The sequence below is a fragment of the Paraconexibacter antarcticus genome (assembly GCF_024220175.1).
Taxonomy (GTDB): domain Bacteria; phylum Actinomycetota; class Thermoleophilia; order Solirubrobacterales; family Solirubrobacteraceae; genus Paraconexibacter; species Paraconexibacter antarcticus.
In genome coordinates this window covers 5,071,707-5,128,600 of sequence record NZ_CP098502.1, presented here as the reverse complement: position 1 = coordinate 5,128,600, position 56,894 = coordinate 5,071,707, and the positions used below count along the sequence as shown (strand labels likewise).

The 56,894-nt window shown below is 72.3% G+C and carries 52 protein-coding genes and 1 tRNA gene (2 of these 53 cut by a window edge); 32 read left to right on the top strand and 21 right to left on the bottom strand.

The window, feature by feature from the left end; genetic code table 11:
• Positions 1-965, bottom strand: partial view of a glycosyl hydrolase gene (locus NBH00_RS25115; protein ID WP_254571300.1) — the 5' portion only. Its footprint begins 232 nt before the window's first position; only the first 965 of its 1,197 coding nucleotides appear in the window; it begins with the start codon at positions 963-965; its stop codon lies off the left edge, out of view.
• Between the two features lie 32 nt (positions 966-997).
• Positions 998-2,587, bottom strand: coding sequence for a D-glucuronyl C5-epimerase family protein (locus NBH00_RS25110; RefSeq protein ID WP_254571299.1), 1,590 nt, complete (start codon positions 2,585-2,587; stop codon positions 998-1,000).
• Positions 2,588-2,720: 133 nt separating this feature from the next.
• On the opposite strand from NBH00_RS25110, the gene NBH00_RS25105 reads away from it, so the two are divergent.
• Positions 2,721-3,155: a hypothetical protein gene (locus NBH00_RS25105; RefSeq protein WP_254571298.1), complete on the top strand. Its 435-nt coding sequence runs from the start codon at positions 2,721-2,723 to the stop codon at positions 3,153-3,155.
• A gap of 3 nt (positions 3,156-3,158) precedes the next feature.
• Here NBH00_RS25105 and NBH00_RS25100 read toward each other — a convergent pair whose 3' ends face one another.
• Positions 3,159-3,584 carry a response regulator gene (locus NBH00_RS25100; protein WP_254571297.1) on the bottom strand — a complete coding sequence of 142 codons (426 nt, stop codon included), beginning with the start codon at positions 3,582-3,584 and terminating at the stop codon, positions 3,159-3,161.
• A 120-nt stretch (positions 3,585-3,704) separates the two neighbouring features.
• On the opposite strand from NBH00_RS25100, the gene NBH00_RS25095 reads away from it, so the two are divergent.
• From NBH00_RS25095 to NBH00_RS25085, 3 genes are all read left to right on the top strand, one after another.
• Positions 3,705-4,574, top strand: a complete 870-nt coding sequence (locus tag NBH00_RS25095) for an IS982 family transposase (protein ID WP_254569017.1) — start codon at positions 3,705-3,707, stop codon at positions 4,572-4,574.
• Positions 4,575-4,719: 145 nt separating this feature from the next.
• Complete coding sequence (locus NBH00_RS25090) at positions 4,720-5,205, top strand: bifunctional nuclease family protein (RefSeq protein ID WP_254573758.1); 486 nt, start codon at positions 4,720-4,722, stop codon at positions 5,203-5,205.
• 86 nt (positions 5,206-5,291) lie between these two features.
• On the top strand, positions 5,292-8,660 hold the full coding sequence (locus NBH00_RS25085) for a hypothetical protein (protein ID WP_254571296.1): 3,369 nt from the start codon (positions 5,292-5,294) through the stop codon (positions 8,658-8,660).
• On the opposite strand, the gene NBH00_RS25080 is transcribed toward NBH00_RS25085, so the two are convergent.
• Entirely contained in the window at positions 8,657-9,598 is a 942-nt protein-coding gene (locus tag NBH00_RS25080; RefSeq protein WP_254571295.1) for a D-alanine--D-alanine ligase, read from the bottom strand. The genes NBH00_RS25085 and NBH00_RS25080 overlap by 4 nt on opposite strands.
• Complete coding sequence (locus NBH00_RS25075; protein ID WP_254571294.1) at positions 9,595-11,115, bottom strand: aminotransferase-like domain-containing protein; 1,521 nt, start codon at positions 11,113-11,115, stop codon at positions 9,595-9,597. Before NBH00_RS25075 ends, NBH00_RS25080 begins: the two co-directional genes overlap by 4 nt.
• A 96-nt stretch (positions 11,116-11,211) precedes the next feature.
• Between NBH00_RS25075 and NBH00_RS25070 the strand changes: the two genes are divergently transcribed.
• The 4 genes from NBH00_RS25070 to NBH00_RS25055 all read left to right on the top strand — a co-directional run bounded on the left by NBH00_RS25070 (position 11,212) and on the right by NBH00_RS25055 (position 15,706).
• Positions 11,212-11,787: a DUF4126 family protein gene (locus tag NBH00_RS25070; protein WP_254571293.1), complete on the top strand. Its 576-nt coding sequence runs from the start codon at positions 11,212-11,214 to the stop codon at positions 11,785-11,787.
• Positions 11,788-11,859: 72 nt separating this feature from the next.
• On the top strand, positions 11,860-13,458 hold the full coding sequence (locus NBH00_RS25065; RefSeq protein ID WP_254571292.1) for an alkaline phosphatase family protein: 1,599 nt from the start codon (positions 11,860-11,862) through the stop codon (positions 13,456-13,458).
• Positions 13,458-13,943, top strand: a complete 486-nt coding sequence (locus tag NBH00_RS25060; RefSeq protein ID WP_254571291.1) for a GtrA family protein — start codon at positions 13,458-13,460, stop codon at positions 13,941-13,943. The genes NBH00_RS25065 and NBH00_RS25060 overlap by 1 nt, the downstream gene beginning before the upstream one ends.
• Entirely contained in the window at positions 13,940-15,706 is a 1,767-nt protein-coding gene (locus NBH00_RS25055) for a hypothetical protein (RefSeq protein ID WP_254571290.1), read from the top strand. Before NBH00_RS25060 ends, NBH00_RS25055 begins: the two co-directional genes overlap by 4 nt.
• Positions 15,707-15,733: 27 nt before the next feature.
• On the opposite strand, the gene NBH00_RS25050 is transcribed toward NBH00_RS25055, so the two are convergent.
• On the bottom strand, positions 15,734-16,552 hold the full coding sequence (locus NBH00_RS25050) for a TIGR00282 family metallophosphoesterase (protein WP_254571289.1): 819 nt from the start codon (positions 16,550-16,552) through the stop codon (positions 15,734-15,736).
• Between the two features lie 24 nt (positions 16,553-16,576).
• Between NBH00_RS25050 and NBH00_RS25045 the strand changes: the two genes are divergently transcribed.
• From NBH00_RS25045 to NBH00_RS24985, 13 genes are all read left to right on the top strand, one after another.
• A complete protein-coding gene (locus NBH00_RS25045) occupies positions 16,577-17,995 on the top strand; it encodes an AI-2E family transporter (protein WP_254571288.1) in 1,419 nt (472 codons plus the stop codon).
• Between the two features lie 10 nt (positions 17,996-18,005).
• On the top strand, positions 18,006-18,710 hold the full coding sequence (locus NBH00_RS25040; RefSeq protein ID WP_254571287.1) for an ABC transporter ATP-binding protein: 705 nt from the start codon (positions 18,006-18,008) through the stop codon (positions 18,708-18,710).
• 3 nt (positions 18,711-18,713) lie between these two features.
• Positions 18,714-20,090, top strand: coding sequence for an ABC transporter permease (locus NBH00_RS25035; RefSeq protein WP_254571286.1), 1,377 nt, complete (start codon positions 18,714-18,716; stop codon positions 20,088-20,090).
• Positions 20,087-20,683, top strand: a complete 597-nt coding sequence (locus NBH00_RS25030) for a GNAT family N-acetyltransferase (RefSeq protein WP_254571285.1) — start codon at positions 20,087-20,089, stop codon at positions 20,681-20,683. The genes NBH00_RS25035 and NBH00_RS25030 overlap by 4 nt, the downstream gene beginning before the upstream one ends.
• A 46-nt stretch (positions 20,684-20,729) precedes the next feature.
• Positions 20,730-21,713, top strand: coding sequence for a porphobilinogen synthase (gene hemB / locus NBH00_RS25025; RefSeq protein WP_254571284.1), 984 nt, complete (start codon positions 20,730-20,732; stop codon positions 21,711-21,713).
• Positions 21,701-22,789, top strand: coding sequence for a siroheme decarboxylase subunit alpha (ahbA, locus tag NBH00_RS25020; RefSeq protein WP_254571283.1), 1,089 nt, complete (start codon positions 21,701-21,703; stop codon positions 22,787-22,789). Before hemB ends, ahbA begins: the two co-directional genes overlap by 13 nt.
• Positions 22,790-22,815: 26 nt before the next feature.
• A complete protein-coding gene (hemL, locus tag NBH00_RS25015; RefSeq protein WP_254571282.1) occupies positions 22,816-24,102 on the top strand; it encodes a glutamate-1-semialdehyde 2,1-aminomutase in 1,287 nt (428 codons plus the stop codon).
• Complete coding sequence (locus NBH00_RS25010; protein WP_254571281.1) at positions 24,099-24,668, top strand: hypothetical protein; 570 nt, start codon at positions 24,099-24,101, stop codon at positions 24,666-24,668. The genes hemL and NBH00_RS25010 overlap by 4 nt, the downstream gene beginning before the upstream one ends.
• 144 nt (positions 24,669-24,812) lie before the next feature.
• Positions 24,813-25,436, top strand: a complete 624-nt coding sequence (locus NBH00_RS25005) for a QcrA and Rieske domain-containing protein (RefSeq protein WP_254571280.1) — start codon at positions 24,813-24,815, stop codon at positions 25,434-25,436.
• A 2-nt stretch (positions 25,437-25,438) separates the two neighbouring features.
• Positions 25,439-26,248: a cytochrome b gene (locus NBH00_RS25000; protein ID WP_254571279.1), complete on the top strand. Its 810-nt coding sequence runs from the start codon at positions 25,439-25,441 to the stop codon at positions 26,246-26,248.
• Positions 26,245-26,988 carry a c-type cytochrome gene (locus tag NBH00_RS24995; protein WP_254571278.1) on the top strand — a complete coding sequence of 248 codons (744 nt, stop codon included), beginning with the start codon at positions 26,245-26,247 and terminating at the stop codon, positions 26,986-26,988. The genes NBH00_RS25000 and NBH00_RS24995 overlap by 4 nt, the downstream gene beginning before the upstream one ends.
• A complete protein-coding gene (gene ubiE / locus NBH00_RS24990; protein WP_254571277.1) occupies positions 26,988-27,779 on the top strand; it encodes a bifunctional demethylmenaquinone methyltransferase/2-methoxy-6-polyprenyl-1,4-benzoquinol methylase UbiE in 792 nt (263 codons plus the stop codon). The genes NBH00_RS24995 and ubiE overlap by 1 nt, the downstream gene beginning before the upstream one ends.
• Positions 27,780-27,781: 2 nt before the next feature.
• Positions 27,782-28,777, top strand: coding sequence for a polyprenyl synthetase family protein (locus NBH00_RS24985; RefSeq protein ID WP_254571276.1), 996 nt, complete (start codon positions 27,782-27,784; stop codon positions 28,775-28,777).
• A gap of 80 nt (positions 28,778-28,857) precedes the next feature.
• Here the strand turns inward: NBH00_RS24985 and NBH00_RS24980 are convergent, their stop codons facing one another.
• Positions 28,858-29,295: a hypothetical protein gene (locus tag NBH00_RS24980; protein ID WP_254571275.1), complete on the bottom strand. Its 438-nt coding sequence runs from the start codon at positions 29,293-29,295 to the stop codon at positions 28,858-28,860.
• Between the two features lie 106 nt (positions 29,296-29,401).
• Here NBH00_RS24980 and NBH00_RS25365 point away from each other — a divergent pair, with 106 nt between their 5' ends.
• The 4 genes from NBH00_RS25365 to NBH00_RS24960 all read left to right on the top strand — a co-directional run bounded on the left by NBH00_RS25365 (position 29,402) and on the right by NBH00_RS24960 (position 31,785).
• A complete protein-coding gene (locus NBH00_RS25365; RefSeq protein WP_302182672.1) occupies positions 29,402-29,653 on the top strand; it encodes a Sec-independent protein translocase subunit TatA/TatB in 252 nt (83 codons plus the stop codon).
• Positions 29,654-29,682: 29 nt separating this feature from the next.
• The gene (tatC, locus tag NBH00_RS24970; protein WP_254571274.1) at positions 29,683-30,897 is read left to right on the top strand and encodes a twin-arginine translocase subunit TatC; all 1,215 of its coding nucleotides are present in this window, start codon (positions 29,683-29,685) and stop codon (positions 30,895-30,897) included.
• Between the two features lie 9 nt (positions 30,898-30,906).
• Positions 30,907-31,656, top strand: a complete 750-nt coding sequence (locus NBH00_RS24965) for a tetratricopeptide repeat protein (RefSeq protein ID WP_254571273.1) — start codon at positions 30,907-30,909, stop codon at positions 31,654-31,656.
• Positions 31,657-31,712: 56 nt separating this feature from the next.
• Positions 31,713-31,785 (top strand) — tRNA-Lys (locus NBH00_RS24960).
• A 135-nt stretch (positions 31,786-31,920) separates the two neighbouring features.
• Here NBH00_RS24960 and NBH00_RS24955 read toward each other — a convergent pair.
• Positions 31,921-33,282 carry a cation-efflux pump gene (locus NBH00_RS24955; RefSeq protein WP_254571272.1) on the bottom strand — a complete coding sequence of 454 codons (1,362 nt, stop codon included), beginning with the start codon at positions 33,280-33,282 and terminating at the stop codon, positions 31,921-31,923.
• Positions 33,283-33,352: 70 nt separating this feature from the next.
• Between NBH00_RS24955 and NBH00_RS24950 the strand changes: the two genes are divergently transcribed.
• From NBH00_RS24950 to NBH00_RS24935, 4 genes are all read left to right on the top strand, one after another.
• Positions 33,353-33,775 (top strand): hypothetical protein, encoded by a 423-nt coding sequence (locus NBH00_RS24950; protein ID WP_254571271.1) that lies wholly within the window; start codon positions 33,353-33,355, stop codon positions 33,773-33,775.
• 615 nt (positions 33,776-34,390) lie between these two features.
• Positions 34,391-39,553, top strand: coding sequence for a prealbumin-like fold domain-containing protein (locus NBH00_RS24945; RefSeq protein WP_254571270.1), 5,163 nt, complete (start codon positions 34,391-34,393; stop codon positions 39,551-39,553).
• Positions 39,554-39,564: 11 nt separating this feature from the next.
• Positions 39,565-40,317, top strand: a complete 753-nt coding sequence (locus NBH00_RS24940) for a L,D-transpeptidase (protein ID WP_254571269.1) — start codon at positions 39,565-39,567, stop codon at positions 40,315-40,317.
• 133 nt (positions 40,318-40,450) lie between these two features.
• A complete protein-coding gene (locus NBH00_RS24935; protein ID WP_254571268.1) occupies positions 40,451-41,176 on the top strand; it encodes a CAP domain-containing protein in 726 nt (241 codons plus the stop codon).
• Positions 41,177-41,182: 6 nt separating this feature from the next.
• Here the strand turns inward: NBH00_RS24935 and NBH00_RS24930 are convergent, their stop codons facing one another.
• Positions 41,183-42,181 (bottom strand): aldo/keto reductase family protein, encoded by a 999-nt coding sequence (locus NBH00_RS24930; RefSeq protein ID WP_254571267.1) that lies wholly within the window; start codon positions 42,179-42,181, stop codon positions 41,183-41,185.
• Between the two features lie 67 nt (positions 42,182-42,248).
• On the opposite strand from NBH00_RS24930, the gene NBH00_RS24925 reads away from it, so the two are divergent.
• Both NBH00_RS24925 and wecB read left to right on the top strand, forming a co-directional pair.
• Complete coding sequence (locus tag NBH00_RS24925) at positions 42,249-43,034, top strand: aminotransferase class IV (protein WP_254571266.1); 786 nt, start codon at positions 42,249-42,251, stop codon at positions 43,032-43,034.
• Positions 43,031-44,125 (top strand): non-hydrolyzing UDP-N-acetylglucosamine 2-epimerase, encoded by a 1,095-nt coding sequence (gene wecB, locus NBH00_RS24920; RefSeq protein ID WP_254571265.1) that lies wholly within the window; start codon positions 43,031-43,033, stop codon positions 44,123-44,125. The genes NBH00_RS24925 and wecB overlap by 4 nt, the downstream gene beginning before the upstream one ends.
• Before the next feature lie 65 nt (positions 44,126-44,190).
• On the opposite strand, the gene NBH00_RS24915 is transcribed toward wecB, so the two are convergent.
• Together NBH00_RS24915 and NBH00_RS24910 are read right to left on the bottom strand one after the other, a co-directional pair.
• Positions 44,191-45,486 carry a nucleotide sugar dehydrogenase gene (locus NBH00_RS24915; protein WP_254571264.1) on the bottom strand — a complete coding sequence of 432 codons (1,296 nt, stop codon included), beginning with the start codon at positions 45,484-45,486 and terminating at the stop codon, positions 44,191-44,193.
• Positions 45,486-46,505, bottom strand: coding sequence for a Gfo/Idh/MocA family protein (locus NBH00_RS24910; RefSeq protein ID WP_254571263.1), 1,020 nt, complete (start codon positions 46,503-46,505; stop codon positions 45,486-45,488). Before NBH00_RS24910 ends, NBH00_RS24915 begins: the two co-directional genes overlap by 1 nt.
• A gap of 64 nt (positions 46,506-46,569) precedes the next feature.
• Between NBH00_RS24910 and NBH00_RS25360 the strand changes: the two genes are divergently transcribed.
• Complete coding sequence (locus tag NBH00_RS25360) at positions 46,570-47,274, top strand: acyltransferase (RefSeq protein WP_302182671.1); 705 nt, start codon at positions 46,570-46,572, stop codon at positions 47,272-47,274.
• 26 nt (positions 47,275-47,300) lie between these two features.
• Here the strand turns inward: NBH00_RS25360 and NBH00_RS24895 are convergent, their stop codons facing one another.
• The 10 genes from NBH00_RS24895 to NBH00_RS24850 all read right to left on the bottom strand — a co-directional run.
• Positions 47,301-48,638 (bottom strand): adenylosuccinate synthase, encoded by a 1,338-nt coding sequence (locus NBH00_RS24895; RefSeq protein ID WP_254571262.1) that lies wholly within the window; start codon positions 48,636-48,638, stop codon positions 47,301-47,303.
• A gap of 48 nt (positions 48,639-48,686) precedes the next feature.
• Positions 48,687-49,430: an ATP-binding protein gene (locus NBH00_RS24890; protein WP_254571261.1), complete on the bottom strand. Its 744-nt coding sequence runs from the start codon at positions 49,428-49,430 to the stop codon at positions 48,687-48,689.
• Positions 49,430-50,815 (bottom strand): replicative DNA helicase, encoded by a 1,386-nt coding sequence (dnaB, locus tag NBH00_RS24885; protein ID WP_254571260.1) that lies wholly within the window; start codon positions 50,813-50,815, stop codon positions 49,430-49,432. Before dnaB ends, NBH00_RS24890 begins: the two co-directional genes overlap by 1 nt.
• A 245-nt stretch (positions 50,816-51,060) precedes the next feature.
• Entirely contained in the window at positions 51,061-51,516 is a 456-nt protein-coding gene (gene rplI / locus NBH00_RS24880) for a 50S ribosomal protein L9 (RefSeq protein ID WP_254571259.1), read from the bottom strand.
• A gap of 2 nt (positions 51,517-51,518) precedes the next feature.
• Complete coding sequence (gene rpsR / locus NBH00_RS24875; RefSeq protein ID WP_437126600.1) at positions 51,519-51,848, bottom strand: 30S ribosomal protein S18; 330 nt, start codon at positions 51,846-51,848, stop codon at positions 51,519-51,521.
• Positions 51,849-52,126: 278 nt separating this feature from the next.
• Positions 52,127-52,615 (bottom strand): single-stranded DNA-binding protein, encoded by a 489-nt coding sequence (locus NBH00_RS24870; protein ID WP_254571258.1) that lies wholly within the window; start codon positions 52,613-52,615, stop codon positions 52,127-52,129.
• 288 nt (positions 52,616-52,903) lie between these two features.
• Positions 52,904-53,284, bottom strand: coding sequence for a 30S ribosomal protein S6 (rpsF, locus tag NBH00_RS24865; RefSeq protein WP_254571257.1), 381 nt, complete (start codon positions 53,282-53,284; stop codon positions 52,904-52,906).
• A gap of 595 nt (positions 53,285-53,879) precedes the next feature.
• Positions 53,880-55,340 (bottom strand): alpha,alpha-trehalose-phosphate synthase (UDP-forming), encoded by a 1,461-nt coding sequence (locus NBH00_RS24860; protein ID WP_254571256.1) that lies wholly within the window; start codon positions 55,338-55,340, stop codon positions 53,880-53,882.
• Positions 55,341-55,409: 69 nt separating this feature from the next.
• Positions 55,410-56,600 carry a S1C family serine protease gene (locus NBH00_RS24855; protein WP_254571255.1) on the bottom strand — a complete coding sequence of 397 codons (1,191 nt, stop codon included), beginning with the start codon at positions 56,598-56,600 and terminating at the stop codon, positions 55,410-55,412.
• 43 nt (positions 56,601-56,643) lie between these two features.
• Positions 56,644-56,894 carry the 3' end of a sensor histidine kinase gene (locus NBH00_RS24850; RefSeq protein ID WP_254571254.1) on the bottom strand. 1,171 nt of this gene lie beyond the right edge of the window, so 251 of the gene's 1,422 nt are visible here — the last part of the coding sequence; the start codon falls outside the window, past its right edge; it ends in the stop codon at positions 56,644-56,646.

Below are 56,894 nucleotides of genomic sequence, written 5' to 3'. Positions count from 1 at the left end.
AGGGCGGTCGCGCCGCCGCGGCCCGGAGCGTAGAGCGCAGCGGTCTCGGGGATCGCGAGCGGCTTGCGGTGGCCCGTCGCGTACACGCCGTAGAAGTCGGGGACCGCGGACTCGTCGCCGTTCAGCCCGACGTACGTGCCGGTGAGGAGGGCGGCGAACTTGCCGGGCTCGGGGATCTCGTTCTCGCCCCACGGGTAGACGTTGCCGAAGTGGTACAGGGTCATGCCGACCCAGTCGACCGCGTCGTCGCCCGGCCAGTATGGCGCGTACGGATCGTCGTGGCCGGTCACCGCGCCGTCCCCGTCGGTGTCGAGGGCGCGCGCGTCGGCGCTGCCGGCGGGGGCCTGGTGCGTGCCGCCGGCGAACGGGTAGCCGCCGCCGTAGTTCGGCGCCCACAGCATCGCGGCGCCGGGCGCCCGATGGTGGACGGCGGCGGCGACGCGGCGGAACGCGGCCACGTAGGCGGCCGGCTGCTGGGCCCACGGGTACCAGGAGCCGTTCATCTCGTGCGCGAAGCGGACGAGGACCGGGACGCCGGCCGCCTGGTAGCGCGCGACGCGGGCCGCGAGCCCGCGGGCGACGGCGTCGGTGACCGCCGCGAGACCCTGCTGGGGCTCGAGGGTGAGCAGGAGCATCCCGCCCGCGCGGCGGATCTGCCGCACGGCCGCGTCGAGGTTGCGGGCGTCGCCGGCGGCGAACGGGAGCTGGACGAACGAGACGTCGACCGCCGGCGTCGCGCCGAGGCGCCGGGCGTAGGCCGGGATCGAGTCGTGGGCCCAGTCGAGGCTAGCCCCGAACCAGACCCCGGACCGCGGGACGAGCGGGGCGCCGCCGGGGCGGCAGGCCGGGCCGGCCGCGGCGGCGTGCGCGCCGCCGGGCAGCAGCGCGAGGCCGAGGAGGGCGGAGGTGATCGCCGCGCGCAGCGGACGGTGGGCGCGGGTGCGGCGGGGACGGCGGTGGGGCATCGGCTCGGGCTCCGGTGGCGGAAGGTCGGGCGTCAGCGGCCCTTGCCCGTGGTCTTCGGCCGCGGGTGCTTCATCCTGAGGTGCGTGGGGAGGACGCGGACGGTCGCGACGCCGGTCCCGGCGGGCGGGCTGCCCGGTCCGAGCGCGGTGACGCGGATGCGGTAGCGCCCGTGGTGGGGCGCCGCCCAGGCGAAGCGGTGCGCGCCGCGCGGCAGCACCGCGGTGCGCCACAGGACGACCCGCCCGCGGACGTCGCGGACGGCGAGGCGCACGGTCGACACCTTCGAGATCCACACGAGGATGCTCGTGGCCCTCTGCGAACGGGGGCGGGCCGCGGCCCGCACGACGACGGCGGTCGGCTGCGTGAGGTAGCGGCGGAAGCGGACGCTCGCCGCGCAGTAGCGCCGGCCGGCGCCGCGGGCGCAGAGGTTCGCGAGGAAGCCGGTGACGAGCCGGTGGTAGCTCACGGTCGACTCCGCGCCGCCCGCCGAGTAGCGCGACCACGCGCCGGTGTCCGTCCGCCGCAGCTCGACGCGGGCCGCCCGCTCGCCCCGGCGGAAGAGCGTGGCGGCGCGGGCCGAGCCGCCGAGCGTCGCGAGGTCCCGCAGCCCGGTCAGGGCCTGCAGGTGCCCGTTGAGGACGTGGAGCCCCGGGTTGGAGGAGTACATGACGTACAGCCGCCCGCCGGCGTCCGGCACCGCGACCCCGGCGGGCGCCGGCCGGCTGAAGGCCCCGAGCGCGGCCTTCGCCCGCCGCCGGTCCGGGGCGCTCCCGAGCACGACCGAGGCGCGGGTCAGCGCCTGGATGAGCGTCCCCTGGGTCATGCCGCTGATCCACGGGGCCCGGGCGCCGCCGAAGCTGAAGTAGGACTCGGCGCGGACGACGCCGTCACGGCGGACCGCGAGGGCCATGAGCCGCTCGATGCTCGTCGCGAGGCGCCGTCGCGGGCAGTGGACGCGGTCGCGCAGGCAGGCGCCCGCGAGCCAGTTCACGCGTCCCCAGCTGCCGAGCTCGTGGAGGACGAGGCCCTGTCCCGGGACGTAGCGCAGCGTCACCGGGTCGTTCCCGCGGACGATCGACCGTCCGTAGGGCGGGGCGCCGCGCCGCGTCCACCAATCGGTGTTCCGCTGGAGGGTGAGCAGGACGGCGGGCAGCCGGTCGGCGGTGAGGATCCGCGCGGCCGCGAGCCCGTCGACCACCGCGACGGCGGCCCGCTGCTCGGCGCCGCGGCCGCCGCCGAGCGTCCGCGCCGCGAGCCGGGCCCGAGAGAGGATCGCGCGCTGCGCGTCGTAGACCTCGCGGCTCTCGAGGTGCAGGAGCCACGCCCGCCGGAGGACCGCCTCGGGGGTCGGCGAGCGCTGCAGCCGCGCCGCCTCGGCCCGGCGGCGCGCCTCGGCCCGCCGTGCGGCGGCCGCGGCCGCCGCCACCGCGTCGGCCTGCGTCTGCGCGACCGTCCCGGCGACGGCCGCCGGCAGGTCCGCGAGGAACGGCAGCGCCGTGAGCGACACCCCCGCGGACGGCGGTGGCTCCGCCGGGACCGACGCGACGGCGGCCGCCGCCGACCCGCCGGCGAGGAGCGCGGCGGCGAGGAGGACCGGGGTGAGGGGACGACGACGCGACACGGCCTGCTCCCGTGATCGGCCGGGTGGCCGGGTTTCGAGAGCACCGATGGTCCTCCGCGGACATCTCGCCGTCGCGCCGGACGTCTTGTTGCACGGGTTGCGTCACCGGCCCGCGGCCGCGGACACTCCCGGGGTGTCGCCTGCCGTGACCACCCCGCGCCTGGACCCTGGCGTCGCCCTGCTGCACACGCACGGCGTCGTGCTCGTGGTCGTCGCCCCGGGTGAGGTCGTCCTCTCCCCGTTCGCGCGCAACGTCGAGCGCGCCGCGGCGCTCCTGAAGCAGATGCGCGCGCGGCTCGTCATCGCCCACGGCACCGAGTACTACGACGTGACGCCGACCGCCGCGCTCCTCCGCGAGCGACGCCGGACGACGTGGGCGATCGGCGAGGCCCGCGTCGACATCGACTTCGAGCCGCTCCCGGACCTCACGTACGGACGCCTCGCGCTCGACGCCCTCCCGACCGAGCCGGGCGACCACGGACCGCCGTGGGCCGGCGACTGGCATCGCGAGCGGATCGCCTCCGCGCGCGCCGACACGCCCGGCCGCAGCCCGGCGGCGCGCCGCTGACGCTCAGGTCCCGGTGGCGCGGCGATCGCCGGGCGTCGCGCGACGACGGGTCACCGCGTCCCGGACGGCCGCGGCGACGACGTCCATGTCCTCGCCCTTCTCGAGGTACGCGTCGGCCCCGAGCGCCAGCGCCTCCTCAGCCATGCGGTCGGCCGTGAACCCGCTGAAGACGATGATCGCGGTCCCGGGCGAGGAGGCCATGATGCGCGGGATCGTCTCCAGGCCGTCCAGGCCAGGCATCGAGAGGTCGAGGATCACGGCGTCCGGCTGCAGCCGCACGATCGCGTCGGCGCCGGCCGCGCCGTCGCCCGCCTCGGCGACGACGCGCAGGTCGTCCTGCTCGTCGAACGCGAAGCGCAGCAGCGTCCGCAGCTGGGGGACGTCATCGCAGAGGACGACCGAGATCACTCGACCCTGGACGGCAGACACGCGCCGATCCTAGATGGTTCGTTCCACGGCGGGGGCGGAGGAGTCGGGTAGGCAGGTGACATAAGCAGGCAGGTCGAAGTCGGCGGTGCTATCTCGCCAACGCCGACCCTGGGGGCCTCGATGGACGCCGACCTCGACCTGCTGCTGATCGCTGTTTACTGCACCTGCGACGATCTCCTGCCTGCGAAGGGCAAGAACGCCAAACGGATCTTGACCGACGCGGAGGTCGTCACGTTGAGCGTGGCTCAGCAGGTACTGCGGATCAGCTCTGACGAGCAGTTCTGGGCGATGGCACCGCATCGCTTGGGGCACCTGTTCCCGCGACTGCCCAAGCGCCCGGGTTTCGTCAAACGCCGCCAGCGCCTGTCGGACAAAATCGAAGCGCTGATCCTCGAGTTCGCCCGCCACACCAACGGCTTTGACGACGACCTGCTCGTGGTCGACAGCACACCGGTCGAATGCGGTCGCTCGGTCGAAACGACGCGCCGCAGCGCCCTGGGCAACGCCGCGGAGTACGGCTACTGCGCCAGCCATTCCCGCTTCTTCTGGGGCTTCCGCCTGCACGGCCTGTTCGCGACCGACGGCACTCCACGCGCCCTTGCCCTGACCTCCCCGAAAACGGGCGAACGAGACGTCGCGCTGGACATGCTCGCCCGCTGCCACCGCAACGGCCCGGTCACCGTCATCGGCGACAAGGGCTACTCCGGCCGCGACTTCCACGCCCAAGCCTCCGCGCTCGGCGCCACGATCGTCCGCCCCCGACGCAAGGACGAGGCCGGCAAAGAGCCGCACCTGGCCCCGATCCGGCAATGCGTGGAATCGATCTTCTGGACATGCAAAGACATGCTCAACCTCGAGGACCACCGCGCCCGCGAGCTCCACACGCTCCGCACCCGCCTGGCCGCCAAGTTCCTCGCTCTCACCGCCGCGATCGCTCTCAACGAACGCCTCGGCCGCCCACCACGCAACCTCACTGCCTACTACGCCTGACCGATCCGTGGAACGAACCATCTAGAGGCGCTGCGGACACATCGTCGAACCCGCCGGAGGCGGACGGCAGCGCCCGGGGTGGGCCATCCGGTCCACCTATACTCGTCACACCCCACGGAAGCCGAGGAGCTCTCGCGTGCAGGAAATGGTCATCTACGGAGTGAGTTTCGACATGGTCGGCAAGCAGCCGATCGTGCTGCTCAAGACCGTCGACTCCAACAAGTTCCTCCCGATCTGGATCGGCCATCCGGAGGCTGCGGCGATCCTGATGAAGCTCCAGGGTCAGACGACGCCGCGGCCGATGACGCACGACCTGCTCGTCGACATGCTCGGCGAGCTCGAGGTGAAGTGCACGCAGGTCGCGGTGACGGAGCTGAAGGACAACACGTTCTTCGCGTCGATCACGCTCGCGATCGGCGACCGGGTCATCCAGATCGACTCGCGGCCGAGCGACGCCCTCGCCCTCGCCGTCCGCTCCGGCGCGCCGATCTTCGCCGCCGAGGATGTCATCGCCGAGTCGGCGATCGAGTTCGAGCACGACGTCGAGGACACCGAGGAGGTCGTCGACCGCTTCAAGGAGTTCCTCGACCAGGTGACGCCCGAGGACTTCGCCGGCGAGTCCGGCGAGTGACCCGCCGCGCGGGGCCGGCAGCGGCGCCGCGCCGTCTGACCGCCTGAGGTTCGACCGCCGGGGGCGCGGCGGACTACGATCGGCCGGTGACCCGCCGCCTCTCCGTGTCGTTCGCGCTCGTGGCCCTCGCCGCGCTGGCCGCGGTCCTGCTGCTCTCCCACGCGGGCGGCGCCGGCAAGGCGCCGGCGTTCGCCGCCAACGGGTGCCCGCAGGGCTACGACCGCCTCGGCGCGGAGTACGTCCGCGAACTGCGCGCGGGCGCGGCGGGTGGGCGCGACCGCGCGCGCGACGGGGGCAAGGACGCGGAGGCCCGCGCCGAGGCCCGCGGCGAGCTCATCCCGTCCCGCGTCCGCGTCCCCGGCAAGGGCTTCTGCCTCAAGCAGGGCGTCCGCGCGCCCGAGCCGTTCAGCGATCTCACCAAGGCCTCGGAGTCCGTCTCGACGCGGCTCGGCCTCGACAGCCCCGGGGCGGCCGCCCGCGCGGCCCGGCAGAAGGCGCGCCTGCGCCAGGCCGGCACCGCCGTCGCGGGCACGGCGGGCTCGTGGTCGGCGGTCGGCTCCGGCTTCGTCCGCTTCGACAACCCGGCGTACACCGACGCCAACGGCCTGTCCACCGGCCTGTCGCGCGGCGCGGGCCGCATCACCGACTACGCGTACGACGAGCAGGGCGGGCGCCTCTTCGCCGCCGTCGCGAACGGCGGCGTGTGGACGAGCACGGACACCGGGAAGTCGTGGACCTCGATCGGCGACAACCTCCCGACGCAGATCGTCGGCGCCGTCGGGTGGACCCCGGCGGGCGGCGGCACGCTCATCGCGCTCACGGGCGACAACGCCTTCGGCGGCAACACGTACGCGGGCCAGGGCATCTTCTGGTCCACGAACCTCGGCAGGACGTGGCACAAGGCCGCGGGCGCGCCCGACGGCGCCCAGGGCTTCCGGGTCCAGGTCCAGCAGGACGCGCCCACCAAGGTCTACGCCGCGACGGGCTTCGGGCTGTACCGGTCGACCGACGCGGGCCGCACGTGGACCGACGTCGTCCTGCCGACCGGTGACTGCGCCGGGAAGAGCGCCACGAAGAAGGGCTGCTTCCTCGCGAACGTCGTCACCGACGTGCAGGTCCGCAGCGCCGACGCCTTCGGCCACGCGGGCGGCGCCGTCACCGCGGTCGTCGGCTGGCGCGCCGGGCAGCGCAGGAGCCCCGACGGCAGCGTCCAGGCGCCGGCGAACGGCGTCTACACCTCGGACAACGGCGCCCCCGGGTCCTTCGCGAAGACCCCCGACGGCGCGGGTTTCCCCGCGACGAAGCAGGTCGGCCGCGTGTCGCTCGGCTCCGCCTACGGCCCGAAGCAGGACCACGACTACCTCTACGCCGTCGTCCAGGACGCCGAGCTCTTCGACAGCGGCAAGATCCTCGGCCTCGACGTCCCCGAGATCACCGATCCGGTCCTCGGCCTGAACCTCACCGCGACGCCGACCTACCTCAACGGCGTCTACGTCTCCAAGGACTTCGGGAAGACGTGGAAGCAGATGGCGGCCGGGACCCAGTTCCTCCTGCCGACGAACAACTCCACCCTCGCGTCGCTGGCGGTCCTCGGCTTCGGGCCGGGGATCCAGTCCTGGTACAACAGCTGGATCCAGCCGGACCCGTACGCGCAGACCGCGGCCGGCATCCCGACGCGGCTCGACATGGGCCTCGAGGAGGTCTTCGAGTCGCGGACGGTCGGGCAGCCGCAGGACGGCGCGACCGACTTCGTCGCCGTCGCCCCGTACGCGAACATCGGCGCCGCGACCGCGGGTTGCATCCTCGTCGTCACCCAGAAGATCTGCCAGACGCAGGCGAAGACGGCGGGCTCGACGGTCCACCCCGACCAGCACGCCGCGCAGTTCGTCCCCGGCAGCCCGCGGCCGACCCTCGTCATCGGCAACGACGGCGGCGCCTTCGCCCAGCAGGTGCCGGCGTCGGGCAACTTCACCGCCGGCGGCTTCGGCCTCGGCAACGTCACGGGCTTCAACACGCTGCTGCCGTACAGCGCGGCGGTCGCGAAGGACGGCGTCGTCTACGCCGGCCTGCAGGACAACGGCACCGTCCGCATCGACCCGAAGACCGGTGAGACGACCGAGGTCTACGGTGGCGACGGCACGTACTCGCTCGTCGACCCGGACGATTCGAACCAGGCGCTCTACGCACCGGCCGGCGGCGACATTACGGTGACGCACGACGGGGGCCGGACGAACGCGTCCGTGCTGCCGAACGGCGTGCGCGACGCGCAGTTCCTCACGCCGTTCGCGTTCGACGACACGACGACCGCGCGGGTCATGTACGCCGCGCGCGACGTCTTCATCGCCGACGCGAAGATCAAGGACATCACGGCGGACTCCTTCCACGGCGTCTACGACCTCGGCACCCAGCAGCACCCGGGCGTGCAGACCCAGGACGCGACGGCGACCGACCCGTCGAACGTCGCGACCGCGATCGCGCTGCACGGCGGGGTCGGGTACGTCGGCTACTGCGGCTCGTGCGACCCGGTGAAGGACAACCTCCGCTTCAAGAGCGGCGTCGCGACGAACAGCGGGGGCACGTGGCACATCGCGAAGGCCGCCGGCCTGCCGCAGCGCATCATCGACGCGATCGCCGTCGACCCGGGCGACGCGAAGACGATCTACGTCGCGCTCGGCGGCTCGTCGGTTCGCCAGTTCGCCCCGCCGCAGGCGCTCGGCGACGACGGCGTCGACCCGGCGGGCGGCTACCTCTACAAGTCGACCGACGGCGGCGAGACGTTCACCGACATCACCGGGGACCTGCCGAAGGTCGGGGCGACGGCCGTCATCGTCAAGGGCAGCCAGCTCATCGTGGGCACGGCGCTCGGCGCCTTCGCCTCGGTCGACATGAACGGGAAGCGCTTCGGCGAGCTCGGGACCGACCTCCCGGCCGCGCCGGTCGTCTCGCTCGCGCTCGACCCGGCGAACCCGAACCGGCTCATCGCGGCCTCCTTCGGCCGCGGCGTCTACTCGTACACGTTCAAGGACCCGCAGGCGGCGATCGCCGGCTGCAGGGACGCGACCGCGCCGGTGTCCCGCTTCACGACCCGCTCGCGGCGGCTTGCGGCGGGCCGCCGGCTGGCGCTGCGCGGCACGAGCACCGACCGGGGCTGCTTCTCGAAGAAGCGCGGCAAGATCCGGCGCGTCACCGTGTCGATCGCGAAGGCGGACGGCAAGCGATGCCGCTACCTGCAGGCGAACGGGCGGTTCGCGCGGAAGGCGACGAGCTGCGCGCGCACCCGCTACCTCCGGGCGCGGGGCTTCCGGACGGCCGCCTCGAAGGGGACGTGGAGCTTCACGACGAAGCACGCGCTGACGAAGGGCCGCTACAAGGTCTGGGTCCGGGCGGTCGACACGAGCGGCAACGTCGAGCGCAAGCGGCGCGCCCGTAACGGGCTGCAGATCGTCGTGCGCTAGTCGCCGAGCGCGAGGCCGAGCATCGTCGCCACGAGCGCGTCGAAGTCGATGCCGGCCGCGTCGGCGGCCTGCGGCAGGAGGCTCGTCTCCGTCATGCCGGGGATGACGTTCGCCTCGAGGACGGTGAGCTCGCCGGTCTCCGCGTCGCACATGAGGTCCACGCGCGAGAAGTGGCGGCAGCCGAGGAGGTCGTGCACGGCGAGCGCGAGCTCCTGGGCGCGGGCCGTCGTCGCGTCGTCGAGCTCGGCCGGGCAGACGAACCGCGTGCGGCCGATCGTGTAGCGGGCGGCGAAGTCGTAGAACTCGTCGTCCGGGATCGCCTCGACGACGGGCAGGGCGCGACCGCCGAGGATCGACACCGCGAGGTCGCGGCCGCCGACGTGCCGCTCGAGGACGACCTTCTCGCTGTAGGAGAAGGCCGCGACGAGGGCGGCGGGGACCTCGGCGGCGGCGTGGGCGAACTTGATGCCGAGCGACGAGCCCTGGTTCGACGGCTTGACGACGAGCGGGAAGCCGAGCCGCTCCTCGACGGCGGGCAGCGCCTCGGCGGCGCCGAGCTCCTTGAAGGCCGTCTCGTTGAAGGAGAGGAAGTCGGGCGTCGGGAGGCCCGCGTCGACCATCGCGTGCTTCGCGAGGACCTTGTCCGAGCAGCGCACGCAGGCGCTGATGCCCGAGCCGGTGTAGGGGATGCCGAGGATCTCCAGCAGCTCCTGCACGGTGCCGTTCTCGCCGTCGCTGCCGTGGAGCGCGATGAACGCGGCGTCGGGCCGCAGCTCGCGGAGCCGGGCGACGAGGTCGTGGCCGACGTCGAGCCCGTGCACGTCGTGGCCGAGCCGCTCGAGCGCATCCTGCACCCGGGCGCCGGAGGTGAGGGAGACCTGGCGCTCGAGCGAGCGGCCGCCCTTGAGGACGACGACGCGGCGGCGGTCGGTCGTCATGAGGACGAACGGCGCGTGCCGGCGTCGTCGTCGCGCCGCGGCAGGTGCAGGACGTCCGCGAGGGCCGGGTCGGTCGGGCGGTCGCCGTGGGGGGCCTCGGCGTCCGCGTCGTCGGCGGTGGCGGTGGGCGGCGGGGTGGCCGGCGCCGCGCCCGGCCGCGGGATCGCGCCGGGGCGGCGGCCGGTGAGCGAGCCGAGGAGGTCGACCTGCTCGTGGACGACCTCGCCGATGCGCCGCACGCCCTCGCGCAGCTGCTCCTCGCCGACGCCGGAGAAGTTCAGGCGCATCGAGGTCCCGCCGCGCCCGTCGAGGAAGGCCGCGCGGCCGGGGACGAACGCGACGTTGCGCGAGAGCGCCTTCGCGAGCAGGTCGGTCGTGTCGAGGCCGTCGGGCAGCGTCGCCCAGATGAAGAGGCCGCCCTGCGGCTGCGTCCACGACGCCTCGGCGGGCAGGTGCTCGGCGAGCGCGTCGAGGAGGACGTCGCGGCGGCCGCGGTAGAGCGTCCGCAGCTCGTCCATGTACGTCTCCCACTGGCCGGAGAGGAAGTACTCGGCGACGAAGAGCTGGGTGAGCGTCGAGGAGCAGAGGTCGGCCGACGCCTTGCCGACGTTCATCTTCTGCAGGACCGGGCGCGGGGCCGCGGCCCAGCCGACGCGGACGCCGGGCGAGAGGATCTTCGAGAACGTCCCGAGGTAGATCACGAACTCGCCGCCGTCCATCGAGTAGAGCGAGGGGAGCGGCTCGCCCTCGTACCGGAGCAGGCCGTAGGGGTTGTCCTCGAGGACGAGGAGCTCGCGCTCGTGCGCGATGTCGACGAGCCGCCGGCGCCGCGGCAGCGACATCGTCACGCCGGCCGGGTTCTGGAAGTTCGGGATCGTGTAGATGAACTTCGGGCGGCGGCCCTCGCGATCCAGGCGGGCGAGCGTCTCCTCGAGGACGTCGATCCGCATCCCGTCGGAGTCCATCTCGATCTGGATGAGCTCGGCCTGGTAGGCGTTGAAGGTCGGGACGGCGCCCGGGTAGGTCGGGGCCTCGGCGATGACGACGTCGCCCGGGTCGACGAGCGTCTTGCAGACGAGGTCGATGACCTGCTGGCCGCCGGTCGTGACGAGCACGTCCTCGCCGTCGACGTCCGTCCCCTCGGCCGCCATCACCCGGACGATCGCCTCGCGGACCTCGTCGATCCCCTCGGTCGGGCCGTACTGCAGGGCGCGCGCCGTCGCCTTCACCGCGAGGTGGGACATGAGCTTCGCGAAGTCCTCGGCCGGGAACGTGCTCGTGTCGGGCAGGCCGCCCGCGAGGGAGATGACGTCCGGCCGCGCGGTGAGCGCCATGAGGTCGCGCATCGGCGAGGACTTCATGTCCTGCGTGCGCGCCGAGAACAGGGACGCGTAGCGCTCGAGATCGCGCGCCTGGGTACGCCCGGGCCGGCGGGAGGTCATCTTCCGCTGTTCGCCGTCGGGCATCGGTGGCCTGCCGTCGGTCATCATGTCGGCCATGACGGTACCGAACCGCATCGCAACGACTCCGGGTTCACCGCGGGACGTTCGTCGTGCGACCCGCCAGGGTCGTGCGGCGAACTCCCGGCGGTTCGGCCCCCTGGGCCGCACCGCATGAACCTTCTTCTCGACATCCTCCAGGCCGCCGGCGTCGCCGCCGCGATCGGCGTCCGCCCCTTCCTCCCGGCGCTCGTCGTCGGGGTCCTCGCGGCCGCGAACCTCGGCGTCGACTTCGGCGGCACGAGCTTCGCGTTCCTCGAGTCGCCGGTGTGGATCGCCGCCATGGGGGTGCTCCTCGTCGCCTCGCTCGCCGGCCGCAAGGCGCTCGAGGCGGGCGCCGCCGCGCAGGCGATGACCGCCGTCGGCGCGGTGCTCGCGGCGCTCGAGTTCGCCGGGCAGCTCGACGACCGCTTCGACGTCTGGTGGCCGGGGCTCCTCGCCGGGCCGCTGCTCGCCGTGCTCGCGACGCTCGCCGCGAGCGGCCTCTTCGGCCGCGTGCGCGCCCGCCTGGACACCGCGACGGCGTCGACCCTCCCGCTCTACGCCGAGGCGATCGCCCTCGCGCTCGCGGGCCTGAGCGTCGCGGCCCCGCCGGTCGGGCTCGTCGGCGTCGGGCTCTGCGTCTTCCTCCTGCGCGGCGGCAGGCGCCGCGAGGGCGAGAAGTACGCCGGCCTGCGGATTCTGCGGTAACCCTCGGCTGCGCCTCGTGTTACCGCCGGGAGAACCTCGCCCAGGGGGCTCGGTTCTCCCACCCCCGACTTCATGAACGCTCCGTCGACTCCCAGGCAGAAGCTCGTCCTCGCCGTCATCGACGGCCTGAAGCCGTCCGAGCTCGAGCGGGCGGTCGCCGCGGGGCGCGCCCCGGTGCTCCGGCACCTCATGGAGCACGGGACGTACGTCCCGTCCTGCTGCGCGGCGTTCCCGTCGGTGACGCCCGTGTGCGCGGCGTCGATCGCGACCGGCCGCCTCCAGGACGAGCACCGGATCCCCGCGATGAACTGGTACTCCCGCGAGGAGTCCCGCTACGTCGAGTACGGGTCGAGCTTCCAGGCCGTCCGGAGGTTCGGCGTCGCGCAGCAGCTCATCGACACCGTCTACAACATGAACGCGGTCCACCTGCCCGCCCACGTGGAGACGGTCTTCGAGTCGCTCGACGACGAGGGCCTGCGCACCGCGGGGACGACGTACCTCATGTTCCGCGGGCGGCACGAGCACCGGCCCGCGCGCGACACGCCGATCACGAAGGTCACCTCGCAGGTCATGCGGCGCACGGTGAAGGGGCCGACCGAGCTGTTCTACGCGGACGTGTACGCGAGCCGGAAGACCGGCTGCTGGTCGCGGCTGGCGATGCCCGGGCTGCGCGACCAGCACACGGGCTGCGTCGGGGCCTACCTCGTCGAGCACGACCTCTTCGACTTCCTCCTCTTCAGCCTGCCCGACAACGACACGCACTCGCACGAGGCCGGCCCGCACCAGCAGATCGAGTCGATCGAGGCGGCGGACCGCCAGCTCGAGCGGCTCATGCACGCGGGCGGGGGCGTCGAGGCCTTCCTCGAAACGCACGCCGTCATCGTCGTCGCCGACCACTCCCACGCGCCGGTCGAGCGGACGATCGCCTTCCAGGAGGCGTTCGCGCCGTTCGACATCCTGCCGCCGTCGGGCCGGGGCGCCGGCAAGGCGCGGATCGCCCTGTGCCCGTCGCAGCGCTCCGCGCAGCTCTACGTCCTCGCCGACGACCCGCTGGCGCGCGCCGGCCTCACCGCCGAGCTCGTCGCGACCGCGCTGAGGACCGACGGGGTCGACCTCGCGCTGCACCTCGACCGCGGCCGGGTGGGCGGGACCGGTGGCGTCATCGCCGGGGCCTCCGGCACGCTGCGCTTCCGCCCCGCGGGTGCGGGTGCGGGTGCGGGTGCGGGTGCGGGTGCGGGTGCGGGTGCGGGTGCGGCCGCGGCCGGCGCCGAGGGCGGCCCGTCCGCGGCGCTCGTCCGCGACGTCCGCGGCGGCCGCTGGGCGATCGAGGGGGACCTCGCGGTCCTCGGCGCCGCCGTCGACGGCGGCGAGCTCCACAGCCCCGCCTACCCCGACGCGCTCGCCCGCGCGTGGGCCGCGCTCACCTGCCCGACGTCCGGCGACGTGCTCCTCAGCGCCGCGCCCGGGTGGGAGTTCCCCGACTGGGGCGGCCAGCACCACATCGGCGGGGGCTCGCACGGCTCGCTCCATGCCGTCGACTCCCTCGGCGCCCTCGTCTTCCACGGCGTGCAGCCCCCGGCGGCGCGGGAACGCGACGGGTCGTGGTCCATCGTCGACATCACGCCGATGGTCCTCAGCCACTTCGCGTCCCTCGCCGGTACCCTGGCCTGATGGTCGACCAGGCCGAAGCCGAAGCGGACGCCCAGGCCGAGGCACTGCGCATCGAGCGGGCGAACCGGCCGTGGTGGCTGAGGATCGGGCACGGGATGCGGACCCGGGGCAACTGGTTCGAGCTCTTCCGGTTCGGCGTCGTCGGCGCGAGCGGCTACGTCGTGAACCTCGCCGTCTTCACGCTCGTCGTCCACGGGCTGTCGGTCGACTACCACGTCGCCGCCGTCGCGGCGTTCCTCGCCGGCGTCCTGAACAACTTCTGGTGGAACCGCCACTGGACCTTCGGCGCCTCCGACGGGCACGCCGGCTTCCAGGCCGCCCGCTTCTTCACCGTGAGCGTCGGCGCCTTCCTCGTCAGCCTCGGGATCCTGCAGGCGCTCGTCGCCGGCGCCGGGATGGCCGAGGTCCCCGCCCAGGCGATCGCGATCGTCACGGCGACGCCGCTGAACTTCCTCGGCAACAAGCTCTGGAGCTTCCGGGGGTGAGCCGGGCGCGCGCGGTCACCGCGTTCCTCGCCCTCCTGCTCACCGCCGGCCTCCTCGGCCTCGTCCCGGCGGTCGCCGCCGCCGACACCGCCCCGATCGCGACCGCCGCCCCCGGTCAGCCCGCCGGCGCCGCCGACGGCAACGCGCTCACGACGCCACCCACCCCGGACACGCCGCCGGCCGGCCACAAGCTCACGAGCGTCCAGGTCCAGGCGATCGCCGACCGCCAGCCGAACATCATCGCGATGAAGAAGCAGTACATCGGCGCCTATCCGGGGATCTTCCTGAAGGGCCGCCAGCGCTGGCAGGTGAGCTACTACGCGAAGTCCAAGCCGCTGAAGGAGGTCGGGCAGGTCACGATCGAGGACGCGACCGGCAAGGTCACCGAGAGCTACACGGGGTTCAAGGTCGCCTGGTCGATGGCGCGCGGCTACGCCGGCGCGTTCGGGCGCAAGGTCAACTCGCCGTGGGTCTGGCTCCCGATGACGCTCCTCTTCCTCGCGCCGTTCCTCGGCCCGCGGCGCGGGTGGCGGCCGACGTGGCTCATGCTCGACGTCTGCGTCCTCGCGGCGTTCGGCATCAGCGTCGCGTACTTCAACGACGCGCAGATCGACGTGAGCGTCCCGCTCGCCTATCCGCTGCTCACCTACCTGCTCGTGCGGATGCTGTGGATCGGCCTCGGCACCCGGCCCGAGCGCGACCGGCGCGGCCCGCTGCCGACGGCGGTCCCGGTCACGTGGCTCGCGATCGGCCTCGTCTTCCTCGTCGGCTTCCGCGTGGGGCTGAACATCACCAGCTCGAACGTCATCGACGTCGGCTACTCCGGGGTCATCGGCGCCGACAAGCTCATCCACTCGGACAAGCTCTACGGCGACTGGCCGAAGGACAACGAGCACGGCGACACGTACGGGCCGGTGACCTACGCGGCGTACGTCCCGTTCCGCGCGGTCCTCGGGTGGTCCGGCCGCTGGGACGACCTGCCCGCCGCCCACGGCGCCGCGATCGCCTTCGACCTGCTGGCCATGCTCCTGCTCTTCCTGCTCGGGCGCATGGTCCGCGGCCCCTCGCTCGGGGTCCTCCTCGCCTACGCCTGGGCGGCGTTCCCGTTCTCGATGTACGCGCTGATGTGCAACTCGAACGACTCGCTCGTCGCCGTCTTCCTCGTCGCGGCGCTGCTCGCCGCCGCCCACCCGGCCCGCCGCGGGGCGATGGCCGCGCTCGGCGGCCTGACGAAGTTCGCGACGCTCGCGGTGGCCCCGCTCCTCGCGACGCACGCGCTCGGCGGCCCTCAGGGCGCGGACCGGCTCGGCGCGCGGGCGCGCACGCTGCTCGTCTTCTGCCTCGCCTTCGCCGGGATGGCGATCGTCGCGCTCTACCCCGTCATCGCGCACCACCAGTCGCCGTCGCTCGTCTACGACCGGACGCTCGGCTTCCAGACCTCGCGCGGCTCGCCGTTTTCGATCTGGGGCCTCTACGACCTCCCGGGCCTGCAGCACGCGTGGCAGGGCGTGGCCGTCCTCCTCGCCGTCGGGCTCGCCGCCGCCCCCCGCCGCGAGGACATCGCCGGGCTCGCGGCCTGCGCGGGCGCGATCGTCATCGCGCTGCAGGGCGGCGTCACCCACTGGTTCTACCTCTACATCGTGTGGTTCTTCCCGCTCGTCATCGTCGCGTCGCTCGCGCGGGGCGGGGAGGAGCGCCCCGCCGCGCCCGCGCCCGCCCACGACGGCGGCCTCGTCGGCGCGCCCGTCGTCACCGCCGCCTGAGACGTCCGGGGCCCGGCACCGCGCAGGTCAGTCGGCGGCGGGGGCGGTGCCGTCCCACGGCACGAGGAGCTGCTCGATCGACAGCGCGCGCCCGGGACGGTCCGGGTCGGCGGTGACGAGGACGCCCATGAGCCACGGGTCCTCCTCGGAGGTGTCGAAGCGGACGTTCATCATCGTCCGCAGCGACTCGATCGCCTGCTCCTTCTTCACGCCGATGACGCCGCCGCGCGGGCCGGTCATGCCGACGTCGGTGATGTACGCGGTCCCCTTCGGCAGGACCCGCAGGTCCGCGGTGGGGACGTGCGTGTGGGTGCCGACCACGGCGGTGACCTCGCCGTCGAGGTACCAGCCGAGCGCGACCTTCTCGCTCGTCGCCTCCGCGTGGATGTCGACGAGGACGAGGTCGGCCTTCCCCTCGAGCCTGCCGAGGATCGAGTCGACCTCGGTGAAGGCGGGGCGCCCGGCGCGGAGGAAGACGTTGCCGCTGAGGTTCACGACGCCGAGGCGGACGCCGTCGCGCTCGACGACGCAGTGGCCGTGGCCAGGCTGGGTCGCGAGGTAGTTCGCGGGGCGCAGGATGGCGTCGTGGTCGTCGAGGTACGGGTAGATCTCGCGCCGGTGGTAGGTGTGGTTGCCGAGCGTGATGACGTCGACGCCGGCCGCGAAGAGCTCGTCGGCGATCTTCGGGGTGATGCCGAGGCCGCCGGCGACGTTCTCGCCGTTGACGACGACGAAGGTCGGTGCGTGCGCCGCGCGGAGTCCGGGTAGGAGGCCCAGGAGCGTCCTCCGCCCCAGCCCGCCGACGAGGTCTCCGATGAACAGGATCCGTGTCGGGGCAGTCGGCATCGAGAGGTATCGTGACAGCGCGCCATGACCGAGGGTCCCGCACCAGACGAGGAGGTCCCTGCCGCGGCGCGCCGCGGAGGCTCGTCCGCGGCCTCCGACGACCCGGTGCCCGGGTCAGGGGTCGCCGTCCCGCCGGTCGTCGTCGCCCGCTGGGTCCAGCTCGTCATGCTGCCGATCGGGGTCCTCGCGCTGTGGGTGCTCGCCCGCGCCGCAGGCGGCGTCCTGCTCCTCTTCATCGTCGCCGGGCTCATCGCGCTCATCCTCAACCCGCTCGTGAGCGTCGTGCACCGCGGTCGGGTCCCGCGCGGCGTCGCGGTCGGCGTCGTCTACCTGCTGCTCTTCGGCGGCGTCTTCTCGGCCGGCCTCCTGCTCGCCACCCCCGCGACGAACCAGGTCAAGTCCTTCCAGAAGGCCGTGCCCGGCATCGAGAAGTCGGCGAACAAGAACCTCGCCCAGTTCGAGAAGACGCTCAACCACAAGGGCATCCACGTCAAGATCACGAAGCAGGGCGACACCGCGCTGCAGACGCTGAGCGCCCGGGTCCTCGGCGGCACGGACAGCCTCGTCTCGACCGGGACCGACATCGCGACGAAGATCGTCACGGCCGGGCTGAGCCTCATCCTCATCTTCGTCCTCAGCATCTACATGCTGCTGTACGGGCAGCGGATCGGGGACCTCGTGCGGCGGATCATGCCGCCGGGGGACGGGAGCCCCGAGGACGACTACCCGACGCGCGTGCAGAAGGCCGTCGCCGGCTACGTCCGCGGCCAGCTCATGTTCAGCGTCGCGATGGGGTCGGGGGCCGGGCTCTCGCTCTACGTCTTCGGCCTGCTCGGGATCTTCCCGCTCGGTGAGACGTACGCCCTCGCCTTCGGCATCTTCTTCGGGCTCATGGAGCTCGTCCCGTTCGTCGGGCCGTTCCTCGGCGCGCTGCCCCCGCTGCTCGTCGCCCTCTTCACCGACCCCATCACCGCGGTCTGGGTCGGCATCCTGTTCATCGCGCTGCAGCAGATCGAGGGGCACATCGTCGCGCCCCAGATCTTCAGCCACACCCTGCGGATCAACCCGCTGCTCGTCATCTTCTCGCTGCTCGTCGGCGCGGAGATCGCCGGATTCGTCGGGGCGCTCCTCGCGCTGCCGGTCGCCGCGATCACGCGCGAGACACTCGACTACCTGCGCCGCCACCTCGTCCTCGAGCCGTGGACGGTGACGCCGGCTCCGGAGCTCGTGGGGCGCCGGGCCGGCGATCGCCCGCCCCAGGCCGCCGAGCGGGCCCGCGAGGAGCCGCCGGGCAACGACGCGGCCAACCCGCTCGCCGAGGACACGACGACGACGCCCGCCGCCACGGAGGCGCCGCCGCCGCTCGTCGGGGACGAGCAGCACGCGGGCGATCCGGACGATCCCTCGCGCCTCACCGTCCGCGCCTCGCCCGGCGGCGGGTAGCCTCTCGCCGGTGAGCACGGGACTCCTCGCTGCCGACGGCATCGTCATGCGCTTCGGCAGCCGGACCGCGCTCCGCGATGTGAGCTTCGCGGCCGAGCCCGGCGAGATCGTCGCGATCATCGGCCCCAACGGGGCGGGCAAGACGACGCTCCTCTCGATCCTCGCGGGGCTCTTCCCCCCGAGCGAGGGGTCGGTCTCCCACGGGGCGCGCGAGGTCGGCTGGGTCCCGCAGCAGGCGGCGGTCTACCGCAAGCTCTCGGTCGCCGAGAACCTCCGCCTCTTCGCCCGCCTGGAGCGGGTGGACGACGTCGAGGGGACGGTCACCCGGATGCTCGCCCAGACCGGCCTGGAGGAGCGCGCGTCCGACGAGCTCGGCGCGCTCTCGGGCGGCAACCAGCAGCGGGTGAACATCGCGGTCGGGCTGCTCTCCGGCCCGCCGGTGCTCCTCCTCGACGAGCCCTCCTCGTCGCTCGATCCGCGCCAGCGGGAGATCCTCTGGTCGTTCGTGTCCGGCCTCGCGAAGGAGGACGCGACGACGGTCGTCTTCACGACCCACAACGTCGGGGAGGCCGAGCGGTACGCCGACCGCGTGCTCGTGCTCGCCGACGGGGAGCTGCTGTTCGGCGGCACCCCGGCGGAGTTCGTCGACGCCGTCGACGGCTTCCACGACTTCGAGGCCGCCTTCGTCCGCTTCCTCCACGAGCGGGGCCACTGAGCGGTGTCGGCGCTCCGCTTCCTCCTCGTGAAGGACCTGCAGATCCTCCGGCGCTCGCCGCTGCTCGTCGTCCTCCTCGCGCTCTACGCGATCGTCATCGGGCTGCCGGTCGGGTACGCGGTGAGCCGGCCGCCGAGCAAGCCGAAGGTCGCCTTCCTCAACGAGGTGACGCCGGGCGGCGGGACGTTCAGCGTCGCGGGCAAGTCGCTCGACGCCTCGAGCTACGCGAACCGGCTGTTCACGGCGATCGACCCCATCCGCGTGAGCTCCCGCGCCGAGGCGATCAGGAAGGTGAAGGACGGCGAGGCGGTCGCCGCGCTCATCGTCCCGAAGGGCGTGACGGCGGCGCTGCAGTCCGCGGTGTCGCTGTCGGGCAGCCCGGTGAAGCCGACGCTGGAGGTCTACTACGCCGCCGACAACCCGCTGAAGCGCCGGTACGTCGAGAACACGATCAACGCGCAGCTCGCGAAGGCGAACCTGGCGCTCAGCGGCGAGCTGACGAAGGTCGCCGCCCAGTACCTCACGGTCCTGCTGAAGGGCGGGAGCTTCAAGATCCTCGGCCAGGGCTTCGACGTCCTCGGCCTCCAGCGGTCGGCGGCGATCCTGCGTGGCGTCGCGGCGGCGCTGCCGAAGGGCAGCGCGAAGGCGGAGGCGGTGAGGCAGGTCGCGCGCTTCGCGCAGCTCGCGATCGACAACCTCGGGCTGTCGGCCCCGGTGCTCTCGACGATCTCGAACCCGATCAAGGTCGACGTGCACACCGTCGACGGGCGGACGAGCTCGCTCGACGGGTACGCCGTGGCGGCGGCGGTGACGATCGCGCTCATGTTCGTCGGGCTGCTCGTCGCCGCGGGCATGCTCGCGCTCGAACGCGAGGAGCACGCCTTCGGCCGCCTCGTCCGCGGGCTCGTCAGCCGGACCGTCCTCGTCACCGAGAAGGTCATCCTCGGGGCGGCGGTCGCCGCCGTGATCGCCCTGGCGCTCGTCCTGCTGCTGTCGCTCTTCCAGCCCGTGCGCTTCGGCCGCGCCCCGCAGTGGCTCCTCGCGCTCGTCGCCGGGGGCCTCGGCTTCGGCGCGATGGGCGTGGCGATCGGTGCGCTGACGCGGGACGTGCGCGCCTCCTCGCTGCTCGCCTTCCTCCTCTCGCTGCCGGTCGCCGCGCTCGCGCTCGTCCCGAGCGGGTCGGTCGGCAAGGGCGCCTACGACGCGGTGCGCGTCATCAGCGCCCTGTTCCCGTTCAAGGCGGCCCTGCAGGCGCTCGACGCCGGTCTCAACGACGCGGCGCCGGGGCTCGGGCAGTCGCTCCTGCACCTCACGATCCTCGTCCTCGCCTACACGGCGCTCGCGCGGCTCGCGCTCAGGCGGTTCGGAGCCCGGACGTGAGGCTCCAGGTCCCCCGGCTGCGGCTGCAGGAGGGCGTCACCGCGGTGCGCCCGCTCGTCCGCGCCGACCTCGACGCGCTGCTCGCCCTGCGCGTGCAGAACCGCGGCTTCCTCGCCCCGTTCGAGGCGATCCGCGAGGAGTCGTTCTTCACCCGCGCGGCCCAGTCGCGCGAGATCACCCTCGACGGCGACGCCTGGACGTCCGGCCTCGGCTACGCCTTCGCGGTCGTCGCCGTCCACGAGGGCCGGCGCGAGCGTCTCATCGGCCGCGTCGCGCTGAGCAACGTCGTGCGCGGCGCGTGGCAGAACGCGACCGTCGGCTACTGGATCAGCGAGGACGCGTGCGGCTTCGGGCACGCGAGCGCCGCCCTCGGCCTCGTCGTCGAGTTCGCCTTCCGCCACGCCGGCCTGCACCGCGTCCAGCCCGCGATCATGCCCCGCAACGTCCGCTCCCGACGGGTCGTCGAGAAGAACGGCTTCCGCCACGAGGGGACCGCCCAGCGCTACCTCATGATCGACGGTGTCTGGGAGGACCACGACATCTTCGCCCTCACCGCCGAGGAGTGGCACGCGCGCCGGGCCGCCGAGGCCTGACGGGCGTCCGCGGCGGCCGAGGCCATCGCGCCTCTACCCTGTGGAGGTGCCCTTCCCCGCCACCCGCCTGCGCCGCCTGCGCGCCACGCCGGCGCTGCGCGACGCCGTCCGCGAGACGCGCGTCGACGCGGGCGACCTGCTGCTGCCGCTGTTCGTCCACGAGGAGCCCGGCCGCGCGCCGATCGGCGCGATGCCCGGTGTCGAGCGGCTGTCGGTCGAGGAGGCGGTCGCGGAGGCCCAGGAGTGCGCGCGCCTCGGCGTCGCCGGCGTCGTCCTCTTCGGCATCCCGGCGAAGAAGGACGCCGAGGGCTCGGAGGCCTGGGCGGCCGGCGGCATCGTCCAGCGCGCGATCTCGTCGATCAAGGCGCACGTGCCCGGGCTGCTCGTCGTCGCCGACCTCTGTCTCTGCGAATACACCGACCACGGGCACTGCGGGGTGCTCTGCACGACGTCCGCGGGCCTGACGACGGTGGACAACGACGCCTCGCTGCCCCTCCTGGCGCGCACGGCCGTCGCCCAGGCGACCGCCGGCGCCGACATCGTCGCCCCGAGCGACATGATGGACGGCCGGGTCGGCGCGATCCGGGCCGCCCTCGACGAGGCGGGCTTCACGGACACGCCGATCATGTCCTACTCCTCGAAGTTCGCGAGCGCCTTCTACGGCCCCTTCCGCGAGGCCGCCGACTCGACCCCGCAGGCGGGCGACCGGCGCGGCTACCAGATGGATCCGGCCAACGGCGACGAGGCCGTCCGCGAGTCCCTGCTCGACGCCGCCGAGGGCGCCGACATCCTCATGGTCAAGCCCGCGCTGCCCTACCTGGACGTGCTCTGGCGCGTGAAGGAGGCGTCCCGGATGCCCGTATGCGCGTATAACGTCAGTGGGGAATATGCGATGGTGAAGGCGGCTGCAGCCGCCGGGTACATCGACGAGCGCGCCGTCGTGCTCGAGACCCTGACCGCCATCCGCCGTGCGGGGGCGGACATCGTGATCACCTACCACGCCAAGGACGCCGCGCTGTGGCTTCAGTAGACAAGACCGCCGTCCCCAAGATCCGCTCCCGCAACGACGGCGCCGCCGTCCCGCTGAGCGACCTGGACCGGAAGCTCCTCAACCAGATGCAGGGCTCGTTCCCGCTCGACCAGCGCCCGTACCTGCGCGTCGCGGAGGCCCTCGGCATCACCGAGGAGCAGGTGATGGCCGACATCACGCGCCTGCTGAAGGACCGCATCATCCGCCAGGTCACGCCGATCTACGACACGCGCGCGCTCGGCTACGGCTCGATGCTCGTCGCCGCGAAGGTCGACCCGGAGCACCCGTGGGCCCCCGCGAAGATCATCAACTCGCACCCGGGCGTGTCCCACAACTACCTGCGCAACCACGAGTTCAACATGTGGTTCACGCTCGCGGTCGAACAGGACTCGAAGCTCGGCCTGCAGGGGACGCTCGACGTCCTCCAGGAGCTCACGGGCGCCGAGTCGATCCGCCAGCTCCCGACGCTCCAGCTCTTCAAGATCCGCATGGACCTCGAGATGGAGGGCGACACGAAGTCGCTCTCGACCGAGGGCGTCGCCGAGGCGCCGATCGACCTCGAGATGCAGAGCTACGACCAGACGGACATCGACGTCATCACCGCGACCCAGGGCGACCTGCCCGTCGTGAGCGAGCCGTACGCCGAGGCCGCCGCGAAGCTCGGCTGGACCCAGGACGCGCTGCTCGGCCACCTCGCGAAGATGCAGGAGCGCGGCATCCTGCGCCGCGTCGCCGCGATCCTCTACCACCGCCGCGCCGGCTTCTCCGCGAACGGCATGGGCGTGTGGAACGTCCCGGAGGACCGCATCGACGAGATCGGCCCGCGCATGGCCGCCGTCCGCGGCATCAGCCACTGCTACCAGCGGCCGACGTACGAGGATTGGCGCTACTCCGTCTTCACGATGGCCCACGGCCGCTCGAAGGAGGAGTGCGACGCGGTCCTCGACTCGATCGCCGAGTCGACGGGCATCACCGACCGCGCAACGCTCTACTCGTCGACGGAGTTCAAGAAGGTCCGCCTCCTGTACTTCACCGAGGACTTCAAGAACTGGGAACGGGAGCACGGCGGGGTCTGACGGGTCCGCAGTACCGTGGCGGGACGATGTCCGCCTCCCTGACCGACGCCAAGTCCGCCGAGCTCTACGCGCGCGCCGTCCAGCGCCTCCCCGGCGGGGTCAACTCGCCGGTCCGGGCGATGCGCGCGATCGGCCGCGACCCGCTCTTCGTCGACCGCGCGGAGGGCGCCGAGCTCTTCGACGTCGACGGCAACCGCTTCGTCGACTACGTCTGCTCGTGGGGCCCGCTCATCCACGGGCACGCGCACCCGGAGATCCTCGCCGCGATCTCCGAGGCGGCCGCGCGCGGCACGACCTTCGGCGCCCCGACGGCCGGCGAGGTCGAGATCGCCGAGGAGGTCGCCCGCCGCGTCCCCGGCATCGACATGCTGCGGATGACCTCGTCCGGCACCGAGGCGGCGATGAGCGCGATCCGCGTCGCCCGCGCCGTGACGGGCCGGGAGAAGCTCCTGAAGTTCTCCGGGGCCTACCACGGGCACCTCGACGGCCTGCTCGCCGAGGCGGGCAGCGGCCTGGCGACGGCCGGCGTCCCCGCCTCCGCGGGCGTGAGCGCCTCCGCGACCGCGAACACCGTCATCGTGCCCTGGAACGACGGCGAGGCCGTCGTGCGGGCCTGCGCCGAGCACGAGTTCGCCGCGATCCTCGCCGAGCCCTACCCGGCGAACATGGGTCTCGTCCCGCCCTTCGAGGACTTCCTGCAGCTCCTGCGCAACCAGGCGGACGCCACCGGCGCGCTGCTCGTCTTCGACGAGGTCATCAGCGGCTTCCGCGTCGGGCCCGGCGGCGCTCAGGAGCGGGAGGGCGTCACGCCGGACATGACCGTCCTCGGCAAGATCATCGGCGGCGGACTCCCGGCGGCCGCCTACGGGGCCTCCAGGGAGATCATGGAGCACGTCGCGCCGGCCGGCCCGGTCTACCAGGCGGGCACGCTGAGCGGGAACCCGCTCGCCGTCGCCGCCGGCCTCACGACCCTGCGGCTGCTCGACGAGGTCGCCTACGCGCGCCTGGCCGCGACGACCGAGACGCTCGTGCACGGCCTCCGGGACGCCGCCGGCGACGTCCCGGTGCAGATCGTCAGCGTCCCCGGCCTGCTCACCGTCTTCTTCTCGGCCGAGCCGGTCCACGACTACGCCGGGGCGCAGGCCTGCGACCTCGCCGCCCACGCGGCCTGGATCCGTGCCCTGCTGGCCCGTGGCGTCTACGCGCCGCCGTCCCAGTTCGAGGCGTGGTTCCCGTCGCTCGCGCACACGCCCGAGCACCTGGAGCGCACGCTCGAGGCCGCGGCGGCCGCCTTCGCCGAGGTGAAGGGGTGAGCGCCCCGGGCGCGGGCGCGGACGCCCTCGCCGCCGTCGCGGCGACGCTCCAGGCCGAGGGCGGCCTCGTCGCCGAGGCCGTCGCCCCGCCGCCCCCCGGCACCGTGACCCCGCACGGGGACGCGGCGGCCGCCGGGCCCCGCGCCGCCCGCGACCCGGCGGCCTACGTCGAGATCGTCGAGGCGGTCCGCGAGGGTCACCTCACGCACGTCGCGGACGGGGTGGGCGGGGGATCGAGGATCGTCACGACGACCGACGCCGACCTCGCGCTCCTCGTCGGGGACCGCCTGTACGCGCTCGGCCTCTCGCGGCTCGCCGACCGGGGTGACCTCGAGGCCGTCGCGGCCCTCGCAGACACGATCGTCCTCGGTGCGCAGGCCCAGGCGACCGGCGACGCGGACCTCGCGGACGCGGCCTGGGAGGCCGGCGCGCAGGCCGTCGGACACGGTCCCTCGGAGGCCCTCGAGGCGGCGAAAAACCAGGCCCGCGCAGGGGATCCGTCCGCCTCGTCTGCTCTGCGGGCTGCGGCGCGCCAGCTTGGCCGCTTGGGCACGCAGGCACCATAGGGCCGCGTACGCTTATCGAGCGATAAGGTTCCACGGCCTTCTCTGACGGAGCTACCCCTGCCGACGCGTCGTCGCAGGGCTTCCAGGAGTCCCACCTTGCCAGACCGCAGGATCACCAAAAGCAAGTACACCGCCGACCGCGGCATGCCGGGCGCCTTCGATGGCGAGACCGTCACGCGCCGGCGGTTCATGACGGGTACCGCGCACACCGCCGGCGCCATCTCGGCGTCCGCCTTCCTGCTGCCCGCTCTCGGGTTCGCAATGGGCCCGATCTTCGAGAAGAAGGAGGAGTCCTGGCAGGACGTCGGGCCGGTCGCCGACTTCCCGGACGACAACTACGTCCCGAAGACGATCACGATCTCCTCGGGGATCGGCGAGGTCGGCAAGTCGACCGTCTACATGCGCAAGCACAACGACGCGATCGACGGCAAGCGGAAGGACGAGTACGACGGCTTCGTCGCCATCTCGACCCGCTGCATGCACCTCGGGTGCCCGGTGTCGTACAAGTCCGCCGCGCAGCGCTTCATCTGCCCGTGCCACGGTGGCGTGTACGACTTCGTCGGCCGCGTGGACGGTGGGCCGCCGGTCCGCCCGCTCGACCGCTTCTACACCCGGATCCGCAACGGTCAGGTCCAGATCGGCCCGCGCTTCTCGGTGAACCAGGAGCTGCGCCGCTTCTCGCCCCGTGACCCGGGCGAGGCCCTCGACGGCATCGGGCAGTACCTCTACCCGTCGCGTCCGTCCATCCGCAAGATCCCCAACACCTGATCATGCCCAAGCTCAAGCTCCCCGCCCCGCCGCTGCCCCCCGGCTTCCCGAAGCCGGCACCGAAGCGCCCGGGTACCCCCAAGCAGAAGCCGCTGGACGTCGCCGCCGAGGCCGGCATGTCGGTCGTCGACTGGGTCGACGAGCGCACGTCCCTCTCCGGTGGCGCCCGCTGGATGATGTTCCGCAAGGTGCCCAAGGGCACCAACTGGTTCTACACGCTCGGGTCGGCGACGATGTTCGCCTTCCTCAGCCAGGCGGTCACCGGCGTCTTCCTCGCGATGTACTACCGCCCGGATGCGGGCGGTGGCGCGTACGAGTCCATGCGGCACGTGAACGACGACGTCTTCCTCGGCGAGTTCGTCCACGGCATGCACAAGTGGGGCTCGTCGGTGATGGTCATCCTCATCTTCCTGCACATGGCCCGCACGTTCTTCTTCGGCGCGTACAAGTACCCGCGCGAGCTGAACTGGATCATCGGCGTCGCCCTCCTGATCCTCACGATGGCGATGTCCTTCACGGGCTACCTGCTGCCGTTCGACCAGCGCTCCTACTGGGCGACGATCGTCGGCGTGAACATCAACGGCACCGGCCCGCTCGTCGGCCCGTACCTGTCGGACTTCCTGCGTGCCGGCCCCGAGTTCGGCGCGACCACCCTGTCGCGGTTCTACGCGATCCACATGATGCTCATCCCGGGGATCATCGGCGCCCTCATCGGGTTCCACCTGTACCTCGTGGCGAAGCTCGGCACGACGGCCCCCCCGTGGCAGAAGCTGCCTGAGCAGTACCGCCAGGTCGAGGAGGAGCGCGCATGAACCAGCGTGAGAAGGAGCAGTACCTGCGCGAGTACATGGCGCTGAAGTCGGCCGGCAAGCCGTTCTTCCCGTACGCCGTCGCGAAGGACAGCCTCATGGCCTGCGTGGTCATGGCGGCGATCATCACGATGTCCCTCGTCCTCGGCGCCGAGCTCGGCCCGAAGGCGGACCCGACGACGACGACGTACACGCCCCGCCCGGAGTGGTACTTCTTCTTCCTCTTCGAGCTGCTCCGCGTCATCAAGCCCGCGGAGCTCGTCCCGCTCGCCACCATCGGCGTGCCGACGATCTGCATGATCCTGCTGTTCCTGCTGCCGTTCTACGACCGCGGTCCGGAGCGTCGCCCCGAGCGTCGTCCGATCGCCACGGCGACCGGCATCTTCGTCATCGCGGCGATGGGCTTCCTCACCTACAAGGGTGCGGAGTCGGGCCCGCCGACGCAGATCGACATGCCGACACCGAAGGCCGTCATCGCCCAGGGGCCGCAGTTCACGGCGCTGTACGAGAAGGGACGGCAGGTCGTCGCCCAGTCCGGCTGCGAGGCCTGCCACAAGTTCGGCGACAACGGCAACGACGGCCCCGGGCCGCAGCTGACGCACATCGCCAAGAACCTGCCCAGGCAGGCGATCGCGCGGACGCTCGTCAACCCCACCGCCCCGATGCCGTCGTTCCAGGCGTTGCAGCAGAAGGACCCGGCGAAGTTCAACGCGATGGTGACGTTCCTGTCGCAGCTCAAGTGATGGGCACCGGACCCGTGGCGCAGCCGGGCAGCCTGGGAGCGCCACAGGTCGCCGGACCCGGCGGCCCCGGGTCCGGAACGCTCGAGGCCGGCCAGGTCCGGGCGATGTTCGACCGCATCGCCGGGTTCTACGACCTCATGAACTCGGTGATGACGGCCGGGCTGCACCACAAGTGGCGCCGCCGGGCCGTCGACCTCGCACAGGTCGGCGCCGGCGACACCGTCCTGGATGTCGCCACGGGCACCGGCGACCTCGCGGTCGAACTCGCGTCGCGGGTCGGCCCGAGCGGGTCGGTCATCGGCTCGGACTTCTCCGAGGGCATGCTCGACCGCGCGCGCGTCAAGGCGCCCGGCATCACCTGGGAGTGGGGCAACGCGCTGGAGCTGAAGTACGACACGGACGCGTTCGACGCGGCCACCGTCGGCTTCGGGGCGCGCAACTTCTCCGACCTCGACCAGGGTCTGCGCGAGATGACGCGGGTCGTGAAGCCCGGCGGCCACGTCGTCGTCCTCGAGATCACGACGCCGACGAAGCCCCCGCTCTCGACCTTCTTCCGCCTGTGGTTCGACCGGATCGTGCCGCTCATCGGCAAGGTCGCCGGTGACCCGGAGGCCTACGAGTACCTCCCCAACTCCGTCAAGCGCTTCCCCGGGCCGCACGACCTCGCCGCGAAGCTCGCCGGCGCCGGCCTCGTGAACGTCCGCTACGTCCTCACCGCCGGGGGCATCATCGCGCTGCACGTCGGCGAGAAGCCGTCCGCGCCCGCGGCACCGGGCGTGCCCGCCGCCTAGCCGTGGCGGTCGCGCCCGAGGCGGCGCCCATCGCGGCGGCCGCGGGACCCCACGTCCCCGAGCTGCTCGACCGCATCGAGGCCCGGCTCGGCGAGATCGCGGCGAGCTACCCGGAGCCGCTGTCCGGGTGGGCGTCCGGGACGATCGCCGCGGGCGGAAAGCGCCTGCGGCCGCTCCTCGTCCTCGTCGCCGCGGGCCCGCCCGCCGGGTGGACGGCGGGCGCCGATGCCGCGCTCGTGCGCGCCGGCGTCGCGGTCGAGCTCGTCCATTCGGCCACCCTCGTCCACGACGACGTGCTCGACGCGGCTCCGATGCGCCGCGGGGAGCCGACCGTCTGGTCCTCGGCAGGCCGCCGGGCCGCGATCGCCACCGGCGACGCGCTGTTCGCCGACGCCTTCCGCGAGCTCGTCCGCAACGCGGACGTCGCCCAGGTGCAGGCCCTGTCCCGCGCCGGGTCCGCCCTCGCCGAGGGGGAGCTGCTCCAGCGCGCCGACGCGTGGGACACCGGCGTGGCGGTCGAGCGCTACCTGCACCGCTGCGAGCTGAAGACCGCGCGGCTCTTCGAGGCCGCGTGCGCGCTCGGGGTGCACGCCGGCACCGGTGATGCGGCGCTCGCGGGCGAGCTCGTCCGCTTCGGCCGGCGCGTCGGCCTCGCCTTCCAGCTCCTCGACGACGTGCTCGACGTCAGCGGTCCGGTGGAGCGCACCGGCAAGCACCGGGGCACCGACCTCCTCGACGGGACGGTCACGCTGCCGTTCCTCCTCGCCCGTGAGCGCGACCCTGCCATCGCCGCGATCGACCTGCGCGCCGTCACGACGCCGGCCCACGCCGAGGCGCTGTGCGACGCGATCGCGGCCTGCGGCGCCCTCGACGACGCCCGTGCGCACGCCCTCGGGCTCGTCACGAGCGCGAAGGGCGAGCTGCCCGCCGGCCTCGCCGAGCCCCAGCGCGCGGCGCTGGACCTCGTGGCGGACGGCGTCGTCGCACGCTACGCCTGACGCGACGGGCCTCCCGCCGGCCGAAACCCGTTCTTCGTCCCCGGTCGGGCTCTTGTCGGGTCTCGGCGGTGGGGCGCGCCTCAGAAGTCCTCGGGCACGACGTGCCCGGCGTGCAGCGCGGCGGAGAAGCGGTCGATGTCCTCTTCCATGTTCGCGTGCATGAGGCGGCGCAGGTCGGCGATGACCGACTCGGTGCCGCGGTCGAGCTCGGCGTCGAAGCGCTCGACGGCCTCGCTCGCGAAGACGCCCGTGCCGACCCACTCGCAGTTCGGGCAACGGAGGGTGACCTCCCAGTGGTGCGCGCCGGCCTCGCTCCAGTCGAGCGGGTAGACGAGATCGGACCCGCAGGAGCCGCAGTGGTGCAGCTCGTCCTCGTGCGTGTGCGCACGCTTCGCCGAGGCGGGCTTCTCGGTCAGCCCGTCGACGAGCTGCGCGTCGAACGAGACGATCTCGATGGTCTTCCCGGACGGGAGGACGACCTTGCGGACGGAATGGGAGTGATCTGCTGGGCGGCTCATAGCGAAGGATCCGGTGAGGGGTGTAGCCCAGTCATCGGAAGGTTCGCTGCCGGTCTTGAGCGCGAGCCGGTTACCCTCCACAGACTCCCGCACAGGAAGGCGCCACATGCCCAACATCGGTCCCACCGAGCTCATCATCCTTCTGGTGATCGTGCTCGTCATCTTCGGCCCCAAGCGGCTCCCGGGTCTCGGGAAGCAGCTCGGCGACGGGATGCGCGACTTCAAGGACGCGGTCACGGCGAAGCACGACGCCGCGGACGACGACGAGTCCGAGCGCCCCGCGCTGACCCGGGCGGAGGCTGACGACGAGCCCGAGGCCACGGTTCCCGCGCCCGAGCGCACCCGCCGCGAGGCCTAGCTCCGGCCCCGCCGGCGCCCTCCGCACGCATGCCCAAGGTCATCAAGCCCATCGGTCACGATGAGCGGCTGAGCCTCACCGATCACCTCGACGAGCTCCGCTCGCGGCTCGTGATCATGGCGATCACGCTCGTCGTGAGCTTCGTCGTCTGCGCCTGGCAGAACCAGGCGTTGCTCGACTTCATCGGCAAGCCGCTCGCGACGCAGACCGAGACGCGCACGAAGGAGGGCAAGGGCCTCCTCGGGCAGGCGTACATCGCCGAGGAGGGCGTCCGCGCGCTCCGCGTCGATCAGATCGCGACGCTGAAGACGCTCATCGCCGACAAGCAGGTCTCCGCGCCCACCCGCGCGACGTTCACGACGCAGCTCGCGGCCGCCCAGAAGGCGCTCCAGGCGCTTCCGAAGAGCCCGCCCGCGAACAAGCCCATCACGATCGGCATCGGGGAGCCGTTCACCCAGACGATCACGATCGCGGCGTACTTCGCGCTCCTGTTCGCGCTCCCACTGCTGCTCTACCAGTTGTACGCCTTCGTCCTGCCGGCGTTCAGCCCGGAGGAGAAGAAGGTCGCCCTGCCCCTCATGTCGATGGTGCCGGTGCTGTTCATCGCCGGCGTCGCCTTCGGGTACTTCGTCGTGCTGCCGGCGGCGACGAGATTCCTGCAGAACTTCAACTCCGACCAGTTCAACGTCCTCGTCCAGGCCAAGGACTACTACAAGTTCGCGATCCTCACGCTCGCATCGATCGGGCTCGTCTTCCAGCTTCCCGTCGGCCTGCTCGCGGTGACGCGGATGGGGATCGTGCACGTCAAGCAGCTGCGTGAGTGGCGCCGCTACGCGATCGTCGCGACGGCCGTCCTCGCGATGGTGCTCCCGGGCACCGACCCGGTCTCGATGATCCTCGAGTTCCTCATCCTCTACGCGCTCTACGAGCTCAGCCTCGTGATGGCGTTCTTCATGGACCGCGGGAAGGAGCAGCGGCAGCGCTCGAGCCGCTGGGACCTCGACGACGACGACGAGGACGATGACGACGACAGCGACGACGACGATGACGACGATCCGGAGCCCAGCGGCACGCCGCCCGACCTCTCGGCACCCGTCCCCGTGCCGATCGTCGACGACCTCGACGACGACGAGGAGGAATGGCTCCTCGAGGACACCCGCGACGCCGAACCATGGCCCGAGGACGACGAGGCGGAGGACGGCGCGGGCCACGTGCTGACGCCGCCACGCGACCAGGACGTCTAACCTCGACGCATGCTGTTCGATCTGCGGGGCCGCGGCAGGCGGCGTACGGTCCAATTCATCTACCTCGGCCTGGCCCTGCTCATGGGCGGCGGCCTGGTGCTGTTCGGGGTGGGTGGCGCGACGAGCGGCGGGCTCTTCGACGCGTTCTCGAGCAACAACAACACGAACACGTCGACGTCGTACACGAAGCAGATCAAGGCGGAGGAGAAGCGCGTCACCGTCAACCCGAAGGACGCGGCGGCGTGGGCGAAGCTCGCCTCGCTGCGTCTCGCCGAGGGCAGCTCGCGCGGCGGCTTCGACGGCAAGCCGTCCGGCCTGGCCGAGTTCCGCCAGGCCTCGGCCGCCTGGGAGAAGTACACGGCCCTCAACCCGCCGAAGTACGACCTCAACGTCGCCCGGCAGATGGTCAACCTCTACGGCACCACGGGCCTGAACGAGCCGGACAAGGCCGTCGCCGTGCTCGACGTCATCGTCGAGCAGTCACCGCCGGACGTCAGCCTCTACCAGCAGTACGCCCAGCTGGCGTACGTCGCGGGCCAGAACCGCAAGGGCGACCTTGCGGCCGCGAAGGCAGTCGCGCTCTCGCCGAAGGCCCAGCGCCCCCAGGTCAAGGCCGCCCTCGCCTCGATCAAGCAGCAGGTCGCGCAGGCGGCGGCCCAGGGCGCGGCGGCGGCCGCCCAGGGCGCCGGCGCCTCGACGGCCACCCCCGCGCCGACGTCGACGGCCGCCCCGGCGACGACGACCACGCCGAAGAAGTAGCCGCACGGCCAGGCGCGCGGCGTCCGGCCCCGCGCCTGGAGTACACTGACGCCCACGCCCTTGTAGCTCAATTGGCAGAGCAGCGGACTCTTAATCCGAAGGTTGAAGGTTCGATTCCTTCCGGGGGCATGAGTGAGAAGCCCGGCCTCTGCCGGGCTTTTCGCGTTCGTGGCCCCACCGCGCGACGTCGATGGCCGGGCCGGGTTGTGAGCACAAGCCGGTCGCGGGCCCCACGGCCGCGACTCGGCCGGAGCGCGTCGTCCCTCAGCCGTGCGGCTCGGTGTGCACGACGACCTCGACGACGTCGGGGTGGCGCGCGTGGAGGGCGGCCTCGAACCGGCCCGCGATGTCGTGGGCGTCGCGGAGGCTCAGCCCGGGGTCGACGGTGACGTCGAGGAGGACGACGAGGCCCGCGCGGGTGCGCAGGAGCCGCACGTCGCGCGGGCCCTCGCCCGTGAGCGTGCGGGCGAGCTCCTCGATGTCCGCCGTGAGGGGGTCGTCGCCCTCGACGTCCCCGGCCCGGCGACGGGTCGGCTCGAGCGGCTCGAGGTGGGTCCGCGCCTCGATGACCTCCGGGATCTCGCGCAGCCGGTCCTCGAGGTCGTTCGCGACGCGGTGCGCCTCCGCGAGCGGGGCGTCGCGGTCGAACTTCACGTGGAGGGTGACGATCGCCCCGCCGTCGTGATCGAAGACGGTGACGTCGTGGACCTCGCACACCTCGCGCGGGGTGAGCGCGATGGCCAGCACCTGCTCGCGGAGCGGGAGCTCGCCCCCGCCGGGCTCGACGTGGACGACGACGTCGCTCTGCGGGAGGGCGGCGTGCACGGCGTCCTCGATCGCGTCGGCGGTCTCGTGACCCTCGACGACCCGCTGGGTGGGGGAGACGCCGACGACGATGTCGGCGAAGTAGCGGCCGCCGGACTCGCGGACGCGCAGGCGCTGGATCTCGGCCTCCGGGGCGGCGGCGGCGACCGCCTCGAGGACCTGCGCGTGCGCCTGCTCGGGGGTCGTGTCCATGAGGACGAGCGCGTTCTCGTGGATGAGCCGGGCCGCCGCCGCGAAGATGATCCCGGCGACGACGAGCGCCGCGAGCGCGTCGCCCGACCGGACGCCCGCGGCCACGAGCAGCAGGCCGCCGAGGACGGCGACGGAGCCGGCCATGTCCGCCCCGAAGTGGAAGGCGTTCGAGCGGAGCGCCGCCGACTCGTAGCGGACCGCGCCGCGCAGGGACACGGCGATCCGGCTGACGTCGATGGCGATCGCGACGCCGATGACGGCGAAGACGTACCAGTGCGCCTGGAAATCGCCCGCTCCGCCGACGAGGGCCCCGACCGCCTGGACGACGATGAAGACCCCGCCGCCCGCGAGGATCGCCGCCTCCCCGAGGGCGGCGAGGTTCTCGGCCCGGCGGTGGCCGTAGGGATGGTCCTCGTCGGCCGGCCGGCCCCCGAGCCGGACGGCGAGCAACGTGAGCGTCGCGGCGACGACGTCGCCGCTGGACTCGATACCCGCCGAGATGAGGCCGAGGCTCCCGGTGGCGACACCGGTCCCGAGCTTCAGGAGGACGAGCAGCAACGCGGCGAGCACGGACGCGAGCGCGGTCCGCTGGTGGCCGGAGGCGGTCACGGCGCCCACGATACGGACTTGTCACCCCCGAGCCCTGGTCGCAGCGGGGCTCCGCGTCTACCCTGGGACGATGGGCGCGACGGTCACCTACCTGCTGGCGGTGCTCGCCTGCGGCCTGGTGCTCTCGTCGATGCGACCGTCGCGGGGGAAGCGGCCGCCGGGGCGGGGCGCGACCGCGGCGCGAGCCGCGATGTGGGCGGCCTGGATCTACGGCGGCGGCGGCCTGGCCGTGCTGTTCTGGGAGATCCATCCGCGAACGGCGCTCGGCATCGTCCTCTCGCTCCTCGTCGGGGTCCTCGCCGTCCACTACGGGCCGGGACGTGACGTCTCCGGTCCCGACACGGATCAGGACGGCGGGAGCGGCGGCGGTGGCGGTGGGGAGCCGCGACGCCCGTCACCCTCCCCGACGCCGCTCGGCGGCCCCGAGATCGACTGGCACGCGTTCGACGAGGCCCGCCACGCCTGGGAGCGGCCGCTGACGCCGACCCGTTAGTTCGCGGTCAGATCGAGTCTCACCTTTCCCTTGAAGGTGAGACTGCGCATGGTTCATCCGATCAACGCGGCGCGCGGGCTGCGCCGGCTCGCTCGTTCGGCCCACCGCGGGACGAACCGCCTGCGGGTCCCGTGCGGGGTAGACGGGCCTCACCCGAAATCGTGCAGGTTTTGCGCATGTTTCCGCGACGCCCCGCGCGTTTTGGGGGACCGGTGAGCGGTTACGTGCCAGCTAAAGCACGGAAATAGACCAAAGTGACGCACCGCCCTCTGCGACAGCTGTCCAATTTCTGGGGCATGTGGTTATGTCCGGGTCGGTGGTCGCGCTGGATCACGGTTGATCATGCGGGCATCGCCAAGAACGGCACTCACCGGCTGACAGCCGGATGCGGATCAAACGAAGGGACTTCTCATGAAGTGGACAACGGCAACGCGGGCGCTGGTCCTGACGTGCGTGATGATCGGTGCGCTCGCGGGAGCAGGGAGCGCATCCGCGGCGTGCGGAGGCACTGCGGTCGTCTCGGGGAGCTGCTTCGAGGGCGGGGACGGCAATCTCGTTCCGGACGGAGCGCCGACCTTCGCCGACAACACGGACTGGGCCACGATCGCCTCCGGGTTGAAGACCCCCTTCGGAGACGCTGCGACCCCGGGAACGCAGTTCGACAAGAGCGACGAACAGAACCCGACCTCGTGGAATCTGACCGCCGGCGAGCCGTCGACCGCGAAGAACGACATCACCGCGGCGACGACCTACCTCGAGCGCCGTAACGGACGGGTGTATCTCCACGTCGGCTTCACGACGAAATCCGACGCCGGATCAGCCAACATCCTTGTCGAACTGAACCGCAACGCGACGGGAACCCCCGGTGCGCTCAACAGCTTCGCTCCGGACCGCAGTCAGAACGATGCCCTGATCCAGTTCTCGGGCAACCAGAATCAGGCTGCCCGTATCGGCCTGTGCCGTTGGGTCGGATCCCGCTCCGGCCAGGGGGCGAACAGCACTTATGGTTGGTACCAGGTCGACGCATCCGGCCAGGTGCCCCAGGTGGCGCCCCCTGCCAGCGCCACGCCGACGACGAACCTCATCACCTCGAGCAACAAGGACTGCACCGCCTTGGACCCGAGCGTCGCAGTGGGCCGTGTGAACGCCGCTGCCCTCGTCAACACCGACCAAGGCGCGCCGAACGGGTTCCCCGTTCCCGCGCCGCCCTTCGCCTCCCCGACAATCGCGGCGGGCACGTTCGGTGAGTTCTCGATCGACCTGACCACGGCGCTCGGCGCCGGCTCGGCCAACCCGTGCTTCGACTTCGGCTCGATCTGGCTGCACACCTACAACGGCAACTCGATCGCGTCCATCATGGAGGACTACGTCGCGCCGCACACGGTCGTCGGCGCCTCCTCCTGCGCGGTCACCGTCGACAAGAAGGTCGCGGTCAGCACGAGCTCGTCGGTGCCCCCGCCGACCGGTGACTTCATCGACGGCACCGCCGACACCAGCCTTGCGAACGACGGCGACTGGCTCTGGTACCGGCTCGCGGTCAAGAACACCGAGAGCGTCGCGCTGGACGGCGTGAACATCGACGACCCAAACTGCCAGATCGTCGACACCGCCGGCAACGCCTCGAACGCCCCCATCGACAAGGGCAACGGCGACGCCGTATTCGATCCCGGCGAGACGTGGACGTACCTCTGCAAGCATCAGCTCGTCGCGGGGGACGGAGCGACCTATACGAACACGGTCACGGCAACCGGCACGAAGGGCACCTTCACCACCGCTCCGGCGACCGACTCGGTCACCACGGGCCGCTACGGCAAGGTCCTCGTCACGAAGGTCAACGTCGGCGGTGACCCGGCCGACACGTTCGGGTTCACCCCGTCGGGCGACCTGGTGGGCAATTCGGCGGCCACCCCGGCACTGGTGCCCGTCGTCAACACGTTCTCGCTCATCGGCGGCGGCACGCAGACGTTCACGAGCGTCAAGCCGAACGCGTCCTCGGGTGCGATCTATACGGTGAGCGAGGCCGCCTTGGCGACCTACACCCTCACGGACCTGACCTGCACGACGACGGACGGCAAGACCTCCGACACCGACACGAGCACCGCGGGCGGCGTGGCCACGATCAAGGTCAGCGCCAACGAGACGGTGACCTGCACCTTCACGAACACGCGGAACACCGGGACGTTGACGGTGAACAAGACGTTGGTGCCGGCGGCGGATCCGGGGAAGTTCGACCTGCAGATCGACGGGACGACGGCCGGGACCGGCGGAAACGTGGGTAACGGCGGCACGACGGGGGCGCAGACCCTGAACACCGGGTCCTACGGCGTGGGTGAGGCCGGCGCGGGAACGACGAAGCTGTCGGACTACGCGGCGAGCACGCATTGCGTGGACAAGGCCGGTGCGGCGGTGCCGCTGGCGGCCGGGAAGGTCGCGGTCACGACGGGTTCGGAGATCGTGTGCACGATCACGAACACCCGCAAGACGGGGACCCTCGAAGTCAAGAAGGTCCTGTCGCCGGCGGCGGATCCGGGGAAGTTCGACCTGCAGATCGACGGCGCGACGAAGAGCCCGGCGGGTGGCGTCGGTGACGGCGGCACCACCGGGGCGCAGAACCTGAACACCGGGTCCTACGGCGTCGGCGAGGTCGCGCACACCGGCACCTCCCTGAGCGACTACACCGCGTCGATCACCTGCGTCGACGGGAAGACGACCGTCGTCCCCGCGACCGCCGCCACGAGCGTCGCCGCGGTGCCGGTGGCCGACGGGTCGACCGTGGTCTGCACGATCACGAACACGCGGAACACCGGGACGTTGACGGTGAACAAGACGTTGGTGCCGGCGGCGGATCCGGGGAAGTTCGACCTGCAGATCGACGGGACGACGGCCGGGACCGGCGGAAACGTGGGTAACGGCGGCACGACGGGGGCGCAGACCCTGAACACCGGGTCCTACGGCGTGGGTGAGGCCGGCGCGGGGACGACGAAGCTGTCTGACTACGCGGCGAGCACCGCCTGCGTCGACCAGGCCAACGGCGGGGCAGCGGTGCCGCTGGTGGCCGGGAAGGTCGCGGTCACGACGGGTTCGGACATCGTGTGCACGATCACGAACACCCGCAAGACGGGGACCCTCGAGGTCGAGAAGGTCCTGTCGCCGGCGGCGGATCCGGGGAAGTTCGACCTGCAGATCGACGGCGCGACGAAGAGCCCGGCGGGTGGCGTCGGTGACGGCGGCACCACCGGGGCGCAGACGCTGAACACCGGTGATCACACCGTGGGCGAGGCCGGCGCAGGCACCACCAAGCTGTCCGACTACGCGGCGAGCACGCATTGCGTGGACAACGCCAACGGCGGTGCGACGGTGTCCTCGACCGGCGGCACGGTCGCCGTGACCAAGAGCGCGGACATCGTGTGCACCATCACGAACACCAGGAGCCCGGGGAACCTGACGGTGAACAAGACGTTGGTGCCGGCGGCGGATCCGGGGAAGTTCGACCTGCAGATCGACGGCGCGACCGCTGGGACCGGCGGCGCCGTCGGTGACGGCGGGACGACCGGCGCCATCCCGCTCGCCCCGGGGTCCTACGCCGTGGGTGAGGCCGGGGCCGGCACGACGGACCTGGCGGACTACACCGCGAGCACCGCCTGCGTCGACCAGGCCAACGGCGGGGCAGCGGTGCCGGTGGCGGCCGGGAAGGTCGCGGTCACGACGGGTTCGGAGATCGTGTGCACGATCACGAACACGCGGAACACCGGGACGTTGACGGTGAACAAGACGTTGGTGCCGGCGGCGGATCCGGGGAAGTTCGACCTGCAGATCGACGGCGCGACGAAGAGCCCGGCGGGTGGCGTCGGTGACGGCGGCACGACCGGGGCGCAGACCCTGAACACCGGGTCCTACGGCGTGGGTGAGGCCGGCGCGGGGACGACGAAGCTGTCGGACTACGCGGCGAGCACGCATTGCGTGGACAAGGCCGGTGCGGCGGTGCCGCTGGTGGCCGGGAAGGTCGCGGTCACGACGGGTTCGGAGATCGTGTGCACGATCACGAACACCCGCAAGACGGGGACCCTCGAAGTCAAGAAGGTCCTGTCGCCGGCGGCGGATCCGGGGAAGTTCGACCTGCAGATCGACGGGACGACGGCCGGGACCGGCGGAAACGTGGGCAACGGCGGTACCACCGGGGCGCAGACCCTGAACACCGGGTCCTACGGCGTCGGCGAGGTCGCGCACACCGGCACCTCCCTGAGCGACTACACCGCGTCGATCACCTGCGTCGACGGGAAGACGACCGTCGTCCCCGCGACCGCCGCCACGAGCGTCGCCGCGGTGCCGGTGGCCGACGGGTCGACCGTGGTCTGCACGATCACCAACACCCGCAAGCCGGTCGTCATCGGCGGCGGCGGAGGCGGCGCACCCGCGAAGGCCACGGTCACCATCAAGAAGGTGACCGATCCGGCCGGCGGCTCGACGCAGTTCCCGTTCACGTCCAGCCTGCCCCAGGGCGGTGGCGTGGCCGCCGACGGCTCGTTCGCGCTGGCTGACGGCAGCTCGGTGACCACCCAGGTGGACGCCGGGACCTACTCCGTCTCCGAGAAGGATCCGCACGGCCTCGGCTACAAGCTCGCCGCGCTCGCCTGCACGGAGTCGGGCGACCAGAACACGACGGTGCCCGCGGCGGGCACCGTGTCGACGAGCCGCACCGCCTCGGTGCACGCGGAGGCAGGGGAGACGATCACCTGCACGTTCACGAACCGGAAGATCGTGTCCCAGGCGGTGGTCGTGAAGGCCGGCGACTCGTTCGCCTACCACGGCGACACCGTGTCCTACACGTTCTCGGTCACGAACCCGGGGAACAACCCGCTTCATGACGTGCACGTGAGCGACGACAAGTGCCCCAACGTCTCGAGCTCGCCCACCAGCAAGCTCAACGACAACGGGGACGCGTTCCTCGATCCGGGCGAGACGTGGATCTTCACGTGCTCGTATGCCATCGGCTCCCATCAGACGGGCGAGGCGAACCCGATCGTCAACACCGCCACGGTGACGGGCCAGGACGAGAGCGGGGACCCGGTCACGGCGAGCGACAAGCATTCGACGCAGATCCTGCACCAAGCGCTCGCGTTGGCCAAGACGGGGCCTGCCACCGCTGCCGCAGGCGATCGTGTCGCGTACACGCTGAAGCTCACGAACATCGGCGACACCTCGTTCGCGAGGACGTCGCTCAACGTGACGGATGCGCTCTGTGACGCGCCGCCGCTGCTGACCTCCACGGGCGGTGACTCGTCACCGAACAGCCTCGATCCGGGCGACGTGTGGCTCTACACGTGTTCGGTCGCCTCGGTGGCCGGGCAGACGGCGATCCACAACGTCGCGGACGTGGCCGGCACCGATGTGCACAGCCGGACGGCGACGGCGGAGGCGACGGCCAACACGCTGTTGACGAACGTCAGCCCGATCGTGGCCCAGTCGGCACCGAAGCCCGGGACGGCAAAGCTCAGGGGCACCACCGGGTGCATCCCCACGGCGGCGCGGATCTTCGTGACGGGGTCCAAGATCAAGTCCGTGACGTACCGTGTGGACGGAAAGGTCTACAGAAAGCTCGTGACGGCGAACGGGAGTGGTCACCGGTATCTGATCGTCGTTCCGGCGGGCACCGTGACCTACGGCACGCACCGCGTGACTGCCACGATCGTCTTCACCGCCGCGAGCAGGACGAAGACGAAGACGCTGACCATGATCATCACCCGCTGCCGTCCGCCGAAGCCGCACTTCACCGGGTGATCCGGGAGGGTGTGACCATCACGCTCGCGGCGCTCGCCCTGGCGGCGCCGCAGGCCTCGACGGCCGCCGAGGCCCCCGTCACGGGGGCCTCGGCCGTTGCGCCGCAGGCCGCGAAGGCCAAGGCGAAGGTCATCGTCACGACGCTCAGCGACGAGCTGAAGACGAGCCGCTGGGCGTATCCGTCGCGGCGCTCGGGCATCCGGGCGGCCCCGTCGACGACCGCGCGCACCGTCGCGCACCTGCGGCTCATCACCGAGGACGGGCTGCCGGACACCTACCTGCTGCTCTCCCGACGCCGGCAGGGCACCCAGGACTGGGTGGAGCTCCGGATCCCGGGCCGGCCCAACGGGCGCACTGGGTGGGTCCCGCGCGACGCGCTCGGTGACTTCAACACGATCCACACGTCGCTGCTCGTCGAGCGGGCGCGGCACCGCGTGACGATCCGCAACTTCGGGAAGGTCGTCGCGACGTTCCCGATCGGCGTGGGCAAGTCGTCGACGCCGACACCGGCGGGTCGCTTCTGGATCCGGGAGAAGTTCGTCGTGAAGAACGCGCCGGCCTACGGGCCGCGGGCGCTGGGGACCTCGGCCTACGCGCCGCACCTCACCGACTGGCCGAACGGCGGCGTCGTCGGCTTCCACGGAACCGACGAGCCGGGGCTCGTCCCGGGCAACCCGTCGCACGGGTGCATCCGCCTGCACAACGCGGACATCCTGAAGATGTACCACCTCGTCCCGCTCGGGACGCCGCTGCGCATCGTCTAGGACGCGTCCAGCCGGTGTTCTAGGACGAATGTCCAGATGTGGCCCGTCGGGCCGCGTTTCTGAGGATCGGGGTCGATAGCTGGAGTGAGGCAAACCGCACGGGTCCACGGTGCGGCAGAGGCCTCGCTCCGCCATGCGCTCACATCTCGCCACCCCCCTCCGCACCCTGACCACCGCCGTCGCCGCTCTCGCCGCGACCTGCCTGATCGCCGCCCCCCAGGCGGCCCACGCCCAGGCGTCGAGCTGCGACGGGGCGACCGCCGTCCCCACGGCGGCCACGATGGACACCGCGAAGGCCGCGACGCTCTGCCTGCTCAACGTCCAGCGGGCCGCGAACGGCCTGAAGCCGCTCACGGAGAACGCGAGCATCGAGCAGATCTCGGACACCTACTCGCGCAACATGGTCGCCACCCACGTCTTCGACCACGTGCTCGCCGACGGCATCGACCTCACCGCGCGCCTCACGAACTACACGAGCCCGGCCGACGCCTGGACGATCGGCGAGAACATCGGCTACGGCGAGTCCATCCAGGCGACCCCCATGGCGATGGTCATCGCGTGGATGAACAGCGCCGGCCACCGCGCGAACATCCTCAACGGCGACTTCACGGACGTCGGCATCGGCATCGCCAACGGGACGCCGGTCGGCTCCGGCCCGGACTCGGCGACGTACACGACGGACTTCGGCGATCGCACGATGCCCGTGGCCGCCGCCCCCGCCGCTCGGCGCTACGTCACCCCGAAGCGCTGCCGGAAGGCCTCGATCGCGAAGCTGTCCAGGTCGGGCCGCAAGACCCGCACCGCCAGCTGCGCCAGGCTCCGCCGCGCGGCGGTCCGCGCCGCCCGCCACGCCCGCTAGAGCCGCTCAGCGGTGACGGACGCCGGCGCTCGCGCCGGGGGCGAGCGTCGTCCCGGTGACCGGGACGCTCCCGAGCGCCTCGTCGATCGCCGCCACGACGTCGGGGGTGAGCGTCACGCCCGCGGCGGCCGCGTTGTCGCGGACCTGCTCGGGCCGGGAGGCGCCGACGATCGCCGAGCTCACCGACGACGTCCGCAGGACCCAGGCGAGCGCGAGCTGGGCCATCGAGAGGCCGAGCTCGGTCGCGATCGGCTGCAGCCGGGCGACGGCCTCGAGCACCGGCTCGCGCAGGAGCTGGTCCATGAACGTGCCCATCTCCGGGCTCGACGCACGCGAGCCCGCCGGCGGGGCGGCCCCCGGCCGGTACTTCCCGGTGAGGACGCCCTGGCCGAGCGGCGACCACACGATCTGGCCGATGCCGCCCGCGTCGCAGAGGGGGAAGACCTCCTCCTCCGGCGCCCGCCAGAGCATCGAGTACTGCGGCTGGGAGGAGACGAAGGCCGGTGCTCCGGGGACGGCGAGCGCCGCCTCGATCTGCTCCGGCGTCCACTCGCTGAACCCGAGGTACCGCGCCTTGCCGGACGCGACGACCTCGCCGAGCGCCTCCATCGTCTCCTCGATCGGGACGTTCACGTCGAAGCGGTGGCACTGGTAGAGGTCGACGTGATCGGTCTGCAGCCGGGTCAGCGACGCGTCGATCTGCTTGCGGATCTGCGCCGCCGACAGCCCGCTGTCCCCGGGAGCGTCGGACATCGGGAAGTAGACCTTCGTCGCGAGGACGTAGGAGTCCCGCGGATACCCCTTGAGGATCTCGCCCCACGCCGTCTCCGCGGCGCCGCGCCCGTAGACGTTCGCGGTGTCGAAGAACGTGATGCCGGCGTCGAAGGCGGCCTTCGTGCAGGCGACCGTCTGATCGCGCTCGATGCCGCCGGAGTAGGTGAGCCACGAGCCGAGCGAGATCTCCGAGACCTCGAGGTCGGAGTGGCCGAGCGTGCGGGTCTGCATGAGCCCACCATAGGGCGGACGGCGGGGGCGCCTGAGCCTGCCGCCCCCGCCGGTATCGTCCGGCGGCGTGGAGCTCCTCGCCTCGATCGACGGCACGATCACGCCGTCCGCCACCGCCACGGTCCCGGTGACCGACCCGGGCCTGCTCCGCGGCGACGGCGCCTTCGAGGTCGTCCGCGTCTACGACGGCGTCCCGTACGCGTGGGACGAGCACCTGCGGCGCCTCGCGACCTCGGCCGGGAACCTGCGCCTCGAGGTCGACCTGAACGCGCTCCGCGCCGACGTCGGCGCGCTGCTCGCGCAGGCGCCCGGCTTCGACGGCCAGTTCCGGGCCTTCTTCACCCGCGGAGGCCACCGCATCGTGCTGCTCGAGGAGGTCGCGCGCCGCGGGCCGACGGTCTCGCTCGCGACCGTCGAGTACGTGCCGACCCGGATCATGGACGGCATCAAGTCGCTCTCCTACGCCGCGAACATGCTCGCCACGCGGCTCGCGGAGGAGGCCGGCGCCGAGGAGGCGCTGCTCGTCACCCCGCACGGCCGCGTCCTCGAGGCGCCGACGTCCTCGTTCTTCTACGCCCTCGACGGCCGGCTGTACACCCCGCCGCTCGAGGACCACATCCTCGACTCGATCACCCGCCGGCACCTCATCGAGGCGACCGGGACCGAGGAGCGGATCACGACGCGGGACGACCTCGGGCAGCTGGAGGAGGCCTTCCTCGCCTCGACGACCCGCGAGGTGCACCCGGTCTCGGCGATCGACGGTCGCCCGGTGGCCGCGGTCCCCGGCCCGCTCACCGAGGCGGCCGCGCGGGCCTTCGCGACGCTCGTCGGCGGGACGGCCGGCGGCGCATGAGGTTCGTCACCGTCATCGGGAACCGGCCCCAGTTCGTCAAGGCGGCCGCGGTCTCCCGGATCCTGCGCGAGCACCACGAGGAACTGCTCGTCAACACCGGCCAGCACTACGACGACGAGCTCTCGACGATCTTCGTCACCGAGCTCGGCATCCCGCGGCCCGAGCACGAGCTGCGCCTCGGCACCGGGACGAACACCGCGCAGACCGCGCGCATGCTCACGGCGCTCGAGCCGATCCTCGCCGCCGAGCGGCCGGACGCGCTGCTCGTCTACGGCGACACGAACTCCACGCTCGCCGGCGCGCTCGCCGCGGCGCAGGCCGGCATCCCGATCGCCCATGTCGAGGCGGGCATGCGCTCCTTCGACCGCTGCATGCCGGAGGAGCTCAACCGCGTCCTCACCGACCACATGTCGCAGCTGCTGCTCTGCTCGTCGGACACGGCGGTCGAGAACCTCGTCCGCGAGCACGCCGTCGGCGAGCGCGTGATGGTCGGTGACGTCATGGTCGACGTCGCGCACATGTTCCAGCCGCGCGCGCTCGGGGACGACGCCCCGCTGCGCGACGCCGGGGTCGAGCCCGGGGGGTACGTCCTCGTGACGGCGCACCGGGCGGGGAACGTCGACGATCCGGTCCGTCTGCGGGCGCTCGTGGACCTGCTCCTCGCGCTGCCCATGCCCGCGGTCCTCCCGCTGCACCCGCGCACCGGCGCGCGCCTCGACGCTGCCGGCCTCCTCGACACGCTCCAGGCCGCCGATCACATCCGCCTCACGCCACCGCTCGGCTACCTCGCCTTCACCGCGCTCCTCGTCCGGGCGCGGGCGATGCTGACCGACAGCGGCGGGGTCCAGAAGGAGGCGTACCTCGCGGGCGTCCCCTGCGTGACGCTCCGCGACACGACGGAGTGGGTCGAGACGGTCGACAGCGGCTGGAACGTCCTCGTCGACCTCGACCGGGACGCGGCCCTCGCCGCGCTGGACCGGACGATGCCGTCCGCTCGCCCGGAGCTCTACGGCGACGGCCACGCGGCCGACCGGGTCGTCGCGGCCCTCGACCGGCTCGGGACGGGCAGCTCCGCGCCGCACGCAGGGTGAATGCAGATTCAGGGTGCTGTGAGCCCCCTGGATCTTCATTCACCGCCGTGGCGGGAGGACGCGCGCTACGGCCGGCCGATGCGCCGGACGGCGACGCCGGCGGCGACGAACGGCGCGCGGTCGACGGTTCCGCGGCCGTCGACGAGCACCCGCAGGCCCGGCAGGTCGTCCGGGCCGAGCGCCGCGTACTCGGCGTGGTCGGCCTGGAGGACGGCAGCGTCGACCGGCGTCCCGGGCAGCCACGGCTCGAAACCGAGGGCCTCTAGCTCCGCCGCGTCGTACAGCGGATCGGCCGCGACCGGGTGCATCCCGCGGGCGAGCAGCTCGTCGCGCACGCCGAAGGCGCCGGAGAACGCCGTCTCCTTCACCCCGCCGCGGTAGGCGACGCCGAGGATGAGGACGCGGCCGCCCTCGGGCAGCTCGTCGGCGAGCAGCGAGACCGCGTACGCCGGCATCGACTCGTTCACCGCGCGGGAGACGGCCGGCAGGCGCGCGTCCGGGTCCCCGGCGAGGTAGAAGCGCGGGTAGACGGGGATGCAGTGGCCGCCGACGGCGACGCCGGGGCGGTGCACGTGGCTGAACGGCTGCGAGTTGGCGGCGTCGATGACCCGCTGCACGTCGAGGCCGAGGGCGTCGGCGTGGCGGGCGAACTCGTTCGCGAGCGCGATGTTCACGTCGCGGTAGGTCGTCTCGACGAGCTTCGTGAGCTCGGCCGCCTCCGCGCCGCCCATCGAGCGGACCTCGACGCCGGGGAGGAACTGCTCGTACAGGTGGACGCCACGCGCCTCGCCGGCCGGGTCGAGGCCGCCGACGAGCTTCGGGTACGTGGCGAGGTCCCGGAAGATCCGCCCGCTGAAGACCCGCTCGGGGCTGAAGACGAGGTGGAAGCCGCTGCCGGACACCAGGCCGCTGCCCGCCTCGAGCGCCGGGGCGATCCGCGTGCGCGTCGTGCCCACCGGGAGCGTCGTCTCGACGGCGAGGGTCATGACGGGCTCGCCCATGTCGCGGGCGTCGTGGCCCGTCGTGAGGCCGCGCGCGATGTCGGCGACGACGGCGTCGAGGATCGACCAGTCCGGGCGGGCCTCCGTGTCGACCACGAGCGGCGGCACGGCGATGAGGAGATCCGGCCCGGTCGCGACCGCCGCCGCGGTGTCGGTCGTGGCCCGCAGGAGGCCGCGGGGGACGACGTCCGCGAGCACGTCGGCGAGCTCGGCTTCCCCGGGGAACGGCTCGCGGCCGGCGTTCACGAGGTCGACGACCCGCTCGTCGATGTCGCAGCCGATGACCTCGTGGCCCTGGCGCGCGAGCTGCGCGGCGAGCGGCAGGCCGATCTTCCCGAGCGCGACGACGACGGCGCGCATCAGGCGAGCGACTGGGTCGTGCCGGTGGCGGCGCTCCGCAGGACGGCCTCGGCGCAGCGGACGGTCTCCAGGCCCTCCCGGAGCGTCACGGCCACCCCGTCGCCCTCGATGCCCTGCAGGACGTCGCAGAACGCCTCGTGCTCGACGAGCAGCGGCTCGCGCCGGGCGAGCGCGAAGCGCGTCATGTCGCCCTCGCTCACGCCGCGGGCCTGCTGGGCGGCGTCCCACTCGATCGGCATCGCGGCGTTCGCGTAGAACGTCAGGTCGGCGTTCAGCGTGTCGGCGACGAACATCCCGCGCTCGCCGAGGACCCGGGTGCGGCGGACCTTCGTCGGCGACAGCCAGTCGACGATGCAGTTGAACGACACGTCGCTCGCGAGCCTCCCGGTCGCGAGGACGAGGTCCTCGTGGGCGCGGCCCATCCGGTGCTGGGTCTGGGCGGCGACCTGGGTCACGGGCGCGCCGCCGAGCCAGCGGACGAGGTCGAGGTCGTGCGTCGCGAGGTCCTTCACGACGCCGACGTCCCGGATGCGGTCGGGGAACGGCCCGATGCGCTCGGTCGCGATCGCGTAGACCTGCCCGATCTCGTCGGCGTTCAGGCGGCGGCGCAGCTCGAGCAGCGCGGGGTTGCAGCGCTCGACGTGGCCGACGGCGCCGTGCAGGCTCGCGGACTCGACGGCGTGGATGAGGGCAAGGGCGTCGGCCTCGGTCGCCGCGAGCGGCTTCTCGACGAGGACGTGGACGCCGGCGGCGGCGAGCTCGCGGACGGCGGGGAGGTGCTCCTCGGTCGGGACGGCGACGATCGCGAAGTCGACGGGGCCGGCCGCGAGCAGCTCCGGGATGGTCGCGTGCAGGCGGGCGGGGTCGCGGACGACGCCGTGGCGGTCCCCGCCGGGGTCGACCGCGCCGGCGAAGGCGACCCGCGGAGCGGTGCTCTGCAGGAGGCGCGCGTGGTGGCGGCCGATCATCCCGAGGCCGAGCACCGCGCCGTGGAGCGCGGGGGGTGTCGGCTGGCTCACCACGGTCCGCACTCTACGCGACGACGGGCCGTCGGCCCGGGCCGCGCCCATAGACTCAGGGCCCATGACCGCCGACGCACCTGGACTGCACCTGCACCCGACGGCCCGGATCGGATCGGGCGTCGTCTTCGGGGCGAACGTCGTCGTCCACGAGGGCACCGTCATCGGGGACGACGTCGTCGTCCAGGACGGCGCCATCCTCGGCAAGTCCCCGGCCCTCCACCCGCGGAGCGCCGCGCTCGCGAAGGCCGCCGGCGCGCCCTTCGTCCCGCTGACGATCGAGGCGGGCGCCCGGATCTGCGCGCAGGCGATCATCTTCGCCGGGGCGACGATCGGCGCCCGGACGATCATCGGGGACCAGTCCTACGTCCGCGAGCGGGCGACGGTCGGGGCGGACACGGTCATCGGCCGCGGCACCGGCATCGACAACGACGTGACGATCGGCTCGCGGGTGCGGATCCAGTCGCAGGTCTACCTCACGGCCTTCAGCGTCGTCGAGGACGACGTCTTCGTCGGCCCGTGCGCGATGACGACGAACGACGACACGATCGGGCGTCCCGGCCCCGAGCAGGAGCTCCGCGGCCCGACGCTGCGGCGCGGCTGCCGGATCGGCGGCGGCGCGGTCCTCGTGCCCGGGGTCGAGATCGGCTCGGAGGCGTTCGTCGCCGCCGGCGCGGTCGTGACGAACGACGTCCCCCCGCGGAGCGTCGTCATGGGCGTCCCCGCCCGCCGGGTGCGCGAGGTGCCCGAGGGCGAGCTGCTCGGGTAGCGGCCGCGCGGTCGCGGCCGCGCGGCCTACGAGGCGGCGGGCGAGAAGGCCGTCGCCTCGGCGGCGCCGTCGGCCCAGACGATCTGCTCGCGGCCGGGACCGACGCCGGCGAGGACGACCGGTACCCCGGAGACCTCGGCGATGTAGTCGAGGTACTCGCGGGCGGCGGTCGGGAGGTCCGACCACGTGCGGCACTCGGTGAGGTCCTCGCTCCAGCCGGGCAGCTCCTCGTACTCGCCGAGCGAGTGGTGCAGCACGGTCTGGTGGTACGGGAAGGTGTCGAACGTCGTCGCGTCCTCGTCGTCGGAGGAGCGGTAGCGCGTGGCGACCTTGATGCGGTCGAAGCCGGTGAGGACGTCGAGCTTCGTGATCGCCAGGGCGCTCATCGTGTTGATGCGCGCGGCGTAGCGCAGCCCGACGGCGTCGAACCAGCCGCAGCGGCGCGGACGACCGGTCGTCGTGCCGTACTCGTGACCGGCCTCGCGCATGCGGGCGCCGACCTCGTCGTGCAGCTCCGTCGGGAAGGGGCCGGCGCCGACGCGGGTGCAGTACGCCTTCGCGATGCCCCAGACCTCGTCGATCGCGCGCGGGCCGACGCCCGAGCCGGTGCACGCGGCGCCGGCGGTCGGGTTCGAGGAGGTGACGAAGGGATAGGTCCCGTGGTCGATGTCGAGTAGCGCGGCCTGGGCGCCCTCGAACACGACGAGCTTGCCGTCCTGGAGCGCGTTCCAGGCGATCGTGCCGGTGTCGGCGATGTGCTGCTCGAGGCGGTGGCCGTAGGCGAGCAGGTCGTCCGCCATCTGCTGCAGGTCGAGCTTCGGGCCCCATTCGGGGTCGCGCTCGAACGGGCGCAGCATGAGCGCCTTCGGCGCGAGCGCGGCCATGATCTTCTTCTTGAGGATCTTCTCGTCGAGCATGTCCTGCACGCGAATGCCGAGGCGGGCCGCCTTGTCCGCGTAGCACGGGCCGATGCCGCGCTTCGTCGTGCCGATCTCGGCCTTGCCGAGCTTCGCCTCGCCCGAGTGATCGAGGGCGATGTGGTACGGCATGATGATGTGCGCGTTGGCGCTGATCTTCAGGCCGTCGACGTCGACGCCGCCGCGGCGCAGCCCGTCGAGCTCGGTGAGCAGCACCGACGGGTCGACGACGACGCCGTTGCCGATGATGCAGTTCAGGCCCGGGTAGAGGATGCCGCTCGGGACGAGGTGGAACTTGAACGTCTCGCCGTCGCGGACGATCGTGTGGCCGGCGTTGTTGCCCCCCTGGAAGCGGACGATCGCGTCCGCCTGCGCGGCGAGGAGGTCGACGACCTTGCCCTTGCCCTCATCGCCCCACTGGGCGCCGACGATCACGATCCCTGGCATACGGTGGCGGAGTCTAGGCGGTGGCTGGCGGTCGTCGCGGTGCGGGGGCTACGCGATGTCGCGCTGCGGCCCGTCGTAGCGCTGCCGGCGGGCGTCGGAGCCGTACAGCGGGAGCACCTCGCACATCTCCTCCAGGCGCGAGACGGTCCGCTCGTGGATCTGCGTGGCGAGGTCGTCGCGCTCGAGGTTCGTCGTGATGATGACGGCGCGCTCCTCCTCGTAGCGGGCGTTGATGATCGAGTACAGCTGCTCGAGCACCCACTCGCTCGTCTTCTCGGTGCCGACGTCGTCGATGTGGAGGAGATCGACCTCGGCGAGGCGGTCGAGCAGCGCCGTGTACGTGTCGCCGCTCGCGTCGTCGTACGTCGTGCGGATCTCGGCGAGCAGCCGCGGCAGCGAGTAGATCGCGACCGAGTGGCCGGCGTCGAGCGCTGCCTTGGAGACGAGCATCGCGAGCGTCGTCTTGCCGGTGCCGACCGTGCCGTAGAGCCACAGCCCGCGGCCGGTGCGGACGTTCTCCGCGAGATCGCGGATGTAGGCGCGGACCGCACGCACCTGGGCGGGCGCCGCCGCCGCGATCGACGGCATCGGCGCGCGGTCGAAGGAGACGTCGCGGTACTTGCGCGGGATCGAGCTGCGCAGCCCGGAGACGCGCATCGCCCGCTGGCGGGCCGGGCGGCAGCGGCAGTCCTTCGCGACGCCGCGCTCCTCGTCGATCGCGATGCCCGACCCGTCGCAGAGCTCGTACGGGCACGTCCAGTGCTCGCCGGTGCGCGTGGCGGCGGACGCCATCAGTAGGTCTCCTCGCCGACGTACGACATGAACTTCGGGTACTCGCCCTGGAAGGAGAGCTTCACCGTGTCGAGCGAGCCGGCGCGGTTCTTCGCGAGCAGCAGCTCGGCGAGGCCCTGGTCGTCGGACTCCGGGTTGTAGTACTCGTCGCGGTAGATGAACATGACGATGTCGGCGTCCTGCTCGATCGACCCGGACTCGCGGAGGTCGGAGAGCATCGGGCGCCGGTCGGCCCGCTGCTCGACCCCGCGGTTGAGCTGCGACAGCGCGATGACCGGGCACTGCAGCTCGCCGGCGAGGATCTTCATGCCACGCGACATCTGGCCGATCTGCTCGACGCGGCTCTCGGTGCGCCCGTCCGGCCGCAGCAGCTGGAGGTAGTCGATGATCACGAGGCCGAGCGAGCCGTGCTGGCTGTGCATGCGCCGGGCCTTCGCGCGGATCTCCAGCATCGAGATGTCGCTCGAGTCGTCGACGTACAGCGGCGCGTCCGTGAGCTTGCCGGCGGCGTCGAAGATCCGCTTCCAGGCGGCCTCCTTCACGCGGCCCTTGCGCAGGTCGTCGCCCTTCACCCGGGCCTGGCTCGCGAGGAAGCGGCCCGCGAGCTCGGACTCGGACATCTCGAGGCTGAACAGGAGGACCGGCTTCTTGTGGTCGATGGCCGCGTTCTCGGCGATGTTCGTGACGAGGCACGACTTTCCCATGCCGGGGCGCGCGGCGATGATGACGAGCGAGCCCGGCTGCAGCCCGCCGGTGATCGCGTCGAGGTCGTCGAAGCCGGTCGGCGTGCCGGTGAGCGTCGTGCCTGACTTCGAGAGCTCCTCGAGCTTCTGCACCTCGGTGACGAGCACGTCGCCGATGGCGCGGAAGTCCTTCGCGTGGTCGTCGTGGGCGACCTCGAGGATCGACCGCTCCGCGAGCTCGACGATGTCGCGTGGTGCGAGCTCGTGCGAGTGGACCGCCGCCTGGATCTCGTACGTCGTCGTGAGGACGTTCCGCAGGAGGGCGTGCTCCTTGACGATCTGCGCGTAGCGGCGCAGCGCGCCGACGGCGGGGACCGCGCCGGTGAGGCCGTCGATGGCCGCCTCGCCGCCTGCGTCCTCGAGCTTGCCGCGTGAGCGCAGGTGCTCCTTCACCGTCAGCACGTCGATCGGCTCGCTCGTGCTCCAGAGGTCGAGCATCGTCTCGAAGATGAGGCGGTGCTTCTCGCGGTAGAAGTCGATCGGCTTCAGGTTGTCCGCGACGACGAACTGGTACATCGGCTTGTCGGACAGGAGGATCGCGCCGAGGACCGACTCCTCGGCCTCGATCGAGTGCGGCGGCGCGATCCCGGTGACGACGTTCGAGTTCTCGGGCCGGCGGTCGCTGGAGGGGTAGCTGCTCATCGGTCCCTGACGCTAGCGGCGGGGCGGACGGCACGCATGCGTCGTTTCTCGCTCGATGCGGGGTTCGCACGAAGAAGTGACACCCTGCGGGCGAGGCGGCCGCGCCGACTGACAGCTGAGGCACGACAGGTCTGCGTCAGCTGTCACTCGAGGGGCGCGGGCGTCCGGCGCGCGCGAGCGCCGGGGACGACGACGGGACCCCGTGGGGTCCCGTCGGTCCTGCTGCAGCTGTGGTGCGACTCAGATCACCAGTTGCCCTCGGTGACGATCGTCTTGACGGTCGCGGTGACGCCGGCGTCGATCTCGACGATCACCGAGTAGGTGCCGACGTTCTTGATCGGGTCCTCGAGGTGGATCTTGCGCTTGTCGACCTCGATGCCGCGGGCCTCCTTGATGCCGTCCGCGATGTCCTGGTTCGTGATCGAGCCGAACAGGCGGCCGTCCTCGCCGGCCGTGGCGGCGAGCGTCAGGACGGTCTTGTTGAGCAGGTCGGCCTGCTCGGTCGCCTTGGCGACCGCGGCGGCACGGGCCTTCTCGATCGTGGCGGTCGCGGCCTGCGCCTGGGCGAGGAGGCCCTTGGTCGCAGGGGCGGCGAGCTTGCGCGGGATGAGGAAGTTGCGCAGGTAGCCCTTGGACACGTCGACGACGGAGCCCTTGACCCCGACCCCGTTGACGTCCTGCAGGAGGATCGCTTCAGGCATGGCTACCGGCCCCGGTCGTCGCGCCGGCCACGGCCCGTGGTCTCACGGTCGTCCTTGCCGGAGTCGTTCACGTAGGGGAGGAGCGCGAGCTCACGGGCGCGCTTGACGGCGACCGCGACCTGGTTCTGGTGACGGCGGCAGGCGCCGGTGAGGCGACGGGACCGGATCTTGCCGCGCTCCGAGACGAACTTGCTCAGCGTCGCGATGTCCTTGTAGTCGACCTGCTCGACCTTGTCCTTGCAGAACAGGCAGGGCTTGCGGCGACCGCTGCCCATCCCACCCTTCTTGTCCTTGCGGCGGGCGGTCTTGCCCGCGTTGCGCTGCTTGGCCACGTCGTGACGTCCTCTTGGAAGTTCTTCTAAGACAGTTCAGTGCCGCGCGACGGCCCGAGGGCCGGACGGCGAGAGCGCGCGCCGGGGGCGCGCGCGAACCCTCATTGTGGCAGGTCCGCCCGGCAAGGGGCCTTCCGGGCTACCAGGCCCGCCGGACGGCCACGAACGAGGACGGACCCCCGGAGGGGTCCGCAAGCGGTCGGGTGTCGACCCGCGACCGTGGAGGTATGGCCCCTGGGCCATACCTCCGGCCGTTTCGGCCCCCTGGGCCGAGACGGCTAGAACGGGATGTCGTCGTCCGCCGTGTGGCCCCCGGCGGGCACCGCGGCCGGAGCCGGGGCGAAGTCGCTCGTGTCGGCCGGGACGTCGGAGCGGCCCTGGAAGCCGCCGGCCTGGCCGCCGGCGTAGCCGCCGCCGTTGTCGTCGCGGCCGCCCGCGAGGAACTGGACGGTGTCGGCGATGATGTCGACCGACTGGCGCTTGTTGCCGTCCTTGTCCTGCCACTCACGCCACTCCAGGCGGCCGTCGACCGCGACGGGCCGGCCCTTGGAGAGGTAGTTGGCGCAGTTCTCGCCCTGCTTGCCCCAGACGGTGACGTCGAAGTAGTTGGGCTTGTCGACCCACTCGCCGGAGGCGCCGTCCTTGCGGCGCGTGTTCACGGCCAGGCGGAGCTTGCAGACGGCCATGCCGCTCTGCAGCGCGCGCAGATCGGGGTCGGCGGTGAGGTTGCCGGTCAAAACGACCCGGTTGATGTTCGAAGCGGCCATGGTGCCGTCGCTCCTTTCGGGAGGGTTCCTGTCGATGAAGGCTGTCGTCGAGTCTAGGGTCGGGGCCGGAGGGCTCGCCCCCCGCAGGCCCCGATCACCCGCAATCTCCGCGCTTTTGTTGCAGGGTCGTCGCAGGTCCGGTGCATCCGACGACGGCACGGGGCCTTGCAGCGGTCCGCCGGCGCGGCACGCCGTCCGGCGCGAAACGGTCCCGGAACGGGCGACGGCCGCGCAGGGCGGCCGTCGGGAGGTCCGGTGCCGCGACGAGGCGGCGGTGGCGCGGTGCGCCTAGAGCGCCTGCTCGCGCTGCTCCTCGGCGGGGGCCGAGACGGCGACGGGCGTGGCCTTCAGGTCGGGCGGGGCGCCGACGCCGTTGGCGAGCTTGATGATGCGGAAGCGGTTCACGCCATCGGTGATCCGCAGCGTGCGCTGGAGCGTCGCGAGGAGCTCCGGCGTGCCGTGGAACTGGATGAGGTGGTACTCGGCGTCCGTCTTGTTCTTGCCGACCTCGTAGGTCGTCTGGCGCGTGCCCCAGTCGTGCTCGCTCACGATCTCGCCGTGCTTCTTGATGTGCTCGGAGGCGTCGGCGAGGATCTTGGTGCGAGCCTCGGCGTCGATCGCCGTGTCGAGGAGCAGCATCAGGTCGTAGGTCGGGGAGTTCTTGGCCATAGCGGCCAGCAACGGTAGCAAGGGGGGGCGAGGTTCCGCGTCCCGGCCCTAGTAGGGGAGATGGACCCCTCCGCCCTGCTCGTCCTCACCCGCCGCATCCGCTGGCGCAACGTCGCGCGCGTGGGCGCGGTCGCGGCGCTCGGCCTTCTCGTGCTCGCGTGGCCGCGTCTCTCCTCTCCTCCGGTCGCCGTGCCCGCCGCGGGCGCGGTCCCCGTCGTCCGCGGCCCGGTGGGCCGGGTCGTGCTCGCGCCCGGCCCCGGGGGGGACGCGGCGGCGCCGGCCGGTACGGCGGCGCGGCCTCCCGCTCGCTCGGCGGCGGTGCGGGCGGAGCGCCGTCCGGCCCGCCGCCGCCCGCGTCCGGCCCGCCGCCGCCCGCGTCCGGAGCGCCGGCCCGCGAAGCGGCCGTCAGCACCGGGAACGCCGTCCATTTCCCCCGACCCTGATCGGGGGAAATGGACGGCCTCCCGCGTGGGCGTGGCTGTGCCGCCGCCCGCGACCACCCCGCCGCCCCCGGCCGCCGCGCCCGTGCCGTCCCGCCACCCCGCCCGCGAGTTCGGCCCCCCCGGCGGCGACTTCGGACGCTAGGCCACCGGTGCTATCCCCCCGCGCCCTTCGCCCGGATGTCCTCCAGCTGGTCGTCGATCCAGTCGCCCGGGTTGCGCGCGGTGACGATCCGCTTCAGGCCCGCGAGGCGCCGCTCGCGCTCGTCCACGCCCATCGTCAGCGCCTGGTGGATCGACGTGGCGAGCTCCTGGATGTCGAACGGGTTGACGCTGATCGCGTACTCGCCGAGCTCCTCGTGCGCGCCCGTGTTCTCCGAGAGGATCGAGACCCCGCCGTGCTCGTTGACGAGCGGCCCCTCCTTCGCGACGAGGTTCATGCCGTCGAACATCGCGTTGACGAGGAGGACGTCGTAGTTCTTGTAGGCCGCCATCGCCTCGTCGAGGTCGTCGCGGAGCTTCAGCTGGATCGGCATCCAGTCGGGCGTCCCGTGGCGGTGGTTCACGACGGCGACGAGCGCCTCGATCTTCTCGAGGTACTCCGCGTACTCGGGCACGTCGGTCCGGGACGGCATGAGCTGGGCGATGAACGTCACCCGCTCGCGGAACTCCGGGTGCTGGTCGAGGAAGAGGTCGAAGGCGCTGAAGCCACGCAGCACGTTCTTCGACAGGTCGGCGCGGTCGACGCGAAGGATGAGGTGGTCACGGCGGCGGCGCAGCAGTTCGGTCTCGAACTCCTTCACGCGCGCGGTGCGGGAGATCTGCCGGGTGGCGCCGGCGTCGATCGGCAGCGGGTAGACGCGGACCCACACGTCCCGCCCCTGGAAGTGGACGAGCCCGTCGTCGAAGTCGACCTCCAGGTGCATGAGGTCGCGGCAGCACTGGAGGAAGTTGTTGCGGTAGGACGTCGTGTGGAAGCCGATGATGTCGTTCGCGAGCAGGCCCTCGTAGAGCGTGTCGCGCGTGCGCTGCGGCAGGACGCGCCAGGCGTCCGACTGGGTCCACGGGATGTGCACGAAGTGGCTGAGGAAGACGTCCGGCCGCGCCGCGCGGACCATCGCCGGAAGCGTGTAGAGGTGGTAGTCGTGGACCATCACGACGGGGTCCTCGACGCCCTCGATCTCCTCGACGACGGCGCGCGCGAGGTCCTCGTTGACGACCTGGTAGCCGTACTCGAAGGCGGCGATCTCGTTCGAGCGGACGTCCGGCGCGTTCGACAGGTCCCACAGGTAGTGCTGGATGAACCACAGCATCGGATTGGCGAAGACGCTGTAGAAGCGCTCGTAGGCGTCCGGGTCGGACGCGACGTAGCGCACCTGGTACTCGCCGCCGACGGGGGAGCGGACGGTGATGGGGCCGTTCGCCTCGCGGGCGCGGATCGCGTCCATCGGCGTCATCGCGGAGGCGATCCAGGTCACCGGCCGGTGCGAGGCCAGGCCGGTGAGCGCGGTGACGAGACCGCCGGTGCCGCGGACGACCGACCCGTCGTCCTGGAAGGTCACGGGGCCGCGGTTGGAGACGAGGACGAGCGGCTTCCGTTCGCCAGGGTCGGTCATAGGCCCCAAGAGTACCCGGCGTTCTGCGGGCGACACCGCGCGGTGCCGCGCGGTGTCAAGACCGTCACATCAGCCGCTGGGCGGGGTCGTGAGCGGGCGCTCGCCGAGCTTCACCTTGACGTCCATCGGCTTGCCGTCGCGGTAGATCTTCAGCGTGATCGTGTCGCCCGCCTTGTAGGGGACGAGCGCCGCGGCGAGGTCGTCGTCCTTCTTCACGGGCGTGCCGTCGACGCCGACGATGATGTCGCCGCCGGGGATCCACGGCAGCTCCTGGAACTTCTCCTCCTTCGTGCCCGCCCGGATGCCCGCGGCGGCGGCCGGCCCGTTCTTCGGGACCGTCTGCACCCACACGCCGCTGCTCACCGGCAGCTTGAAGTGCTCGGCGACCTGCGGGTAGAGCGCGCGGCTCGACACGCCGAGGTAGGCGTAGCTCACCTTGCCGGTCCTGCGCAGCTGGTCGAGCGAGTGCTTCACCGCGTCGACGGGCACCGCGAAGCCGACGCCGGTCCCGTCGCCGCTCTCGGTCTGGATCTGCGAGTTGATGCCGAGCACGGCGCCGTGCGCGTCGAGCAGCGGGCCGCCCGAGTTGCCGTGGTTGATCGCGGCGTCGGTCTGGATCGCGCCGGACGTCGAGAAGCCGGTGAGCGAGTCGATCGAGCGGCCCGTCGCGGAGATCACCCCGATCGACAGCGACTGCTCCTCGCCGAAGGGGGAGCCGATCGCGGCGACCGGCGCGCCGACCTTCACGCCCTTCGTGGACCCGAGCGGCAGCGGCTTGAGGTCCAGGCCGGACGGATCGATCTTCAGGAGCGCGACATCGGCGAACGGGTCGAAGCCGACGACCTTCGCGCTCACCTCGTTGCCGTCGTCGAACTTCACGTAGACGCGGGCGGCCTCGCGGATCGCGCCGCCCTCGCCGGTGGTGACGACGTGCGCGTTCGTCGCGACCTCGCCGCTGGAGGAGATGACGAAGCCGGACCCCAGGCCGCCCGAGTTCTTGCCGGCGGTGGTGCCCTTCAGCCCGGCGCTGATGATCGTCACGACGCCGGGCGACTCGCGCTTGTAGATCGCCTCGGGGGAGAACGACGCGCTGCCGGTGATGGCCTCGGCCTTGGTGGTCGGGGCGTCGGCGGCGGGTGCCGCGGCGGCGGGCGCCGTGACGGTCGTCGTCTTCGACCCGCCGCAGCCGGCGGCGAGGAGGGCGGCGGACGCGGCGATCGCGGCGGCGGCGGCCGCCGGACGGGACAGGGGGGTGGTCATGCAGGAGGCTCCAGGGACAGGGGGCGTGCGGCGGGACCGGCGGTCACGCCGGCAGCTCGAGGGTGAAGGTCGTGCGGCCGGGGCGGCTCTCGGCGACGAGGTCGCCGTCCATGCGCTCGGCCAGCTCGTGCGCGATCGCGAGCCCGAGGCCGGAGCCCTGGGCGTCGTCGGTGGTGAAGAACGGCTCGAAGATGTTGGGCAGCATCGTGCGGGGGATCCCCGGCCCGAAATCGGCGACACCGAGGTGGATCGTGCCGTCCCGGCGAGAGGCGCTGACGACCATGTCGGTGCCGT

Excerpts from the sequence above, each read along its gene's own strand:
- NBH00_RS24950 (WP_254571271.1), top strand. The coding sequence starts at position 33,353 with ATGGGCGCGACGGTCACCTACCTGCTGGCGGTGCTCGCCTGCGGCCTG.
- NBH00_RS25070 (WP_254571293.1), top strand. The coding sequence starts at position 11,212 with ATGAACCTTCTTCTCGACATCCTCCAGGCCGCCGGCGTCGCCGCCGCG.
- NBH00_RS25005 (WP_254571280.1), top strand. The coding sequence starts at position 24,813 with ATGCCGGGCGCCTTCGATGGCGAGACCGTCACGCGCCGGCGGTTCATG.
- NBH00_RS24890 (WP_254571261.1), bottom strand. The coding sequence starts at position 49,430 with ATGGCGTCCGCCGCCACGCGCACCGGCGAGCACTGGACGTGCCCGTAC.
- NBH00_RS25090 (WP_254573758.1), top strand. The coding sequence starts at position 4,720 with ATGGTCATCTACGGAGTGAGTTTCGACATGGTCGGCAAGCAGCCGATC.
- NBH00_RS24980 (WP_254571275.1), bottom strand. The coding sequence starts at position 29,295 with ATGAGCCGCCCAGCAGATCACTCCCATTCCGTCCGCAAGGTCGTCCTC.
- NBH00_RS24930 (WP_254571267.1), bottom strand. The coding sequence starts at position 42,181 with ATGCAGACCCGCACGCTCGGCCACTCCGACCTCGAGGTCTCGGAGATC.
- NBH00_RS24860 (WP_254571256.1), bottom strand. The coding sequence starts at position 55,340 with ATGACCGACCCTGGCGAACGGAAGCCGCTCGTCCTCGTCTCCAACCGC.
- NBH00_RS25065 (WP_254571292.1), top strand. The coding sequence starts at position 11,860 with ATGAACGCTCCGTCGACTCCCAGGCAGAAGCTCGTCCTCGCCGTCATC.
- NBH00_RS24995 (WP_254571278.1), top strand. The coding sequence starts at position 26,245 with ATGAACCAGCGTGAGAAGGAGCAGTACCTGCGCGAGTACATGGCGCTG.
- NBH00_RS24965 (WP_254571273.1), top strand. The coding sequence starts at position 30,907 with ATGCTGTTCGATCTGCGGGGCCGCGGCAGGCGGCGTACGGTCCAATTC.
- NBH00_RS24870 (WP_254571258.1), bottom strand. The coding sequence starts at position 52,615 with ATGGCCGCTTCGAACATCAACCGGGTCGTTTTGACCGGCAACCTCACC.
- NBH00_RS24915 (WP_254571264.1), bottom strand. The coding sequence starts at position 45,486 with ATGCGCGCCGTCGTCGTCGCGCTCGGGAAGATCGGCCTGCCGCTCGCC.
- NBH00_RS25360 (WP_302182671.1), top strand. The coding sequence starts at position 46,570 with ATGACCGCCGACGCACCTGGACTGCACCTGCACCCGACGGCCCGGATC.
- NBH00_RS25000 (WP_254571279.1), top strand. The coding sequence starts at position 25,439 with ATGCCCAAGCTCAAGCTCCCCGCCCCGCCGCTGCCCCCCGGCTTCCCG.
- wecB (WP_254571265.1), top strand. The coding sequence starts at position 43,031 with ATGAGGTTCGTCACCGTCATCGGGAACCGGCCCCAGTTCGTCAAGGCG.
- NBH00_RS24935 (WP_254571268.1), top strand. The coding sequence starts at position 40,451 with ATGCGCTCACATCTCGCCACCCCCCTCCGCACCCTGACCACCGCCGTC.
- NBH00_RS25060 (WP_254571291.1), top strand. The coding sequence starts at position 13,458 with ATGGTCGACCAGGCCGAAGCCGAAGCGGACGCCCAGGCCGAGGCACTG.
- NBH00_RS25045 (WP_254571288.1), top strand. The coding sequence starts at position 16,577 with ATGACCGAGGGTCCCGCACCAGACGAGGAGGTCCCTGCCGCGGCGCGC.
- ubiE (WP_254571277.1), top strand. The coding sequence starts at position 26,988 with ATGGGCACCGGACCCGTGGCGCAGCCGGGCAGCCTGGGAGCGCCACAG.
- NBH00_RS25095 (WP_254569017.1), top strand. The coding sequence starts at position 3,705 with ATGGACGCCGACCTCGACCTGCTGCTGATCGCTGTTTACTGCACCTGC.
- NBH00_RS25365 (WP_302182672.1), top strand. The coding sequence starts at position 29,402 with ATGCCCAACATCGGTCCCACCGAGCTCATCATCCTTCTGGTGATCGTG.
- rplI (WP_254571259.1), bottom strand. The coding sequence starts at position 51,516 with ATGCCTGAAGCGATCCTCCTGCAGGACGTCAACGGGGTCGGGGTCAAG.
- hemL (WP_254571282.1), top strand. The coding sequence starts at position 22,816 with ATGTCCGCCTCCCTGACCGACGCCAAGTCCGCCGAGCTCTACGCGCGC.
- NBH00_RS25080 (WP_254571295.1), bottom strand. The coding sequence starts at position 9,598 with ATGACGACCGACCGCCGCCGCGTCGTCGTCCTCAAGGGCGGCCGCTCG.
- NBH00_RS25050 (WP_254571289.1), bottom strand. The coding sequence starts at position 16,552 with ATGCCGACTGCCCCGACACGGATCCTGTTCATCGGAGACCTCGTCGGC.
- NBH00_RS24855 (WP_254571255.1), bottom strand. The coding sequence starts at position 56,600 with ATGACCACCCCCCTGTCCCGTCCGGCGGCCGCCGCCGCCGCGATCGCC.
- rpsF (WP_254571257.1), bottom strand. The coding sequence starts at position 53,284 with ATGGCCAAGAACTCCCCGACCTACGACCTGATGCTGCTCCTCGACACG.
- NBH00_RS24895 (WP_254571262.1), bottom strand. The coding sequence starts at position 48,638 with ATGCCAGGGATCGTGATCGTCGGCGCCCAGTGGGGCGATGAGGGCAAG.
- tatC (WP_254571274.1), top strand. The coding sequence starts at position 29,683 with ATGCCCAAGGTCATCAAGCCCATCGGTCACGATGAGCGGCTGAGCCTC.
- dnaB (WP_254571260.1), bottom strand. The coding sequence starts at position 50,815 with ATGAGCAGCTACCCCTCCAGCGACCGCCGGCCCGAGAACTCGAACGTC.
- NBH00_RS25075 (WP_254571294.1), bottom strand. The coding sequence starts at position 11,115 with ATGCGGTTCGGTACCGTCATGGCCGACATGATGACCGACGGCAGGCCA.